We start from the raw sequence: 57,170 nt of genomic DNA, 5'->3' as shown, positions 1-57,170 counted from the left end.
CGAGCGGGAAGCATAGATGTTGTGGACGCCTTCGCGATCCAGCAACGACTGTCTCCACCGGCGTATCAATCAGCATTACGAGTCTGAGCCGGCTGCCAAAACATGCCGTACCAAACTGCCGCGAAAGGTATGGCGGACCCTTACTAAGCTTTTGAAAATTTGGTGATCCCGACAGGAATCGAACCTGTGACCTACAGATTAGGAATCTGCACGGTTTAAAAAACTTAAAATCAATAGCTTGCAGACATCACGCTCGGCAGCACGGAAAGGCAGAATCTGGTGGGACTGCCTCCGCGCGTAGTCGCATATGCGGGCGAACAAGGCTACTGGATCCTGGACATCCCCGAAGAGGTACGGGCTAACCTCTCCGATTTGGCCCTCCGGGTTTGCTGGGGGTCTCCGTAGTGCTCGTACCGGGAAATTTTTACGGTTCGCACTCTCCCACCGATGACTGTAAGTTCATATTGACTATTAAGTCGTTTTGACTTTATTGTGCGCGCGCATGGCGGCGGTGCATCTCCCAGGACGGACCGTTCAAGCGATTAACACGGCCTGACGGCGCGCGTATAGGAAGGGTCAGATCCAACAATGCCAACCTTTGTCAGTCGACATCAGAGGGCGTACCCCGGAAGTTCTGGCTTGGTGCTTGCGATTTTATTGACGCTTTGCCTGGTCGCGACCGGCTGCGCGACACGAGCGATGAACGTGCTCCAACCCCCCACTGTCGCCGCTAGCGAGGCCACGCGGATTAATCTACTGGTCGCCACGACACGAAAGCCGTCAAAGGACGCCGGCCGACTTTATTCAGGCGAGCGCGGAACGGCGATCTCGTTGGACAGCGTCACTGTCACCATACCTCCGGATCGAAACCGAAAGATCGGTCAGATCCAGTGGCCTTCACGCGTTCCCCCAGATCCCGATCGGGAGTTTGCCATGGTCGGGGTCGACAAAGTCGCAACGGAAAGGCAGGTCTTCGATTGGTTCCGCAAGAACCGAAACGCAAAGCGACAGGTGCTCATTTTCGTGCACGGCTACAACAATACCTATGCCGACGCCGTGTTTCGTTTCGCTCAGATCGTCCACGACTCGGGAACTGACGCAGCGCCTATTCTCTTCGCTTGGCCATCGCGGGCTAGGGTCTTCGACTATCTTTACGATAAGGAGAGCGCCAACTACTCGCGCCGAGCCTTGGAGGACTTGATCCTCCAGGCTTCCATGAGTCCGGACGTCGACGACGTCACCATTCTCGCTCATTCGATGGGGACGTGGCTTGCCGCGGAGGCGTTACGCGGTGTCGCCATGCGTAAAAATTCGATCCCGGCTAAGGTCAGGAATGTCGTCTTGGCGTCTCCGGATATCGACATCGATGTGTTTCGTCGACAATTTGTCGAGATGGGGCCAAATAAGCCGCGTTTCACAATCTTCACGTCGACGCGGGACAAGGCTCTAGAGGTCTCCCGCTGGCTATCTGGTGGAATTTCGCGTGTCGGCGGTACCGATCTCACGCCATATACGGCGGTTCTTGATGAACTCGGAGTTGTGGTTATCGACACCAGCGCAATAGCGTCGGGAGATTCGCTGGGCCACAATGCCTTTGCCGACAGCCCTGAGATTATCCGTTTGCTGGCACAGCGCCTGGGGGGGCAATCTGTGGCCGGAGGCGAGGCTGGGTTCGCGGATCGCTTAGCTGCGGCGGCCGGTAGTCTCGGCCGGTCGGCGACGCGCAAAACCGTTACCGCCCCAGTTGATAGCAGCGAGGCACGCAAATTGTTGAAGCGTGAGTCTACCACCTCGATCGGGCAGATCGTTGATGGCCAGATCTCGTACTGAAATATCTGTGTGGACGGGCTCGGGCCAAACGAAACGATAGTGGTGATGCAAAGCCAGTGAGCTTGATGTGGACGTTCTGGTCAATATGACCTATTGTGCAATCTGTTGTTTGAGATCGGACCAACGATGGCGAAGATCAATCCTATTCGTCGAGCTGAAATTGGGCGCGAAAAGCGCGCGCGAACCCGTGCAGAGCTCCTAGCCGCGGCTAACTCGTTGTTCGCCAAGCAGGCCGTGGAATCGGTAACAGTCGACGACGTAGTCAGAGAGGCCGGCGTCGCCAAGGGTACTTTCTACGTTCATTTCGATGGCCTAGACGCTCTTACGGCGGCGGTCGCGGAGGAACTAGTCCAGTCTTTCGACGAAATGCTGCAAGCCGACCGGCTCTCACTCGCTGATCCTGCCCTTCGGATTGCGTTCGGGTGCAGCTCATTCATCGACAAGGCCCTCAATGATCCTCGATGGGCCAGCCTTGTCGCCAGAATGGCGGCAGCAGCTCCGAAGGGTGGCGAGCTCCTCCGCAGCCGGCTTTTCGAAGACCTGCAACAGTTCTCGAAGAGCTTGCCGGACGCCGGGGCATCCGCGGAGCTGAACCTGGAGATCGTCGTTGGGATCATGCTCCAGCTCATGCGCGCGCTCGGCGAGCGCAGGCTGTCATCGCTCCATCGTGACGCGGCCATCAGCGCCATCCTGCGCGCTATAGGCCTCAATGCTGGGCAGGTGAAGTCGGTCCTTGCGCGCTTGCCTGGACCTGCCGACGGCGCAGTGCCTGATGGGCCGAGGCCGCCGAAGTCTCAGCGTCCAGGTGCGGCGAGCAGCGCGGCCTGATCTTGGACTGCCGCCCTCAAGCGGCGATTTCCGTTAACTGTTCGCCGAGATCGAGTGCTTTGTGGCGGCACCAGATCCTTGCGTTGATCCGGTCACCAGAGTGCGGCCGGCGCTGCTTGCGGCCGAGCAGCCATTGAATTCACGCCGCTGCATAATTCATATTGACTATTTAGTCGTTTTGACTATACTGTACAAATATCAGTTTCGGCGGGCCTTTGCCAGACAGGAGGAAAGGCTAGTGACAAGCGTATCTCAAGCTCCAGGGTCGCACGTGCTCCGTATCCGGCGTCACGGGCTCGCAACTGCGTTGCAGCGCGCCCTCGAACGGTATGCATTCGAATCGGAGGTGTTGGAGTGTGACGGCGCCGACCTCGGCAAGGCAGGGAGGTCTAGGGCATGACATCAGGCGCTGCAGCTCTGTGCCTCGGGCCAAACGGCTCGGGCGGGTTTACAGTTCGGCAATTTACCAGGCGAAGTCCGGCGGCAGATGAAATTGAGATCGCCGTGGCCGCGGCTTCGGTGAACCCGATCGATGTGCGCCGTTCCGAAGGCTACGGCAGGAGGCTGCTATCGCTGATCGGAGCCGGCACGTTTCCGTTAGTGCTCGGCAACGACCTTGCGGGTACGGTTACTGCGGTCGGCTCCCGTGTGGCGACTTTCAAGATCGGCGATCGAGTTTACGGCGTAAAGCCTGCTTCAACCGCCGGGACCCACGCCAGCCATGTGCTGGTCAAGGCTATCCACGTGCTGGCGGTTCCTGAAGGCCTTGACCTTCACCCGCTCGCTGCAATCCCCTACAGCTTCACGACAATGTGGCTCGCTGTACGCGGAGCGGGCCTCACCCGGGAGAACGCCGCCGGAAAGAACGTGCTGGTCCACGGTGCCGCCGGCGGACTGGGGACGTTAGCAACGCAGATGCTCTCCGCATGGGGCGCGAGAGTTACTGCGATTTCCCGGAAGTCAAACAGCAAGGTGTGTCTTGAGGCGGGTGCCACCGAAGTGGTCGAGCGAACAGACGAGCTGTTCGTCTCCTTGTCGCGCTCTTTCGACGCAACTCTCAACTTCGCAACCTGGGAAGATGATCGCGTATTGCTAGGCTGTCTGCGCGACGGTGCGCTCGGTCACGCAACCACCGTGCACCCAATGTTAGGGAACTTCGACCGGCTTGGCTGGCTGCGCGGTATGCTAAAGACAATCTCGCAAAAGAAGGCTCACCGACGCGCGCTGCCGAAGGGCGCCAGCAATTACGCATGGGTCCTCTTCAAGCCGGACAAGGCAGCACTGGATGACTTGCGCCAGTTCGTCGAACACAGCCATGTCAGCCTCCCGATCGGGCTGTGCAAGCCGCTCGCCGCAGCAGGTGTGGCTTTCGACCACGTCAGGAAAAGACAGCCGGGGCGCGTGCTGCTGCTGCCCTGATACCACAGTCGAGCGTTGCGACGAGCGCGAAGGGGCGCACCTCAGGCTTTCATAAGGTGCGCTGTCCATCAAAACATGCGTACGGCCGAGATGCTTTATCCAATCCTATTCAGCGCTGGCCGAGGCCGAGAGCTCGAAGCGTCGCGTCGAGCGCTTGGCTGGTCGTTTCGGGCCGGGGACCTCGCGCAATAATTCCGCGCGTCACCTCCAGCCATATTCCAATTGCGATGTCGGCTGCCAACTCTACGTCGCGCATGCTCACCCGGCCCTGGGCAATCGCTTCCTCGATGTCCGCCTTGAGATTCCCGCGAACCCCTATGCCGAACTCAATGGGCGATTGCGAGCTCTGAATAACAAGGCGGGCCCAGTCCGTGTCCGCGCTCGCTCTCTCCAGGAATTTCATGAACGCGAAAGATAGGCGCTCAATCGGATCCCGCCGCTCGAGCCTGGCAGGCGACAGCAGCTCATCAAAGCTCTGACTGAGCTCGGCACCCACCGCAGCGGCCAGATCTCCCATGCTCTTGAAATGATAGTAGAAGGTCCCCTTGGCAACGCCCGCAGCCTCGACGACAGCATCCACCGTGAGCGCCTCGTGCGTACGCCCCCCAAGGAGCGTTGCGCCTGCTTCCACTATCTGCGCACGCGTTCGCGCCCGCTTCTCACGCCCTATCTCCGCCCTGCGCGCCACATCGACTTTCGCCATCCGTCATGCCTTTTCTGCATTGCAGCCTTGCGTCATTCTCGTATTGACTATATAGTCGAGTTGACTTAATTGTCCAACATTAAAATTGGCCGCCGGCGCTCATCGACGCTCGGACGTCGATTCTGGTCAGTCGATGGTCCAAAAGGGTAGCCGTTTATACGTCGGCATAATAGCGGGGCAACTTGCCCTGTTGTCTGCTGTCCTGGGAGTAATGGCGAAAGGTTAGGAGAGAAGCATGTTAGAATATAATGCCTCGCAAGCCAGTCGTCGCGATTCCCATGGATCGGACGCTCCTTACATGCAAATTGACCCGCGCCTGCTCCTCTCATCGATCGTTCACGATTTCAATAATTTGCTCACACCAGTTGTGAATATCTTGGAAGAGTTGCAGCACCGCCGCGACAGCACGCGCAGAGAGCTCGGAAAAATCGATGCTGCCATCTACTGCGCGTTTCGCGCGAAGGTTCTCGCCCGGCAACTGCTCGACTTTGCAAACCCGAGGCCGGCAATGCCCGAACCGACAGATATGCGCCAGCTACTCGCGCAGCTCGAGCAAGTGCATGCCAGCGTTCTCTCACCAGATATCAGACTGACAATGGAAGTCGCCGACCGGCTTCCGCCGGCCATGATCGACCAGCAGCTCGTCGAACGAGCACTTCTCAATCTAGTTTTGAACGCACGCGACGCCATGCCTGCCGGCGGCGACCTCACCATTGCTGTCGACTTGGCGTTTCCGCCTTCAACCAAAACGGGTCTGCCAAAACGGATGATCCGGCTTGCCGTCAGCGACAACGGCATTGGCATGGAAGACCGGACGCTCAAAATGGCGGGCCAGCCGAATTTCTCGACAAAGGTAAACGGAACCGGCCTCGGCCTGGCGACCGTCAGGCAGATCGTAGAAAGTCTGGGCGGCGGACTCTCGATAACCAGCAAGCCCCGACATGGCACCACGATCGATTTGTGGCTGCCCGCAATGTGGGCGAGTTCGAGCAAATGAGCTGGCGCTAGCGGGGAAGGGAATACCATCATGGAAGTCTCTGCTCTGCTCGAAAGATGCGTGACCGCGCTTCGGGAGTGGGTGGCCCCGAGCTACAGGCCGGAACTCCATTACATGCGCGGCCCAGGCCCCGCATCTGCACAGCGCAAGATTCAGTTTGAATCGAAACGGGTGCTGCCGCTCCTGCGGAACTCTCGACGATAGGCTAGTCAATGCCCGCATGTGCAGAAGTCGCCGGGTTCAACCTGCCTCAAGGGACGGCGACGAGCCCCAATGCCAGCGCGACATCGGCAGCGACCGCATGGCGAACCTCAGTGACTTCCGCAGCGTCGGTTATTGGCTTGCGCCTACGGACATGCCTCTCGCCGGTGCTCGCTATCCCGCCCGATGCTGCCTGAATATGTGAAGGTGCTACAATGATGTGTATAACATGCTGCCGCGTTTTTTACGGGCGACCCGTCCGGTATTACTTCTGCTCAAAGATGTGTTGGGAGGACGCCAAGACAAACACCCCATGGAGGATTCTCGCGACTGATTGGGATGGGTCCGCCTGGCCGCCTGTTAAACTGACTACTACCGCTCGCTTTCCTAAACCATTCGAGTCAACCCGCCGCAGAGGAAAACCCCGGCTGGACAGAAGTACCGCTTACATACTCCAGCAATATGGATCTCCAGCAGGTTCAGTCGTCAACGATCCTCGAGACGCCGCAGAGATACGTCGACCCGTCCACCGGTGATGTGATCTGCTACGCAGACAACCGCATTCAAAAGCTTGCCCGACGGCGAATACCGCCGGGGGACTCACCAGGTCGGGCATTGGTGCAGGTCATACGATCTGCATCTTCCGCCTACCAACTCAGCACCGCGGGGGGGCGCTGGAACCAACCGGCAATGGCCGATGCCGCCCTTCCACCAGATACTCCCGTGCGGCGCCGGTTATTCCCTATTGCTGGGCAGCGCCACCTTGGGCAAACCATTCGCTGCGTCGCCCGTTCGGAACGAGCAAACGACGCCACCGCCTATAACGGACGGCCTTGTTCTCCGTTTGATTAGAGAGTCCGGCATCACAGAAGAGCAGGCACACGAACTCATCACCCTTCTGGGGTACGATTGGCCATCACTCATCCGCGAATCCCGGTTTCTAGTCAGAAAACTCTAGGCGGCTGGACGGCGGGCTACTTCCGCACAATCCATTCCAGAAAGTCGGGATCGACCGTTCGGAGTGCGTCGTCGTAGCCGGTCTGTTGAGGGAGTTGGTTTAGGAGGTTTGTCCAAACGGCTAGGCCATTATACCTCGGCATAGTACCGGCAGCCGTCGCAGGGTGTTAATCTCACTGCGGCCCCTGAGATTCCAACTCCTCCCACCAGGAGCCGACCTGCCGCGCCGGTGCGCCTATTGACCGCAAAAAACATGCCCGCTCAGCCGGCGCGGCTTCTCTCTCAAGCCGGCGAAACAGGGCGTCGACGCTCCGGCTTGTCGCGGTGACGAGCATCGATCCCTTGGGAGGTGTATGCGAGAGGAAACCGAGCGCCAGATTGGATCAGCCCCCGAGCGGAGCGCGTTGACACGAAGCAGAAGTGATGGAACCCTGACTAGAACTGCTGATGCCGGTCTCGGAGCTAGAGGCGAGGGCAGATGCGAAGAAAGCGGTGTGGTGATGGACGACACCGTCCAAGGCGTCCGGAAAAGGCGCGCCAGGAAAGTCATAAACACCAAGCAAGGCGCTGCCGATCCTGGACGGCAGACGATACAGACTGGTCTTTTTGAAGGGCACCAGGTCGTCTGGAACGAGGGCGATCGCATCTTCACACGCCAAGTGCTCCAGGATCAGAAAGCAGGGCCGCAGCCCGTTCTGGTCGTGCGGCTCGCGGCCGAGCTCCCCACCCGCGCTAGCCTTGACAGGCTCGCACACGAGTACGCGCTTCGCGACGAGCTCGACAGCGCATGGGCAGCGAAGCCGCTGGCTTTCAACAAAGAAGCCGGCCATAGCACGCTTGTCCTGGAGGACTGCGGCGGCGTGCCTCTTAGCCAGCTGCTAACACCGCGAAAGGAGGGAATGGCGATCGAGCTTTCGACCTTCCTGCGGCTTGCTATCGGCATCACCGCAGCGGTCGGCAAGGTCCATGAGCGCGGTCTCATTCATCGGGACATCAAGCCGGCGAACATCCTGGTGAACGAAGCAGACTGTCAGGTTCGACTCACCGGCTTCGGCCTGGCGTCGCACCTTACGCGCGAGCGCCAACCGCCCGAGCCTCCCGAGGTGATTGCCGGCACCCTGGCATACATAGCGCCCGAGCAAACGGGCCGCATGAACCGGTCCGTCGACTCGCGCAGCGACCTCTACTCGGTCGGTGTCACGTTTTACGAGATGGTGACCAATAAGCTGCCGTTTTCCGCTGCGGACCCCATGGAATGGGTGCACTGTCACATTGCTAGGCGACCTGTGCCACCGTCAGAAGCTGCGACGAAAGTGCCGCGTGCCGTCTCTGCAATCGTCATGAAACTGCTCGCCAAGAACGCCGAGGAGCGCTACCAGACCGCTCACGGGCTGGAGGCCGACCTGCGGCGCGCCCTGACCGAAACGGAGGGTCGCGGGTCGGTCGAGGAATTTCCGCTCGCTACCCAGGATCTGCCCGACAAGTTGCTTATTCCTGAGCAGCCATATGGTCGCGAGGGTGAGATCGCCAACCTGCTTGCCGCTTTCGACCGGGTTGTTGCTGCGGGCGGGCCTGAGTTGGTGTTGGTTTCCGGCCCGGCCGGGACCGGCAAGTCGACGGTCGTTAACGAACTCCATCGCGCGCTCGTGCCATCGCGCGGGTTTTTCGCATCTGGCAAGTTCGACCAGAACCAAGGCGATGTTCCCTACGCCAGCCTGGCGCAGGCGCTGCAGGGACTTTTCCGGCCACTGCTGGGCAAGAGCGATGCCGAGCTCGATCCTTGGCGCTTAGCACTCTCTGGAGCTTTGGGCTTCAACGGCGGGCTGATGGCGACGCTCGTTCCGGACCTCGAGTTGCTGATCGGGCCACAGCCGCCCGTCGCGGAGTTGGCACCACAGGACGCCAAGCGTCGTTTCCATTTGATCGTCAGACGCCTGTTGGCGGTGTTTGCCCGACCGGAGCATCCGCTGGCGCTGTTTCTCGACGACCTTCAATGGCTGGACGCTGCGACGCTCGACCTGCTCGAGGATCTGACCACGCACCCGGACTTGCGTCACCTGCTCTTGATCGGTGCATATCGCGACGACGAGGTCGCGCCTACCCACCCCCTGATCCGGCGGCTGACCGCGATTAGGCAAGCTGGTGGGCGAGTGCATCAAGTCGGACTGACTCCACTAGGGCTGAGCGACATGAGTCGGATGCTGGCTGATGCTCTCCATTGCGACAGCAACCGTGTCCTGCCGCTCGCGCGACTGGTGCACAAGAAGAGCGCCGGCAATCCCTTCTTTGCCCTTCAGTTCATCCTGGCCCTGCCGGAGGAAGGACTGCTTGGCTTCGATCGTGCCCACAGGCGCTGGGATTGGGACCTCGAAGGCATTCGGGGGAAGGGTTATGCTGACAATGTTGCGGATCTGATGCTCGGTAAGCTCAGGCGCTTGCCAGCCCCAACGCAACGTGCCCTGCACATGCTGGCCTGCCTTGGCAATCACGCGACGATCGATACGCTGACCATGATCCGGGGCGAAAGCGACGAAACGGTGCACGCGGCATTTTGGGCTGCGGCACGGGCCGGGCTGGTGTTGCGCGAGCAGGTGTCCTACCGGTTCCTGCACGATCGGGTACAGGAGGCCGCCTACGCGCTGGTTCCAGACGACGAACAGGTCGTGGCGCATCTGTCGATCGGTCGCCTGCTCCTCGCTCGCACTCCTCCGGAGGCACTTGCGGAGCGCATTTTCGAGATTGTCGGCCACCTCAATCGAGGAACGGCGCTGATCATGTCGGGCAAGGAGCGCGAGCGCCTCGCCGACCTGAACCTAGCTGCCGCCCGCCGCGCAAGGTCGTCGGCGGCATACGCTTCCGCGCTGACCTATGCAGGCTTGGGAGCCGCCTTGCTGCCAGACGATGCATGGGATCGGCGGTATGAGCTTGCCTTCGCGCTCGAGCTGCTGAGAGCCGAGTGCCTATTCCTCACCGGGTCTACGGCGGAGGCGGAGGCGCGCGTCGCGCCCTTGTCGCGCCGTGCCACGAGCCTAACTGACCTTGCCCGCGTCACTCGGCTGCGAGTGGACCTTTCCATGAGCCTTGGTCGAAGCGACCTGGCCATTTTGGTCGGGCTCGACTACCTGCATCGCGTAGGGATTCGGTGGACGGCTCATCCCACCAGAAATCGGGTGCGGCGCGAATATACGCGGCTGTTCCAACAGCTCGGAGACCGTCCGATTGAAGCGTTGCTCGACCTGCCCTCAATGGCAGATCCGGTCGCACTGGCCACTATGGATGTCCTTACCTCACTCGTAACCCCGGCTTTGTTCACTGACGAAAACCTGCGCTGCCTCGTGATCGGACGTATGGGCAACGTCAGCTTGAAATACGGCAACAGCGACACGACGCCCTATGCCTACACCGCCGTAGGCACCGTGCTGGGACCTTACTTCGGCAAGTACGAGGTCGGTTTCCGGTTCGGCCTCCTCGGGTTGGACCTGGTCGAGCAACCTGGAATGGACCGCCTGAAAGCGCGTGTCTACCTCGCTTTCGGCAACCTTGCTAAGTCCTCTCCACGGCATGTGCGGACGGGACGCGCACTCGCTGGACGCGTCTTTGACACTGCACAGCAAGTAGGCGATCTCACATACGCCGTGCTGAGCCGCAACAACCTGCTTACCTATCTTCTTGCTGGCGGTGAGCCGCTTTCCGAGGTTCAACGTGACGCGCAAGCCGGTCTGGATTTCGCGCGCCAAGCCGGCTTCGGTGTGGTTGTCGGTTTCATTGCCGGGCAACTGCAGCTCGTTCGAACGCTTCGTGGACTGACGCCGGTGTTTGGCTGCTTCAACGACACCGGATTCGATGAGGTTCAATTCGAGCGAGATATCGACGGCAGGCCAGGTAGTTGCTTGTATTGGATCCGCAAGCTGCAGGCCCGCTGGCTTGCCGGCGACTACGTCGCCGCGCTCGCAGCGGCATCGAAAGCGCGGGACCTCCTCTGGATGACGCCCGCCATTTTTGAGCGGGCGGAATACCATTTCTACGCCGGCCTTTCGCTGGCCGCGCTTTGCGACGAAGTCTCGGCCACCGAGAGCTCTCAACACCGGAAGGACCTGCGTGACCATCGCCGCCAGCTTGAGGAGTGGTCCAAGCACTGCCCGGAGAATTTTGGGAGCCGCGCAGCGCTGCTAGGAGCGGAGAGCGCGCGATTGGACAGGCGGACGCTGGAGGCTGAACGCCTCTACGAACAAGCCGCTCAGCTTGCCAGAACGAACTTGCTGCCTAACGACGAAGCGATCGCTTATGATCGCGCTTCAGCCTTTTACCGCAGACGCGGGTTCGATCACATTGCCGGGCTTTACCTGCAGAATGCTCGCCGCTCCTATCAACGCTGGGGGGCCGACGGTAAGGTTCGGCAACTCGACGAGCACTTTCCACAGTTGCGGAACGAAGAAACGGCAGCCACTGCGACAAGGACGATCGAGGCACCGTTGGAACATCTCGACCTCGCCACAGTGATCAAGGTTTCGCAGGCCGTGTCGAGTGAGATCGTCCTTGAGAGGCTTGTTGAGACAGTCCTGCGTATCGCACTCGAGCAGTCGGGGGGTGAGCGAGGCCTGCTAATCTGGTCGAAAGGAAGCGAGCCGCGTTTGATGGCGGAGGCCAGCACGAATGGCAACGTGATCGAAGTCGATTTGCGCGACGAACCCGTCGAGTCTGTCAAGCTGCCAGGCTCGGTACTCCGCTACGTCGTGCGCACCAAGGAAAGCGTGATCCTCGATGCCACCACTGGCAACGAAGCCTTCGCCGAGGATCCGTATCTTATTCAGCACCCTGGGCTGTCGATCCTATGTATGCCGTTACTCAATCAGAGCGCCTTGTCAGGTGTGCTCTACGTCGAAAATAATCTCGCCTCTCGCGTGTTCGCGCCGGCACGGATGGCAGTGCTGAAAATACTCGCTTCGCAAGCGGCAACGGCGCTCGTGAATACCGGCTTGTACCGCGATCTCGAGGAACGCGAAGGTCGGATCCGCCGACTGGTCGAGGCCAACATCATCGGGATATTCATCCGGGATATCGATGGCCGAATTGTCGAAGCGAATGAGGCTTTCCTCAGCATGGTCGGCTATGGTCGCGACGACCTTCTCGGCGGACGCCTATCCAGCGCGGAACTGACGACGGAGGAATGGCGGGATCGTGACGCCGAGGCTGAGGCCGAGCTGAAGGCGGCCGGTAGCGTTCAACCATTCGAAAAGGAGTACCGGCGCAAGGACGGCTCCCGCGTGCCGGTGTTGATTGGCGAGGCAAGCTTCGAAGGAAGCGCGAACCAGGCTGTCGCTTTCGTGCTCGATTTGTCCGAGCGCAAGCGGGGAGAGCAAAGACTTCGAGCGAGCGAGTCCCGCTTCAGAACATTTGTCGATCACGCGACCGACGCATTTTTCCTGCACGCCGACGACCTGACCGTCAAAGACGTTAACCGGCAAGCCTGCGAGGGCCTCGGCTACAGCCGCGAGGAGCTGATTGGAATGCATCCGCGCGAGTTTGATGGAGGTCTCGACCAAGAGGCACTGGCGACAGTGGTTGATCATGTGGACGCCGGACAGACGACGACTTTCGAGACCCTCCACAGGCGTAAGGATGGGACCGTGTTTCCGGTCGAAATTCGCGCCGGCAAATTCCAACTGGGAGAAGAGTGGTTTCGTCTTTCACTGGTGCGTGACATCACCGATCGTAAGCAGGCGGAGAATGCCCTACAACTCGCGCAAGCCGAGCTGGCTCATGTGAGCAGGTTGACCATGATGGGTGAGCTTGCGGCTTCAATCGCCCACGAGGTCAGACAGCCTCTCACCGGTCTCGTCGCCAGCGGCAACGCGGCTCTACGTTACTTGGACGCGGATCCGCGCGATATCATCTCCGCTCGTCGCGCCGTGGAGCGCATGGTAAGTGACGCATTCCGCGCATCCGAGGTCATCGACCGAATACGGGCAATGGCCAAGAAATCACCGGAACGTCGCGAGTGGTTAAGCATCAACGAGGTCGTTTTGGAAACGATCGCGTTGGTAACCACGGACCTACAACGGGCTGCGGTCTCGCCAAACATCAAACTATTGAGCAACTTGCCCCCCGTTCTCGGAGACCAGGTCCAGTTACAGCAGGTCATTCTAAACCTGCTCATGAACGCCAAGGATGCGATGTCGGCTGATCCGAAAGCATCACGCGAGCTCACGATAAGCACTGAGCAGCCGGCATGCGACACCGTCCTGGTGGCTGTGCGTGATAGCGGCCCGCAGATCGACTCTGCGAAGATCGAGGAAATGTTCGAGGCGTTCTACAGCACCAAGCCAAAGGGCATGGGCCTCGGCCTGACGATCAGCCGTTCGATCATCGAAGCCCACAACGGTCGGCTCTGGGCCGTGCCGAACCGCCCTCACGGCGCAGTTTTCCAGTTCACGTTGCCAGTTGAGGGGAAAGCGCAATAAGCTCCTGCGTCCGGCCTGCCGGTATGATGGTTCGAAGTTGAGGCGCGTGGATGAAGGACGTTGTCTACATCATTGATGATGACGTGTCGGTCCGGGAGGGCGTCGGTGATCTATTGCGCTCCGTTGGGCTTGAGGTGCAGACTTTCGCGTCGGGTCAGGAGTTTCTGGACACAAAGCGCGCCGACGCGCCTGGGTGCATCATCCTCGACGTCAGGCTGCCGGGGCGGAGTGGGCTTGAGATGCAGAAAATTCTCCAGAATCTGAGCATTCAGCTTCCCGTGATTTTCATAAGCGCCCACGGCGATGTTCCGATCTCTGTGCGGGCAATGAAATCCGGCGCCATTGAGTTTCTGACGAAGCCGCTGCGTGAACAGGAGTTGCTCGACGCAGTCCATGCCGGAATCGAGCGGGACCGCGCTCGGCGGGAGGAGGCCAAGCTGATCGCCGACCTCCGCACGCGTTACGATTCCCTGACGGCCCGCGAGCGAGAGATCATGCACTTGGTGGTCACCGGCAGCGTCAACAAGCAGATTGCAGGCCAAGCGAGTCTGAGTGAGGTGACGGTAAAGGTCCACCGCGGTCACGTTATGCAGAAGATGCGGGCGAAGTCTCTCGTTGATCTGGTCCGCATGGCGGACAGCCTGGGCGTCACTGCACAGCCGGCGCGGGCCAAATAGCGTTGGTCGGCGACACGAAACTAGAGGGCAGTACTATCCTGGAGTAAATAGGCCCGCTACTAGCCTGCCGGTTCACTGGCTCGCTATCGCGACCGTAGCGGCTCGTTCGGCTCCTCCCAGCACCGCATTCCTTAACACCGACAGGCGGTCGTTGGGATAGGGATGGTGCTTGATGGGCGCAAGCGCGAGTGTCATAATTTGTGCGGAGGATATAGGGGTTGAGCATCGAGATGGCCCACCCACAGTCGACCGTTGTCGTCATCGACGATGATCCGGCAGTCCGCGAGACGCTCGGCAGCCTTGTGCGATCGGTAGGCCTGCAAGCGCAGCTATTCGGCCACGTGCGCGAATTCCTCGCCGTCGCCCGCCCAGAGGGGCCTGCGTGCCTCGTGCTCGACGTCCGGCTTCCCGGACGTAGCGGCCTTGAATTCCAACGGGACCTCGCGGCGGATAACATCCATATCCCAATAATTTTCATCACCGGGCATGGTGACATTCCCATGACCGTGCGAGCGATGAGGGATGGCGCGATCGAGTTCCTCACCAAGCCATTCCGCGACCAGGACCTACTCGACGCGATCCAGTTGGGCCTGGAGCGGGACCGGGTGCGGCTGGATGACGAAAAGTCCTTGACCGAGTTGCGCGCCCGCTTCGAGAGCCTTGGTCAGCGCGAGCGCGAGGTCATGGCCTTGGTGGTGGCTGGACGGGCGAATAAACAGACTGCCTACGAATTAGGCGTCAGCGAGATTACGGTCAAAGTTCATCGTGGGCAGGTGATGAGAAAAATGAAAGCTGCCTCCCTGCCTGATTTGGCGCGAATGGCCGACAGGCTGAACATGGGGTTGGAGCGATCGCACGAAGGTGTCAGCTCCCGCAGCCCGTAGCCATTCACACGCTCAGCGGTCTCAACGGCTGGAGATACCGTTGCCGAGAGCCGCACGGAGGCAGCCGAGCAGATCGCCTTCGGCAAAGGGCTTAGGCAAGTAGCAGCGCACTCCGGCGTTCAGCGCGCGCATCCGAATCCTTTCATTGGGGTAGGCGGTGATCAGAATGGTCGGAATAGTCCTGCCGGCCCCCGCAAGACGTTCAAGCAGATCGAGCCCGCTCATGCCGGGCATGTTGACATCTGCAATCAGGCAGTCAGTACGGCCAAGATGGTCGGAGGCCAGAAAATCCTCCGCAGAGCCAAACGCCTCGGCGGAAAATCCCACCGATCTAATCAGACCCTTGGTGGTTTCCCGAACCGACTCGTCGTCATCTACGACCGCAATGACTGCCTCTCGCTTCAACCTCGGAACTCTCAATCTCGCGCCAAGCGCAACGCGCACTGCCGTGTACGCTTCTAATCTACTGAGATCCTCTGCTGATCAAAAGGAGCTAAGCATTATACGAAGGTATAGTCAGCGCGGCTGCCTGGCTCGTGTCGGCGGCGTGCCCGGTCTGCTCTCGGGGAAGCGCGACTTCGAAGCGGGCGCCGCGCGGTTCGTTTGCGCGAGCCGAAAGCTGCCCCCCATGCGCTTCCACGATGGACCGGCAAATCGACAGTCCCATGCCCATCCCGTCCGCCTTGGTCGTGAAGAAAGACTGGAAGATGCGGCTGACAGTCTCCGGGTCGAGCCCCGGGCCTGAATCGCGCACCGACACGACGACGTTCTGCGCCTCGTCGTTTCCGGAAGTGATCACCAGCTCTCGCGGCTCATGATCGTGCATCGCCTCAATCGCGTTGACAACAAGGTTGAGGAGCGCCTGTTGCAGCTGTACCCGGTCCCCCTGGATGGGTGGCAAATCGTCGGTGAGCCGGGTACGGAGCACGACTCGATTTCGCTCGATATCGCTGCGTGCCAGCGCGATTACATCGAGCACGATGTTGTTAAAGGAGAGCCGATCCATCTTGACCGGAGACTTGCGGACCAAAGCGCGGATTCGACCGATCACTTCGGCCGCGCGGTTGCCGTCCTTCAGAATGCGGGCAAGCATTTGCCGCGCCTCATCGAGGTCCGGCGGCTGCCTGTCCAACCAGCGCAGCCCGGCACCGGCGCCATTCACGATGGCGGCGAGCGGCTGGTTGATCTCGTGGGCGATCGAAGCGGCAAGCTCGCCCAACGTGCTCATTCGCGCAACATGCGCGAGTTCGGCTTGTGCGAGTTGTAGGGCATCCTCCGCCCGCTTGCGCTCGGTGATGTCGTTGTTGGTCTCCAATACGCTGGCTGGGTTGCCTTGCCGGTCGCGCTGCAGGGCCCATCTGCTCGCCACTGCCACCTCCGAGCCGTTGCGCTTGGTATAGACGAGTTCGCCGTCCCAGCGGCCGAGGGAGTGCAATTCGGCATTTATCGCGGTGAGCGGTGCGGAAAAGCGCGTCTTCAACAGGTCGTGCGTAACCCGCCCGACGGCTTCTTCCGCGCTCCATCCATACAATTCCGCGGCGCCGCGGTTCCAATAGGTAATGACGTCGTCCATGTTGCGGACGAAAATCGTGTCCTGCGTCAGGTCGAGAAGCGCGGCTTTCTCGCGCTCGCCCGCTTGTGCCGCTTGGCTCTGCAGGACGAGATATGCCGTCACTGCGATCACAGTGCTCCTGATAGACATACGCATCAGGGCATCTTGTGTCGGCCCGATCGGAGGCGAGATCAGGTAACTCAAAATAAGAAGTGCGACGCACCCGGCGGCGACGAGCACAAGGTGCCTTCCGTAGCAAAAGCGCGAGGCCAAGAGCACGACCACGATGTAAACTAGAGGGAAGGAGATATCATTTGGGTCGACCGTATCGACGATAAAGGTCCCGGCCGCCATCGCGGCGGTCGCGATGGGAAGGAGCACAGCGGAACGGTTCCATCGTGACGCCGCAGCCGCGGATGGCGCAGTTTCGAGCTTCAAGGATCCGCTCCAGGGCGCTGTTTCAAGTCATTTTACACTGCAGCGGCGTACCAAGTCTATGTGACTGCGATTGTGCGCGCAGCAGGGAAAGCTCGGTGCTGTCCGTGCAGGCCGCCGACTTTTCGACACCCAGCCTAGGCTGCCGCCAGGGCGTTTCCAGGCATGCCCAAATCAAGGCGATCACAGGTGCGGCAAGTCGCAACTGCGGCCCATCCCTGGCGGATACGCGAAGTCTGGCGCTTCGTATGGGTCCGTTGCCGCTTCCGGTTCTATCTTCCTGGACCAAGTGTACGGCACCGTTACCCGAGTAGAAGGCCCTTAGGCGACCGGTCCACGATATCCCTGCAATTGCTCCGGTTTGCAATGCCGGCAGGAGGACGAAGGCGCGCCGCGTAGGTTGCCTCATGAAGTTCGCCTTGAACCGGGTAGGTGGATCGCGCTCAATCTAGCGTGATGACGAGCCGGATGGGTGGACAGCAATCGCGCGCTTGGCAATGAAGGTCTGTCGCTCCTCCTGCAAAATATGCAGGCGAAATCCGACCTCTATCCGTCCGATAGCGGCGGGCCTGCGCTGACGGCGACGCCGCTCGCACGAAGTAGGCGGTTAGTCTCGGTATACAGAAGTATAAGTTCGGCAGTGCGCTCGAATGTTCGCGTGATGCGCTCTTTCGTTTTCCATTAGAGCAGTTGACCAACGTGACAATGGTATTGAGCCTCGGCGATACGTAGTATTTCAAGCCGAAGGACGGAGCTAGTTACATGCTGGAGCGGTTATATCTACAAACATTCTGCATGGACTGCGCCCGGAACGGAGATCATGGGCGGAATCGGCGGGCTGGAGTACATGGCCGGCTCGCAGTGTGGACTGCACTGCTGCACGCTCTCGGCATTGCCGCCGCGTTTGCTGTGGGTTCGGGTTTGCGGGGGCTGGTGCGCGCGGCGGGCGCTGCTTGCGTCGCGCTTGGTGCCGGCCTCGCCCTTCGCATGATCTAGAGCCGGGCGCCATGACGCCGGGCGAAGTGTGGACGTCAACGATTGGGCCCAAGCAGGGCATGCAGCGTCTCGGGGCTGCCGGAAGGATGGGAAGATGAGCTACGCAAAAGATCCGCGGCGCGTGCAGCTAGTCAATCTGCGCCAATGGAAGGCCGCACAAGAGGTCAAGGCAGCACAAGAGCGCAAGGCCGCACAATGGCCAGCGTTCATCCCCCGCTCGCTGAGGGGGCTTGGGCTACTTTGTGTCCGCCGTGCTGCCAGGCCGAACCCAATATTCGGCATGCTTTCTGCATCGTACAGTTGCGTGATGCTCATATTGACTAAATTGTCGATTTGACGTAAAAGTCCAATTTGAAACGGAAGCCGGATTAGATGGCTCGAACTGATGGAGATCACGATGGCAGCCCTCAGCTGTCGGCGACCTGGAGATAGCATGTGCAGCCCTATCACCTCTCGAGGTGCGAGTTTCGGGCTTATTGCGTTGCTGGTGGTTCCGGCGAAGCCGGCACCTTCCCGGTCGGCAACTGTCGGCAACGTGGTCGGGCCGAACTCCGGCACGCTGGCGACGATCGTCAGCCAGGACCCGATGTATGTCAGCTTTCCTGTCCCCATGCGGACGGCAAAGGGCCGCGAGGTCACGCTCGGTGAGAAGGAAAGCATTCGATGAACTTTCAGTCCCAGAAGGATTTGCGAACGGTAGAACGGCGTCTCCCTTTCGAATGCATTGCGTTGGTGTTGCAAGGCGGCGGGGCACTTGGAGCCTACCAGGCCGGCGTCTACGAAGCCCTTGCGGAGACCAACATTCATCCAGATTGGGTTGCCGGTGTGTCCATTGGTGCCATCAACTCCGCGATCATCGCTGGAAACGAGCCAGCCGAACGGGTTGCGAAGCTGCGGACCTTCTGGCGGGAGATCACTGCCAATCCGCTTCTCGACTGGACTGCCGCCGCAGACGCTCTCGCACCGAAGGGCAATCTGCCGCGCACACTCTTCAATCAATTCAGTGCAGCCTCCGCGCTCGTCGCCGGTGCCCCAGGCTTCTTCAGCCTCCGACAGCCCGTTCCCTGGCTGTATCCGAATGGCTCAATTGAAAGCACAAGCTTTTACGAAACCAACCGCCTCAAGAGTACTCTGGAGCGGCTTGTGGACTTCGACCGGATCAACGCCGGCGGCATGCGTTTCAGTGTCGGCGCCGTGAACGTGCGGACAGGAAATCTCGTCTACTTCGATAATGAGACGCATACGATCCGGCCCGAGCACGTGATGGCCAGCGGCTCGCTTCCGCCCGGTTTCCCTGCGGTCGAGATCGAGGGTGAGTTCTACTGGGACGGCGGCCTCGTTTCCAACACGCCGTTGCAGTGGGTCGTCGAGCACGGGACGCGGCAGGACACGATTGCCTTCCAGGTCGACCTCTGGAGCGAGCGCGGCGAGCTTCCCCGAAATCTGGCCGACGTCGCGGCGCGGCAAAAGGAAATCCAGTATTCGAGCCGAACGCGCGCCCATACTGAGCAGTTCAAGCAGTACCAGCGCGCCCGGCACACGCTCGCGAACCTTCTGGCAAAACTGCCCGTGGACCTTTTGGGTAGCGAGGAGGCGAGAATGCTGAGCTCAATTGCGGACCACAAGGTCTACAAGCTGGTCCATCTGATCTACTGCTCTAAGCAGTATGAAACCCACTCGAAGGATTACGAGTTCTCGCGGCTGTCCATGGAGGAGCATTGGCGGGCAGGTTACTTCGATGCCGTGCGCACGTTACGGCATCCTGAGGCACTAGCGCGGCCGGACAATCTGGACGGGGTTAGCACGTATGACCTTGCCGTCGACGGGCGAGAATAGAGGTCAGCCACCGCAAAAGGCACGACTGACGCCCCCCTCGCGGCCGCCTGAACGCAATTGAGCCGCTCAATCCAAAGGAACTTCATCCATGCACCAAGACTCAGTCCGGGCGAGCGCTTTCGCCATGCCCCTGACCAGCCCGGCCTATCCGGCCGGCCCATATCGCTTCCGAAACCGCGAATATCTGATCATCACCTATCGGACCGATCCGCAAAAGCTGCGCGACCTCGTGCCGGAGCCGCTTCTGGTGTCCGAACCTCTCGTCAAATTCGAGTTCATTCGCATGCCGGACTCGACCGGCTTCGGTGATTACACGGAAAGCGGACAGGTTATTCCTGTCTCCTTCCGTGGCCGCAAGGGCAGCTACACCCACTGCATGTTTCTCAACGACCACCCGCCGATTGCCGGCGGACGCGAGCTTTGGGGCTTTCCGAAGAAGCTTGCGAGTCCGACTTTTCGGACCGAGACCGACACTTTGGTGGGCACGCTCGATTATGGACCGGTCCGCGTCGCGACGGGCACCATGGGCTACAAGCACCGAGCCGCGGACCTCGCGAGCGTGAAGGCGTCGCTTGCCGAACCGAACTTCCTCCTCAAAATCATCCCGCATGTCGACGGCACGCCGCGCATCTGCGAACTCGTGGAATACCAATTGGAGGAAATCAATCTGCAGGGCGCCTGGACCGGCCCGGCAGCCCTGAACCTCTGGTCACACGCGCTGGCCCCAGTCGCCGAGCTGCCGGTGCTGGAAGTCGTTTCGGCGGTTCACATCGTCGCCGATCTCACGCTCGCGCTCGGGAAGGTCGTCCACGACTACCTCGCGGAAGCCGAGCCTCGCTATCGGAAAGGAAGAATCCATGAACTTGCAGAATGAGATCTTATCGAAGCACGCCGACGGAGCCGCAGGCCGGCTCCTCAACAAGGTGGCAGTGATCACCGGAGCCGCGAGCGGCATCGGCAAGGAGATTGCGCTCAGCTTCGCCCGCGAGGGAGCAAAGGTGGTCATCGCGGATCTTGATCAGCACGCGGCCCGAAAGGCGGCATCCGAGATCGATCCGAGAGGCGAATGTGCGCTCGGCGTCGGCATGGATGTCAGCAACGAAGAGCAGGTGGAAAGTGGAATGGCGCAGGCGATCGAAACCTTCGGGCGTCTCGATATCCTGGTCAGCAACGCCGGCATCCAGATCGTAGCGCCGCTTGTCGACTTCGATTTTGACAAATGGAAAAAGATGCTTTCCATCCACCTGGACGGCGCCTTCCTGACGACCCGCGCCGCCTTGCGGCAGATGTACCGTCAGAACAGCGGCAGCATCATCTACATGGGATCCGTGCACTCCAAGGAGGCTTCACCGCTCAAGGCGCCCTACGTCACCGCCAAGCACGGCCTGATCGGCCTGGCGAAGGTCGTGGCCAAGGAAGGTGCCGCCCACGGAGTTCGCGCCAACGTGATCTGCCCCGGCTTTGTGCGCACGCCGCTGGTCGACAAACAGATTCCAGAGCAGGCGCGCGAGCTTGGGATCTCCGAGGCGGACGTGATCAAGGCCGTGATGTTGAAGGAGACGGTCGACGGCGAGTTCACGACCGTCCAGGACGTTGCGGAAGCAGCGCTGTTCCTGGCAGCCTTCCCATCGAACGCGCTGACCGGCCAGTCGATGGTGGTCAGCCATGGATGGTTCATGCAGTAGCGGGTTCGGAGACGCGCGTCTTATCGCGCGCGATCTCCTCTTCATCCGCGATCAACCGCGTCAATTGCAGTACTTTTTTGCATTGCATAATTGCACAATTCTCATATTGACTATGTAGTCGGTTTGACGTACAAGTTCAAAATGAGATTGAGCCTCGGCCGCTAGGCCGGAGTTCCTCTTCAATCATCAGTTCCCTGCAACCTCGATCCTTTCGAGCGGAGGCTTTCATGCGCCTATCGTACGGCAAATTCTTTTGTGTCTGTCTCGCCGGGCTTTGTCTTGCCGGTTGTTCCGAAGAGGAGAAGACAGCAGCAGCAGCGCCGCGGCAGGCGCGTATCATGGTGGTGACGCCTCACAAGCTAGCCACGGTGGCGGAGGGCGCCGGTCGCGTCCAGTCGCGTTATGTCAGCGAGGTCGGCTTCGAAGTCGGCGGCCGAGTAATCTCGCGCGATGTCGACGTGGGCGCAACCGTCAAGAAGGGCCAGAAGCTCGCGGAGCTCAGCGCCGTCGACTACCGCAACAAGGTGACCGCCGCAGAGGCCGATCTCTCGGCGGCCAAGGCCACGCTCGTCCAGGTCGTGGCCCAGGAGGAACGCTTCCGTATTCTGCTCGGCAAGGGCTTTACCACACGTTCTCAGTACGATGAGGTGCTGAGGTCGTTGCAGAGCGCACAAGCTGCCGTCCAGGCGGCCGGAGCCAATCTCCGTATCGTTGAAAACCAACTCGGGTACACGCAGCTGCTTGCGCCCGACGACGGCATCGTGACGGCGACTGGCGCGGACCCAGGTCAGGTCGTGGCCGCGGGCCAGATGGTCGTCCAGATGTCCCGCAATGACGCGCGCGAGGCGGTCTTCGCTGTCGCCGGCGAAGACATCGCCGGGGCAAAGCTCGGCATGGCGGTGAACGTTTCGATCCAGGGCCGGCCGGACATCGCTGTCACCGGCGCGATCCGCGAGATTTCCCCCGAGGCCGACAGCACGACCGGCACCTATCAGGTGAAGGTGGCGCTGGCTTCGCCGCCGCCAGAGATGCGGCTGGGCGCAGTCGTCGTAGGTCGCGTCGAAAGCGAAGGAGGCCAGGAGGTCACCACGCTACCCCCGACCGCGCTGCTGCAGTCCGGAGACGAGCCGCAGGTCTGGGTGATTGGCGGCGACGGCAAGGTGCAGCGCCGGAACGTCCAGCTGCTTCAATTCGATACAGACTCCGTCGTCGTCAGCCACGGGCTGACGGCAGGAGAGAAGGTCGTGACCGCCGGCGTCAATTCGCTGGCAGACGGTGAGTTGGTGAACGCTGAGACGGAGGTCGAGTGATGACGCGCTTCAATCTTTCGGAATGGGCCGTCCACAACCGGGCCATCGTCGTATTCCTCATGCTCGTCTGCGTCATCGGGGGCATCAGCGCTTACGAGAGGCTCGGCCGGCAGGAGGATCCGGATTTCACCGTGCAAACCATGGTGGTCCAGGCGGTTTGGCCCGGGGCCACCGCGGCCGATATGCTCACACAGGTGACCGACAGGCTCGAGAAGAAGCTCGAGGAGACTCCCAAGCTCGATTATATCAAGAGCTACACCAAACCCGGCCAGGCGACTATTTTCGTTTACCTCAAGGAGTCGACGCCCAAGCGCGAGCTCGACGACATCTGGTACCAGGTCCGCAAGAAAGTCAGTGACGTCCAGGCGACGCTTCCCCCTGGCGTGGTCGGCCCCTTCTTCAACGACGAGTTTGGCGACGTTTTCGGCATCATCTACGGGATCACCTACGACGGCTTCACGCCGCGCCAGGCGCGCGACTTCGCCGAGACGGCGCGGACCGAGTTCCTGCGTTCGTCCGATGTCGGCAAGGTCGAGATTTTTGGCGACCAGGACGAGAAGGTCTATCTCAGCTTCTCACCCCAGAAGCTCGCCAATCTTAAGCTCAGCCTCGACGAAGTGCTGACGGCGATCGCGCGGCAGAACGCGGTTGTGCCCTCCGGCGTCATCAACACGCCGCACGAGAACATGCTTGTTGACGTTACCGGCTCCCTTCTAAAGCCCGAGAACGTTGCCGGCCTCAATCTCTGGATCGATGGGCGCTTCTACAAACTGACTGACATCGCCAAGATTCAGCGCGGCTACAGCGACCCGCCCACGAAGATGTTCCGCGTCAACGGCAAGCCGGCCATCGGCATCGGCGTGAACATGCGCGAAGGCGGCAACAACCTGGATTTTGGCGAAGGTCTGCACGAGGCGGCCGAGCGCCTGATGCAGGGCTTCCCCGTCGGCATTAAGCTCAACCTGGTTTCGGACCAACCCGAGGTTGTGCGCGAAGCCATCGGTGAATTCACCAAGGCGCTGTTCGAGGCGATCGTCATCGTGCTCGCTGTCAGCTTTCTCAGCCTGGGCTTCAGGGCCGGGCTCGTGGTTGCCCTCTCGATCCCCTTGGTTCTCGCCATCGTGTTCATCTTTATGGAGGCGATGGGCATCAGCCTTCAGCGTATTTCGCTCGGCGCGCTCATCATCGCGCTCGGTCTTCTCGTCGATGACGCGATGATAACTATCGAAATGATGATCTCCAAGATCGAGGAGGGCATGGAAAAGCTGAAGGCAGCCACGTTCGCCTACACGTCCACGGCTTTTCCCATGCTGACAGGAACGCTGGTCACGATCCTGGGCTTCCTGCCGATCGGCTTCGCTGACAACAATACCGGGCAGTATACTTTTTCGCTGTTCGCAGTCGTCGCAGCGGCGCTCGTTGCTTCGTGGTTCGTAGCGGTTCTCTTTACGCCGGTGATCGGGCTTTCCTTGCTGCCCTCCCAAATGAAAGCGCACGGCGCTCATGGGCCTCGCCGCTTCATGCGCGCTTTCATTGGCTTGCTCGGCTTCAGTATGCGGCACCGCTGGCTTACCATCGCCGCCTCGCTTGCCGCCTTCGGTGCCGCCCTCTACGGCATGGGTTTCGTGCAGCAGCAGTTCTTCCCGGCGTCGAACCGGCCCGAGCTTGTCGTATCGATGACGCTGCCGAAGAATGCCTCGATCGCGGCGACCGAGACTGAGACTAAGCGGCTCGAAGAGGCGCTCGCGAACGACCCCGACATCGCCGGCTTCTCCTCCTATGTGGGCGGCGGCGCCATCCGCTTCTACCTGCCGCTCGACGTTCAGCTCGACAACGACTTCATGGCGGAGACCGTGGTCGTCGCGAAGGACCTCGAGGCGCGGGACCGCGTTCTGGCGAGGCTCGAGACGCTATTTGCAGATAGCTTCCCGGACGTGAAGGCCCGCATCTCGCGCCTGGAGCTCGGCCCGCCCGTCGGCTGGCCGGTGCAATACCAGGTGAGCGCGCCGACAGTCAACGAGGCGAGGGAGCACGCGGAGGAACTCGCAAAGGTGCTGCGGTCATCCGGACTCGTGCGCAATGTCAACTACGACTGGGCCGAGAAGAGCAAGGAGCTGCGCATAGTCGTCGATCAGGATCGCGTGCGACAGGCCGGCCTAAGCTCCGAACAACTCGCTCAGGCGCTCGACCGCGTGCTCACTGGCTCGACGGTCACTCAGCTTCGCGACTCGATCTATCTGGTCGATGTCGTTGCCCGGGCCGAGAACAGCGAGCGCTCAAGCGTTGAGGCCTTGCGCAACCTTCAGATCCCCACCGCGACGGGTGCCTCGGTGCCCCTGCGCGAGCTTGCCGAGTTCCAGTACGATCTCGACGAGGGCTATGTCTGGCGTCGCGACCGCCTGCCCACCATCACAGTTCAGGCGGAACCGCTGCCGGGGCAGCAGCCCGCCTCCGTTCACGAGCGACTCGCGGGCGCGATCGAAGAGTACACCAAGTCGCTGCCGGCGGGCACCTTGCTGGAAACCGGCGGCACGGTCGAGAAGAGCGGCCAGAGCAACGCCGCCCTGCTGGCCCAGTTTCCGCTGATGATCACGCTAATGCTTACCGTACTCATCGTGCAGTTAGGCAGCTTCCGCCGGATGGCGATGGTGATCAGCGTGGCGCCGCTGGGCCTCATCGGGGTCGCCATCGCGCTGCTGACCACAAGCACGCCGATGGGCTTCATCGCCATCCTCGGGATCATCGCACTTGCAGGGATGATCATCCGCAACTCCGTGATCCTCGTCGATCAAATCGAGCATGAGCGGGGCCGCGGCATCGATCCCTGGAAGGCGGTGATCGATGCGACCACGCACAGGTTCCGGCCGATCATGCTGACCGCGGCTGCGGCTATCCTTGGCATGATCCCCATCATGCACGACGTGTTCTGGGGACCGATGGCCTACGCCATTGTCGGCGGGCTTGCCGTCGCAACGGTGCTGACGCTCGTCTTCCTCCCGGCCCTCTACGTCGCCGTCAACGGCATTCGGGAGAAGGATGAAACGAACGCAGCGCCTGAACCTGAGATGCTGCCGGCCCCCGCCTTGGCGCCGCAGCACTGACGGGGATACAGCCATGTCTGAGACGCCATCCCTCTTTGATCGCTTTGTTTCGCCGGATGCCACGATGTACGCCGGACCCGGTGAGACCACACGCGACTACGCTGACAAGATGTTGCTCGCCGCGCTTCAGGAAGCACAAACTGTGACGCGCTCCTACGACAACAAGGCGCAAATCGTTGGCGTGGGTTACATCCTCGCCCTAAACCTTGTGCTGCGCTTCGGCGATCTTTTGCCGACGCATGCGCCGATCGGGCCGCTGTTCTATGCGGTCGTTTGGGGAATCGTCATCATGCCAATCCTTCAGTTCGGCCAAGTGCTCTATCCGAGTCGGACACGCGCGGAGAGGGAATTCAATGGCAAGACGTCTCATGGTTCCAAGGTCCCACCGGTGTATTATGTCGGTCCGGACTCCTTCGCCAATGTACGTGACCTGGTCCACCAGGCCCTAAAGTCAGATTGGACCTCGGTCCTTGCCGCCGAATTGCTGAAGACCTCTCGCGTCAGGACCATCAAGCAGGCGCGCTTTCAACGCGGCCTTATGATGACCGTCGTGTCTTTCATCCTGCTGGGAGGCGAGCAGTTCTTGCGCAGCGTTGCCGTCGTCCAGTGAGAAAAAGTGTAGCGGGACGAGGTCGAAGAGAATTGTCGGAGTCCACTTCGAGCTTTGCACGCGGAAAGTCCCGCTCCTAAGGCAAGGGGACATCTGATCCGCGGCATCCACAAGAAGGGCCACGAACGGCATGGCCTATCTCAGCCGCTACACCCATCGCGTGGCGATCTCGAACAGCCGCCTGATCAGCGCCAATGCCGAGACTGTCACCTTCCGCTGGAAGGATTACCGGATCAGGAATGATGACCGTCACAAGGTCATGCGGCTGGCCACCGACGAGTTCATCCGCCGCTTCCTGATCCACGTGCTGCCCGACGGGTTCCACCGCATCCGCCATTACGGCCTGCTGGCCGCAGCAGGCCGCAAGGCCAATGTCGCAAAAATCAGGAAACTGCTCGGTGAGAAAGCCCCCTCGCAGGATGAAACGCCAAGCGGGATAACGTCGGTTTGCGCCAGCCTTTGCCGAACACGGCAAAATCGCCGAGACACAACGGCAGATGGCCTCAAGACCCAACCTTCATCACATCATCGGTAGCTTTTGGGCCACCCCGATTGCTGCTGTCGTGCCCGCCGCTCACCGCCAGCCCCGCGCTTTCCCCATAGGCTCCACCCAGCACCCCGCGGCTTCCTCCTTGGGAGGTTTTTCAACGCGGGCCGATGTCGATCCAGCCCGCACCGTCACGCCGCGGCCCGCATCGAAAAACCTTCACCACAGCTGCCGTTCGGCAAAGTTGGTCCGACGGCAGCCCATGGGCGCTTAGCGGAAGTTTCGGGGGCCGATCTGAAAGCGTCGTTTAGTTAGCCGCAATGTCACCCGGATCAACGCGCCCGCCAGTAATCTCATGAGCGCAGAGGGAAAAAATCCGGTCACGGAAAAATGGCAGGCAACGCTGCCCGCCATCTCCTTCACCAAACCGGCAGCGTTTACTGGTGGCCAACCATCGTGCAGAAGGCGCCATGCCCCTGGTCATCACTGGCTATGCCGCCGCATTCCTGCTTTATCGTGGCGCGATCCTCGTCTTTCAACCCCTCCCAAGCGGCCTTGAAGTCGGCTTCCGATTTTAAGGTCTTCATGTCGGCAGCGGTGTAGAAGGGCGCCATTTTCGTCGGCTCGTCGAGGGCGCCGCCGTGCTCGGCAAGTGCGGCGCCGGTCATCATCGAAAGCGCCATCGCGCCCGTGCAAAGCATCTTGATGTTCATGGTCATTTCCTCTCTTGGTTGCTTTGATTTCGTGCTCGTGCGGGATCGGCACGGGTCGGGCCTATCCCAGGTCAACCATAGGAGAGCACTTGGCTCCGCGATATTGTCCTTTAGGGAACTTGCAGTGGAGTCTCGTCGCCCAATTACCGGCAGCCGGAAGCGCCACCGTCACGCCCTCGATCGAGGTCCATCCCGAGCACCTGCCCAAGCGCCTGATGATCCACAAACCGATAAAGGTCGACGGGAGAACCGTCTGGCGCACTGAGCGGTTTCGCGGATGAGGCCCGTCCCAATCGGTCTCTGGTGATCGCGTTGCACCCTGCGCTGAAGAATACTGACGCGTTTCACGCTGGCGCTGAGTCTTGACGAGGCGTAATTCGCCAGCGGACACCATGGTTCTCGGAAGATCGCTGGCATTCATAGCCTCGCCGGAACCCGGAGCCGATTAGTTTGCCGGTGGCGAAAGGCTTTCCAATTGTTGCAGGCGTTTCATCGCCTCCATCGCCGCCAGCGAGTTGTAGTTGATACCCGCCGCGTTCAAGCTGCTCCCCTCCTGGAAGGGAAACTGCGGCAGCATCATGAGGAAGGTTTTGAGCTTCTGCTGAACGGGCACGAAGAGCCAGATGTTATCGGCATACCAGCGCAGATAGAGGCCTGATTCCCGCGGTGCCTTCTCGTAGGGGTCGGCCCGGAGATTGACGATCTCAGGCCAGCCTGGCACATCGCGAGTGCCGGTGGCAATGTTGCCATTCACGACGGCAAACGAAACCTTCCAGTCGTTCCAGCGCACAGCGTAGGCGTCAGTGAAGAGAGCGCCTTCCTTGGCTATGCGGTCGATGCTCGGCGTTTTGTAGCCCATCAGGCCGAGGTTATAGGCACTGATATTTTCAATGCCGATGTCATCGCCCCAGATGACGAGGATGTTGGGCTTTTCGAAGTCTGAGCCAGAGCTTTTGGCACGGCCGGCAGCATTGATGCTACCAGCAACGAACAGCCGCTGAGCAATAGGTCGCGCCGTTTCATCCGTCTGCCCGTTTGCTGCACTCCGTGCCGGCGATCACTACCATGATTACCACTGATGACGAGCTTCCCATCTCTTGTTCACGCCTGCCATGCCAAGCGGTACTGTCAAAGCTGGCATCAAAAAAGTGTTGGCGGTATTGCCCTTTGGGGCAGAATATTCTGAACAGAACCGCTCTGCGACTTCTTCAACCAGCCAGCCTGGTACTTTTTCATCCAGGGGTAAGTTAGCAATAGGGTCCGCTCGCAGTGCGTGCGCGAGGCCCTTCGCGAAAATCTCATGCCTCAATGGGCGCGCGCTCAGCCTAGGGCCCGCGTCCTCTGCGGCCCCCAGCGTTGCGCGACCAGTCGTTCCTCAATCAGTCGCCGTCAAGGTGACGGTGGTGACACCACCCGCTATGTTGATACCTTGCTGACCCTCGACGGAGATCGGCTGCAAGGAGAGCGAGCGGTCGCTGCCGCCGACGAGAATATTGGCGCCAGCGCCGGCGCCGAACGAGGCGTTGGCGCCCACACCGGCATAGGTGCCCGCCAGGGCGCCGGCCGGAAGGCCGCTTGTCGCCGCCGCCACGCCCCAGATCAAATGCCCATCCGCAACCTCGCCGAGCGCCACGCCGAACTGATCAATTGAACCAGCATAGCTTTCGACCTTGCCGCTCTGGTCTTTGAAAACGCAGGCAAGTTTTTGCTTTTCGACCACGAACATGCCGATGCCGCGTGACACGTCGCACGACAGTGTGCCGACCTGCGTCGAGTTCTGGGCAGTCGCACCGAGTGGGATCAGTACTACGATGAGCGCAAAACAAGCGCTGCGGAAGTAGGCCATTGTCATATCTCCCTTTGAATTGATGTCGCTTCTCGCGATGGCCGCTCCCTGGGAGCGAGCCACCAAATGTTGGAAGTGCCATTTCCTCCTAGTAGCACGGCGGATAGGGGTAGTATCCGCATTGGTCCCCATAGCCGTAGCGGTATGGAGCGGTCGCGGCGGCTCCAATGGCAGCGCCGGCCACCACCCCTGCTGCAACGCCGGCGCCGCCATACCAGGCCCCGTGGTAAACCGGAGCGTGCCAATAGCCGCCGCCATGCCACCCGCCGCCATAGCCGCCACCATGCCATCCGCCGACATGGGCGAAGCTGGCATCACCGACATGCGCGAAGCTGCCGTGGAAGCCACCGCCGTGGAAGCCGCCAAAGTTGTCGATGAAAACCGCCGCCGGCCCAGCGGCGCCATCCAGATTTCCTTCCAGGACGGCGACGTCGAACGTCAGCGTTGTTCCTTCCAGCTTCGGAGTTTTCAGGGTCACGACAACATCGCTTACATCCGATCCTTCGCCGCCGAGCACCGAGACGGTCGCATTCGGGGGGTCGATGGCAAAGTTGTCCTTGCCTTCATCCCACTGCATGATGAATTGCTCGGTGGTGACATGCCCTGCGGCCCGGACCGGCCGGTCGGCGAATACAATCGCATTCTTGGCTACGCCTGTCAGGACCAATTTGCCGCCCTCCAGCTTGGCGCCCTCCGAGTTGACGACGGCGAGCGATGGCACCGGGCCGGTCGCCTTGACCTCGCCGATAGTCTTTTCGAGCGGCACATGCGGCTTCTTGGCGGCGTCCTGGGCCATTGCCCCGGTGGCTGCCACGGCCAAACCTCCAGCAAAAGCCATCAGGCTCGTGATGCGAATCCTATTCATTGCAGTTGTCCTTCGCGTTTGAGTTTGCCGGTACTGTACTTGCTTCGTTTTCCACCCTGATCGAACCCCGAAACCATGGTTCTACTTCTCTGGAAAAATCTGTTTCCAGTCGGTCTTCATGCTCACCACCGTCCAGTGGTTGATCGCCGCGGCATCGAGTGCGAGGTCGAGGCGGCCGAAATCAGTGTCGCGGTCGTAGGCATATTCGCGCTCAGCATCGGTGTGATGAACGATCAGGCCGAAACGTGCGCCGTCGGTGAGCGTCGTCCACTGCAGCATTTCCAGATCGCCGTCCGAGTTGCCGAACGCGGCGATTGGCCTGCGGCCGATATGCTCCTGGATGCCGACCGGCTTGCCGCTCTTGTCGTCGATGAAGTTGACCTGAGGCAACCGAAACAGGTTCGGCGCGCCGTCCTTCATTTCGAATTGCGTCTTGATCGACGACCCCACCACCTGCTCCGCCGGAATGCCATAGACCTTTTCCGTCCAGGGTCGCATGAATTCGATGCCGCCGCCGGAAACGATGAAGGTTTTGAAGCCGTTGGCGCGCAGATAGGCGAGAAGTTCTAGCATCGGCTGATAGACCAACTCGGTATAAGGCTTTTTGAAGCGCGGGTCGCGCGCGGTGGCTATCCAGTCGGTTACGATCTTCTGGAACTGTTCGGTGGTCATGCCGGCGTGGGTCGCCATGATGAGTTCGAGCAGGCCCTTTTCGCCGGCGGCCGTAAGCGCCTTCATGTCGCCTTCGAGCACGGCCTGAAACGGCTGGGTGGTCGCCCATTCGGGATGACTTGGCGCCTCGGCTTTTACACGGTCGAGCGCGAAGGCGAGTTGCACATACATCGGATGTTCGACCCACAGCGTGCCGTCATTGTCGAACACCGCGATGCGTTCGGGCTCCGGCACGAAGTCCGGCGAACCCTCCTTGCTCACCTTCTCGACGAACTCGACGATCGCAGCCTTCGGCGCGGTGTCGTTCCAAGACGGCAGCGGGTCGGACTGGGCAAGGGCGGCCGCGGGAGCGACGAGCAAAGCAGCGGCCGCGAGAATGGCACGACGGGTCAGTCTGAGAAGATCATGCTTCACGAACATATCGCGCTCCTTTCTTGTAAATCTCGATTCGTATCGGGGTCTACGACGACCGGCTCGTGGCCGTGGAACCGGCGGGCGCCCCTTGCGAGCCGCCCGCCACGAGTCATCCCGTTACTTGACCAATGCTGCCCTTGCCGCCTCGATCTGCGCCTTGACAGCGTCGAGGTTGAAGCTCGCGCCCTTCTGCATGGGCGGGAACTCAATGGCCGTCTGGGCCAGCTTGCCCACTTCCTGCTGAACAAACACGAAGCGCCAGAACTGGTACATAAACCATTCGTTGAAGTAACCTTGGGCGCCGTCCAGCGTTCCGTTTGCCGGAGTGCCCAGACGTTCGAAGGGATCGAGGCGAAGGTTGGTGATCGACGGTGCGTCGACGTGATCCTTGGCTCCAAGCCAGCCGTTCGGTTGCTCGATGAAGCGGTACTTGTAGTCATCGATGCGCACCGCGCCCAGCGTGCTTTCGCCGAAGTAGAAGATCTCGTGCCGGGCAGACGGACCCTTGCCGGTGATGAGGTCCATCTGGTTGTAGCCGTCGAGATAGTTCTTGTAGGTGCGGTCGCCGATCTGCTTTCCTTTAAGCAGTTCGGCCTTGATGTTGGGGTTACCTGCGGCGGCCACGAACGTAGGCAGCCAGTCGAGCCCGGACATGATGCCGTTCTCCACCTTGCCTGCTGCGATCTTGCCCGGCCAGCGAATGAAGGCCGGCACACGGAAGCCGCCTTCGTAGATCGTGCCCTTCTGCCCCCGGTACGGCGTGTTGCCGCCATCAGGCCATGTGAAGGTCTCGGTGCCATTGTCGGTGGTGAACATGACGATGGTGTTGTCATCAACGCCAAGGTCCTTGAGCTTCTGCATCACCAGGCCGACGTCATCGTCGAGCTGAGCCATGCCGGCTTCCTGCAGCGACCAGCCGTTCTCCGAGTTGCGCAATGCTTCATACTTGGGCGAAAGATGGGTGATAACGTGCATGCGCGTGGGATTGAGCCACAAGAAGAAAGGCTTGTTGTCGGCCTTGGCTTTCTCCACGAACTTCAAGGCTTTGTCGCGGATCTCGTCGTCCACTGTTTCCATGCGTTCGGGATAAAGAGTGCCGGCGTCTTCGATCTTCTGCTTGCCGACCTTGCCCCAGCGTGGGTCGACGGTCGCGTCGTCGGTCGTCGTCGCCCAAGTGTGGAGCATGTTGCGCGGCCCCACCTTGTCAAGCAGGTCCTGCGGATAGTTCGGGTGTGCAGGGTCTTCCATGGCGTCGAGGTGATAGAGGTAACCGAAGAACTCGTCGAAGCCGTGGACGGTCGGCAGGAACTCGTTCAAATCGCCAAGGTGGTTCTTTCCGAACTGGCCGGTGGTGTAGCCCATGTCCTTCAGGGCAGTCGCGAGAGTCATCGCTTCGGCCGGCAGACCGGTGGTGGCGCCGGCCTGCCCGACGGTGGTCATGCCGGTGCGAATTGGAAGCTCGCCGGTGATAAAGTTCGCCCGGCCAGCCGTGCAGCTCGCCTCGGCATAGTAGTCGGTGAAGAGCATGCCCTCGGCGGCGATCTTGTCGAGGTTGGGCGTGCGGCCCGCCATCACGCCGCGGTGATAGGCGCCGATGTTCCACATGCCGATGTCGTCGCCCATGATGACGACGATGTTCGGTTTTTGCGCGTCCTGCGCATAGGCAACCGATGCCATACCGCCGCAAAGCGCAATTGCGGTCACCCAGGTTGCGATGCCGTAACTCGGAATTCCAGGTCTCATGTTCAGCTCCTCCTGCTGGAAATCTCGGCAACCGCCCGAATTGGAACGATTCCGCGCCCGTGCGCCCCTTGCTTGATCAGTCAGCACACAAGGCTGACGCTACGGTAAATCCGAGCAACGCTTGATGATATTGTCCTTTGGGGAAGTCGATCGGACCGTGCGCCTGTTGGGTGGCGCGCAGCCGGGCTCACGCACGACCGGACGCCCTGGGGCGTCCGGCATTGGCGGGTGCGTCAGTCGTGACCTGTCTTCATGCTGCGGACTTGCGCCATCACTTGCTCCAGATTGTAGCTTGCAGGGTCCTGGAGAATGCACGACGGTATCGACCGAAACGTCTTCAGGGAGTGTCGTATGATTTCTGTTCGCGTTGCATCGACCGCCGCGGCGATTGTTCTGACCGCAGCCTTGGCAGGGCCATCGCAGGCCGAGGACAACGCCGAGGATCTCGCCAAGAAGCTCTCCAATCCGATCGCCTCGCTGATCAGCGTGCCATTCCAGTTCAACTGGGACCAGGGCTATGGTCCCAACGACGGCGACAAGGGCTATGTCAACATCCAACCGGTCATCCCGTTCTCGCTCAACGACAACTGGAACCTCATCTCGCGCACCATCCTGCCCATCACCTACCAGAACGATATTGCCGGGCCCTCCGGCAATCAGTTCGGCCTTGGCGACATCACCCAGAGCCTGTTCTTCTCGCCCAAGAAACCGACCGCAAACGGCATCATCTGGGGCGTCGGACCGGCCTTTCTCATTCCGACGGCGACCGACGACTTGCTCGGCAGCGAAAAATGGGGAGCGGGTCCGACCGCCGTTGTGCTGAAGCAAATCGGCCCCTGGACGGTCGGCATGCTGGCCAACCACATCTGGTCGTTCGCCGGCGACGGCGCCGACGTCAATTCCACCTTCCTGCAGCCCTTCGTCTCGTACACGACGAAGGACGCCTGGACCTTCTCGCTGAACACCGAGAGCACCTACAATTGGGAAGCGCGCCAGTGGTCGGTTCCGATCAACTTCCAGGTCGCGAAACTTATACGCATCGACAAGCAACCTATCAGCCTATTCGCAGGCGTGCGGTATTGGGCGGAAAGCCCTGACAGCGGACCGGACGGTTTCGGCGTGCGCACGGGAATTACGCTGCTGTTTCCGAAGTAGGGCGGCCGTGCAAGCGGACGTTGCAGGGTCTGCCGTTGATCGTTCGCTTCTGGCGCTACTTGCTCGTTCCGATCGACGAGACGAATGGCAAGGTTTGACCTTAAGCGGTCCCTGCCGTGGTGGAATTCGATGTCGTCTCTCTTGGCGGAGCGGACTTGCCTGACGGCGTGACCACAGCAGCGTTCGGTTCGGCTTTCCACAGGACGCTTGGCGTTGACGATGGGGAGGATGCCTCCGTCATTGACGTGGTGCAACAAGGGCATACTGCGACATGCCGATGCGCCTTGCTGTATATCGGGACCAGAGCCGGCCTTTCATCCTTCCGGGCCAGGCAGCCCGTCAGAGGCGCCGTGACCCGAACCTGCCAGAGACTGCCGCCTCGCGAACCGCAGGACCACGCCCAACGATGCAGCGATCGGTATCGCCAACAACAATCCGATGAAGCCGAACAGCCATCCAAAGGCGAACAACGCAAACATCATCCAGACTGGGTTGAGTTTGACGCGACGACCGATGATGCGCGGCGACAGCACATAGTCGGCAAGCATTTCTCCGACGATGAAGATGCCCGCCACAACAGCGACGGGTGCCCAATTCGGCCAGAACTGGGCCATGGCAACGCACACCGACACCAAGATACCGGTGGCGGCCCCGAGGTAGGGTATGAAACTGATGAGGCCTGCCGCGATGCCGATCAAAATGGCATGGTTGAGCCCAGTCACCTTCAGGGCTGTCGCATAAAGCGCGGCGAGAACGAGACAGATGACGATCTGCCCACGCACGAAGCCGGCGACCGTATCGTGGATCTCGCGCCCAAGCGCCCGAATATCGTCGCGGTGCGCCGGGGGAAGCCAGCCATCGACCGTCGCAATCATTCGTTGCCAGTCAATTGCGAGATAGATGGCGATGATCGGCGTGACGATGAGCAACGAGAGAAGGGAGAACAAGGCCCGTCCGCCCGACCATAGCGAGCGAAGGAAGTCATCGAGCCAGGCGCTGCCCATCGTCCTCGCGACATCGGCGGAGGATTGCTCGATATGAAGCTCGTCGCCCATGACACTGTGCAGCCAAGGCCCGCTTGCATCGGTCACCAGCGACTGGAGTCGTGTGACGTAGCGGGGAAATTCCTCAACAAAAAATCTGACCTCGCCGATGATGGCCGGGAGCATCACCAGGAGGAAGGCGAGAAAACCCGCAACCAGCGGCAGAAAAACGGCCATAGCTGCAAACGAACGACCAATCCCGAACCGCTCCAACCAGTCGACTGCCGGAACGAGCAGATAGGCGAGCAATGCACCGACGACGAACGGCAGCAGGATTTGGCGTAACAGCACCAACGCAACCAAAGCGACCACAGAGACCACAATCCAGAAAGTGGCTGGTTGCGCAATTCTCATCGAGTTTCTCCGCTCGTTCGGTTGCGAGCTCAACTGCCGGCTTAGCTGCCTCCCAGCGCACTGATCCTCGAACCCAAGCGAGAGTTGCGATGGTACAGATCCTATTTCAATTTTCTATCAAGCTGGCGAACGCGATCTCACCATCGGTAACGTAATGATTGACCTTTCCGGTCTGCAAACGTGAACCACATTGGTGCAACGCGATATCCCCGATCACTCGCTTTGCTCTCAACTCACCCACTATGTGGTCGCGCTCGGCATTCGTATCCGAATCGGTAGCATGTGTAACTTGGAACGTCAGCCAGGTCAGAGAAAATCCGGTATCTCTGGTGCCCGCCCCAACCCATAGTACGCGCTCGTCGGCCGACGGTTTGTCCGTATTGAACCAGAAGCTCGCTGCGCTCATATCCTCCCCGGAATGGTCGAGGCTGAGAGCCCAAAAACGGATGTGATGGCGCTTGCGCGGGCTGTTATCGATGGGCTGCTGGAACCCAATGTCCTGCGGTCGCCCAAAGAGATACAGAGTGCTGAAAGGCGCGGTGGGATAGGCAGAGTTCAGCAGAAACGCTCGTATCATCCGCCACGAACTTGCCATTCCCAAACGGTCGGCCGTGGACCAACCCGCTGTTGCAAAGGCTTCGCAGAGTTGTTGAAGAGTGCCGATGAGGACGAGATTTACAGGATCGCCGGGCAGACCATCTCCGGTGATTGTGTACCTAGGGATGAGTTTGCGATGAAGAACCTTCAGGCCCATTCGGACCACGTTTGGCAAAATAACATAGGCGGCCAAGCCGTACGTAAGACTCACTGCCAGGAGCCATGGAAGTCTGTGGTCCGCAGTATCGAAAACGACGAAGACTATCAGCCAAACGCTGACTACGCCCAGAAAGAAAACCAGGATCCTCTGGCAAAAGCGCGTCAGCAATCTCAAAATACTTTCTCCCGTCTAGCGCCGGATGAGCTCTCTCCTGGGTGGGTCTTCTGGCGGCCCCGCTTGCCCAGATCATTTCTGGCCCTTTTCCGCGTGTTGGCGTCAGCCGTTTCGATGATCGGGGAGTCTCTCTATCGGTTTCCTTATTCCGCATTACCCGACGTCAAACTATTGGGAGGTTCGTCCAAGCGATATTGTCCTTTGGGGAACCACTAGCTGACCCGGGAGGAGACGACAGCGCGCAAAATCGGTACGGCGCACCGGACCCACCGAAAGGCTCGATGCGGCCAGCAACTGCCGCTGTCGTGAAACGGTGACCACTTTGAGGCTCTTCTATAGCTGGACTTGCGCGCATTTGCGGCTCCCCCGATGACACTGTCTGGCTAACCTGTTAGTAGTTCCCGGCTTTCGGATGCAAAGGGATGCTCAGAATGGTGCGCGATCTGAAGGTTCGATCGCGTCGCCCCGTCCAAAGTACGGTCTTAGTTTTTTCGTTTTTCTGTTTGCGATCTTTCTGAGCGAGACAGTTGCGCTGGGGGAGATCGTCGCCGCGCGTGCTCATCCTCCATCCCTACGACGAAAGGCTTCCCGCGACGGTCATTGTCGGAGAGACAGCAGGAAATCGATTGCTGGAAGCGACAGCAGGCAAGATCGATCTGTTCTCGGAATTTCTCGATCTGTCCAGATTCCCCGAGAAGCCCCACATCGACCGCATGGCGCGATATCTCGCCGAGAAGTACGCGGATCACCGCCCCGATGTGATCATCGCTGTCGGCGAGGCAGCGACCAGCTTCATTGTCAACCATCGCGACAGGATCGCCCCAGAGGCGAAGATAATCTTTTGCTGTTACGACAGCGTTTCGAAAATGAACTTACCCAGCGATGTGGTCGGGGTTTTCAGCGAATTAGACATCACGAAAATACTCGAAATGGCTCGAGGCCTCCAGCCAAACGCAAGGCATCTTTTCATCATCGGGGGATCGTCAATCGCGTATGAACCCATGCAACCGATCGTTCACATCGTCGATGACGACAAGTCGTTTCGCACAGCGGTCGGACGGGTAATGTAGGCCTCGGGCTTCCGGGTCGCCTCTTAGGGGTCGGGCGACGAAAATTCTGACACGTCTGCCAAGCTCCAAACCCGGATGCATTCAGCCCATGCGCAGGCAAAAGGGTGGCGCTTCCCCTTAGGACAATATGCGCGGTCCTGTCTTGGACCTAGGATAGGGTCGATTGGAGTGCGCATTTCTGCGCTGGCTGAGGAAGGCACAAATTGGAACGTGCCCCACGCACCGTGGCTGTCGTGGAAGACGATCCCAGCATGCGCAGGAGCGTCGAGCGACTACTGAACGCACATGGTTTCGTGACGGAGGGATATGCGTCGGCCGAAGCCTTTCTCCACCGTGACACCAAGAGCCGGATCGGCTGCCTGGTGCTCGATATCCATCTTCGCGGCATGTCAGGCATCGAACTACGGCACCGATTGAAAAGCGCTGGTTCCAAGCTCCCGGTTGTCTTCATCACTGCGGTTGATGACAAGGCACTCGAACTGCAGGGCGCCCAGGCAGATTGCGTCGCCTATCTGCACAAGCCATTCCCGGCCGTCTTGTTGATCGACGCTGTCAACAAGGCACTGGGAGCGGCGCCAACCGATTGAACGGCTGAAGGCGTTCTTGATGTCCTTTGAGGCAATTCCGCTTGGATGTCCTCAGTTGGCACGACCTGCTCGTTCCGGCACACAAGGTCACTTCCAACAGCGACCACCGTCAAAGGACGCGTCCAACACCACGGTAATGGGGGGGTCAGGCCATATCATTTGGATGCTTAACACGGGTTTAGGCTCGTCAAGCAATAGCCAAACCCCTGATCTCGTAGCAACTATGTCGTAGTAGCTGCCGCCCACATCGTAAGGAGAGTAACGCAAGGCATTAGCGTCACCTTCGACAGTGATGGCGACCGGCATCCTGCCTTCCCAACTACACCGGAACTGCATTGCTGCTTCCGCACCCGAAGGCACGAGGAGTACCCCCAATGCAAACAATCCAGTGAGTGCCGGTCTCATCTTCAAGCGCCCTCCCAACGGTTGCCGGCAGCTTACATCATCTGCGACGATCAAGGGGGGAGAACTTGGCAATTGGTTACTTGATTGGGAAGTCGAGATGAGCCGCATCTAGCGGCTCTCGCGGGGTTGATCATTTGCTGCCAATCGTCGCGCGACCACAGCACCACGGAAATCCGGGAGGTCTTCCGTGGGTTCATGCAGTGTACGAAAGCCCCGTTCTTCGAGCTTGGTTACACCTGCCCGGTCATTTTCATCACTGCCGTCGATGATGACGCGCGAAAACCGCAGGCGACCCAACTGGGTTGCGTCGCCTATCTGCACAAGCCGTTCCCAGCCGCCTTGTAGAATCCGACCCTCCAGTGTGACGCCGGACAACTCGATATCGTCGGCGGCGGCATGGGGGCTTGGTCTGTAAACACTGACATCAATTTTTCACTGCGGTCCCCTTGACTGAGTGTCGCCCAGCGACGGCGCGACCTGGGTCGATGCGCCGGCCGGCGTTCGTGGTAACTATTCGCTCACGCCCAACGTCTATCTGACGGGCTGGGGTTGGTGCAGGCGGCGCCAATGTCGACTGGGATATCACAGCCGCACTTGGTTACCGCATCAACGACCGCTTTTCGGCTGTTGCCAGCTATCGTGCGCTCGGCGTCAACCACAACAATGACGGCTTCATCTTTGATGCCGTCCAGGAAGGCAGGGGGGCAGGCCGAGCAAACGGGCGAACCGGCCGATTGACGGTACCAGCGAGCTGCGCAGTTCTTTTGTCCGGGTGGGCGCGGTGCGAAAAAGCGGGTCTATGGGTAAAGCCGGGGTTGACCGGTCGCGTCAAGCAGCTACGCGGCTTTTGCAAGTGTTTCATGTCGCGCCCATGTCGCATGGACCTGCCGACAGCTTCTGTAAGTCATTGAAAATAAACGGTAGCCAATTGCAACATGATGCGACATGAAAAGAGCAGCGGTGGCATTTAAAGCCGTTGATTTTATTGGTGATCCCGACAGGAATCGAACCTGTGACCTACAGATTAGGAATCTGCCGCTCTATCCTACTGAGCTACGGGACCACGCGGCCCGACACATAACCGCTTCGGACCGTTTCGCCAAGAGGCGCTCTGCACCCATGTCGTAAGCAGATGAGTTGTCCGGATTAGGTAGCACGTGAGTTGTCCGGTTTTATCACCAGCCAATGGAGGCTGGGGATGAATCGGGCGGCATGGCTACAGGATCGGAGAATGCAGAAGTTTCGAGACGTATTGAGCCGCTGGAATGGCGGCGATCTTTCGATGATGGAGGCAGGCGAGTTGCTGGGCATGTCGGAGCGGCAATTTCGCCGCTATCGCGACCGTTACGAAGAGGCTGGGGAAGCTGGGTTGCTCGATCGGCGTTTGGGCAAGATTTCGACGCGTCGGGTGCCTGCGGAAGCGATTGAGGAGATGCTGGAACTTTATCGTCATCGCTACCTCGGATGGAACGTGAAGCATTTCCATGAGCACCTGCTGCGCGATCACCATTTCAGCTGGGGCTACACCTTCATCAAGACGCAGCTTCATGCGGCGGGCCTGGTGGGACGGGCCAAGCGGCGCGGTGCTCACCGGCGCAAGCGGGAAAGGAAGCCGTGCGAGGGGATGATGCTGCACCAGGACGGCAGCCGGCATGCCTGGCTGGAAGGCCAGCCGATGCTGGACCTGATTGTGACGATGGACGACGCAACGAGCACGCTCTATTCGGCCTTTCTGATCGAGGAGGAAGGCACGGCGTCGAGCTTTCAGGGACTTCTGGAGACCTTTGTCGCCAAGGGGCTGCCGTCGAGCTTCTACACCGATCGCGGCAGCCATTATTTCGTGACGCTCAAGGCCGGCGAGGCGGTCGACAAGAGCCGGCTGACCCAGGTCGGGCGGGCGCTGCGGCAGTTGGGCATCGAGTATATCCCCGGCCTATTCGCCTGAAGCCAGGGGCCGATCCGAGCGGATGTTCTCCACTTTGCAGGGTCGGCTGCCTAAGGAGCTGGCGCTGGCCGGCATTGCTGATATCCAGGCCGCCAACCACTTCATCGCACAGACCTACCTGGCGGCTCACAATGCCCGCTTCGCCAGGCCGCCCGCGGTCGAGGACAGCGCCTTTGTCGCCGCCGACCCGCAACAATTGGCCCAGATACTGTGCATCGAGGAGGAGCGCGTCGTGGCCCGCGACAACACGATCGCCTTCGCGCGCCTGCGACTGCAGCTGCCGCAGAGCCCGATCCGGCATCACTTCGTCAAAGCCACGGTCAAGATCAGGCAGTACCCGGATGGCACGCTCGCAATCTTCCACGGGCCGCGCCGCATCGCTCGATACATGCCCGACGGCGTCGCAATCCAAGACACTTGCCCCGTCAGGCAAGCCGCGTGAACCGCTTCGACGCAAACTGAAGCGGACAAGCGATGTGCTACCAAAACCGGACAACTTGATTAGCTACCGACAGAGGCGCTCTGCACCCAATCAACCGGTTTCGACAATGGCCGATGAAGCTAGCCGTCGAGCGGCTTTTGCTCTCAATTCGAAATTGCATCCTCGTCACCCTACGATTGAACCACGAGTGTGGGCCGCAAAGATGAGCCGGAAACAGCGGAACTTCGGACCACCGCCGCGCTTTAGTGTGCCGAAGGAGAAGCCGCATGAGTGCTACGAAAGAGTTCTTTGAAACCTGGCTCCAGGAGAACGTCGGTAACCTGCCCGCGGAAAGCGAAGTGAGCGTGGCCGTCCTGGTTCAGCAATTCGAGCAGGATGCCGACGCGGCCGGCTATGGTCACGAGGTGCGCGAAGACGAGATCGGCGACATCGAGGAGGCGATTGAGAAAGCTCTGAGCAAGGCCAGGACAGGCGAACAGCCGCCGGCCGCCGATCCGGCCGAAGAGAGTGATCTGGCGCCCGTCATGGAGGCGCTGGAGGTCGACGACCCGAAGAGCGGGCCGTAGCGATCAGGCAACATCGTTGGTAGCCGACCAGCGGTTGCGGCTCTCCCCTTCCACTCTACATGACCCGGCATGATAGATGCCAAACACATCACACTCGGCGTTGTGATCGGCGTGGCTATCGGCGTCGCGTTGGACAATATTATTGCGGGTATCGGAATCGGCATCGCCCTGGGCATTGCCTTGGACCTTGCGCGGAAGCCGTCCGGTCGGAAGTGACGATCGGAGCATCGCCACGTCCCGGGCCCGACCGCCTTGTAGCCATCCCAAATCGCAGCGCACCCCTCGGATCAAGCCGCAGGGTGGGTTCTATGGGCGATGCATCAGGCGGCCAGCGCCGTCTCCGCGAGCTTCACCCAGTAGCTCATGCCGTGCGGGATGACCTCGTCGTTGAAGTCGTAGGCAGGGTTGTGGAGACCGGCGGTGTCGCCATTGCCGATGAAGATGAAGGCGCCAGGGCGCGCTTCCAGCATGTAGGAGAAATCCTCGCCGCCCATCACCGGCTGGATGGCGCGGTGCACCTGTGCCTCGCCGGCGATATCAGCGGCGACATCGCTGGCAAAGACCGTCTCCTCCGGATGGTTGAAGGTGACGGGGTAATTGGCTTTGTAATCGACCTCGATCGTTGCGCCGAAGGCCGCGCCCACGCCCTCGCAGATGGCGCGCAGGCGCTGCTCAGCCTTCCTGGCGACCTCCTTCTTCAGCGTGCGCACGGTGCCGGCGATCTCGGCGCTCTCGGGTATGACATTGTAGGCGTCGCCGGCGTGGAATTTCGTCACCGACACCACGACAGCCTCGACCGGATCGGTGCTGCGCGATGCGATCGTCTGCAGAGCGCCGACGAGCTGGCTGGTGATGACGATCGGGTCGATGGTGCCGTGCGGCATCGCCGCATGCCCGCCTCGGCCCTTGACGGTGATGGTGAATTCGGCGGTCGCCGCCATGATCGGGCCCGGCTTGATGGCGAATTGTCCGACCGGCAGGCCCGGCATGTTGTGCATGCCGAACACCTTGGAGATGCCGAAGCGCTCCATCATGCCGTCCTTGACCATCTCGTTGCCGCCGCCGCCGCCTTCTTCGGCCGGCTGGAAGATCACCGCGACGGAGCCGGCGAAATTGCGCGTCTCGGCAAGATATTTGGCGGCACCGAGCAGCATCGCGGTGTGGCCGTCATGGCCGCAGGCGTGCATCTTGCCCGGAATGGTCGAGGCGTAGGGTTTCCCGGTGATCTCGTTGAGCGGCAGCGCATCCATGTCGGCGCGCAGGCCGATGCTCGTGCCTTCGCCCAGGCGGCCGCGGATGATGCCGACGACACCGGTCTTGCCGAGGCCGGTCACCACGTCGTCGCAGCCGAAAGCCCGCAGCTTCTCGGTGACGAAGGCGGCGGTCTCGAAGACGTCGAAATTCAGCTCTGGCGTCTGGTGCAGATGGCGGCGCCAGCCGGCGACCTCGTCTTGCATTTCGGCGGCGCGGTTCAGGATCGGCATGATGTTCCATCTCGCTGTTGGAGCAGACGGATTCAGCCTGCTGCTTTGCAATTGTGCCTGCTGTTTTAGAATTGTCATTCAGGCACTTTGCCATCTTGACGTCACATAGGCTAAATAGCACCGCAACATAGTGATCCGGATAGAGGGCCGGATCACCATGCTGGCGATCGCGTAACAAATCTTACGGAGCCAGAGGCGACTGCGGCAAGAGGCGATTTCGGATTCCACCATGCGGTACAGGCAATTCCTCAAACTATTGCTGGCGGGCGCCGTGGCGCTTCCGGCGCTGGCCGGTCCGGCTCTCGCCAATCCGACGATCGTGTTCGACCTGGAGAATGGCAAGATCCTCCAGCACCAGGATGCTTTCAAGCGCTGGTATCCTGCCTCGCTGACCAAGCTGATGACCGCCTATGTGACGTTCCGCGCGATCGCCGCGGGCGAGGTCGGGCTCGATTCGCCGATCAAGGTCACGAAACGTTCCGCCAGCGAGCCGCCGAGCAAGATGGGCTTCAAGCCGGGCTCGGTCATGCGGCTCGATAACGCGCTGAAGATGATGCTGGTCAAGTCGGCCAACGATGTCGCCATGGCCGTCGGCGAGAACATCGGCGGTTCGCAGGCCGCTTTCGCCGAACGCATGAACACCGAGGCGCGCCGGCTCGGCATGACCGGAACGCATTTCGTCAACCCGAACGGGCTGTTTTCGCCGGACCAGTATACGACGGCGCGCGACCTCGGCTTGCTGGTGATGGCGATCCGCACGGAATTTCCGCAATATGCCCCATTGTTCTCGATCGAGGGCCTGGCCGTCGGCAAGAAGCAGATCCCGAACTACAATCTCCTGATCGGCCGCTATCCCGGCGCCGATGGCATGAAGACCGGTTTCGTCTGTCCCTCGGGCTTCAACATGATCGGCTCGGCTACACGCGACGGACGCACGCTGGTGGCGGTGGTGCTTGGCGAGAAGTCGGCCGTCACCCGGGCCGAGACCGTCGCCAGGCTGCTCGACCACGGCTTTGCCACGCCGACACCGGGCTGGCTGACGGTGGCGGCGCTGCCTTCCTATGGCGACACCACATCGGTCAACAACCTGAATGACGAGATTTGCAGGAAGAAGCCGGCTAAGGAGCAGTCGGAAGCTGTCGCCGTCGGCGATAAGAATGCGCCAAAATCTCCCTATCGAAAAAAACTCGATCACGCGCCGACATTGGTCGCAGTCGGCCTTGGCGGCGCCACCGGGCCGATACCGAAAGCCATGCTCGATGCATCGGGCCAGGAATATGCCGACGTGCCGCTGCCGAGCTGGCGGCCCGACCTGCCGCCGCCGCCCGGCGCCGAGCCGGCAGTGATCGGTTCCGCCACTGCGGCCCAGGAGCCCGCCAAGGCCGTGAACTAGTCTGATGAGCAGCGGCTTTCCCATCGCCGTCTCGGTGCTGACCGGTTTTCTCGGCGCCGGCAAGACGACGCTGCTCAACCGGCTGCTCAGGGATCCCGCGCTCGCCGACACCGCGGTCATCATCAACGAGTTCGGCGAGGTGGCGATCGACCATCTCCTGGTCGAACAGGCCTCCGACGGCATCATCCAGCTTTCCGACGGCTGTCTCTGCTGCACGGTGCGCGGCGAACTGGTCGACACGCTGGCCGATCTCGTCGACCGGCTGCAGACCGGCCGCATCGCCCGGCTTGCCCGCGTCGTCATCGAAACCACCGGCCTCGCCGATCCGGCGCCGGTGCTGCAGTCGATCATGGCCCATCCGGCGCTGGTCGAGGCCTTCCGGCTCGACGGGGTCATCACGCTGGTCGACGCGGTCAACGGCGATGCGACGCTCGACGCCCATGTCGAGGCCGTGAAGCAGGCGGCGGTCGCCGACCGCATCGTGCTGACGAAAGCCGATCTGGCCACCGATCCGCGCGACGTCGAGGCCTTGCGGGCGCGGCTGCGGCAGATCAATCCGGGTGCCGAGCTGCTCGATGCGGGTGACAGAAGGACCGATGCAGCGGCGCTGTTCGATTGCGGCCTCTACAACCCAGCCACCAAGTCCGCCGACGTGCGGCGCTGGCTGGGCGAGGAAGCCGCCCATGATCACCACCACCATAGTGACCATGACCACGGCGACCATGATCACGACCATCGGCACGATTCCCGCGTGCGCTCCTACTCGCTCGTTCATGACGGGCCGGTGCCGTTTTCGGCGATCGAGATGTTCCTCGACCTGTTGCGATCAGCACATGGCGAGCGCCTGTTGCGCATGAAGGGCGTCATCGAATTGCTGGAAGACCCGTCGCGACCGCTGGTCGTCCACGGCGTCCAGAAGATCCTGCATCCGCCGGCGCGGCTGCTGTCCTGGCCGGATGGCCAACGCGGCACAAGGCTGGTGCTGATCACGCTCGACATGCCGGAAGATTACGTCCGCCGGCTGTTTGCCGCCTTCACCAACCGGCCGTCGATCGACACACCGGACCGCGCGGCGCTGGAAAACAACCCGCTGGCCATCGCCGGGCGGTGAAGCGGCTGATCTCCCCCCCTCGAGGGGGAGATGGCAGGTTTTGGCAAAGAGGGCAGGCCAGAGGGGGTTGCCGCGCGTGAAGCGCCAACCTTTTCTTTCGTCACACATGGCGTCGCGCCAGCCGAGGCGACCCCCTCTGTCGCCTTCGGCGACATCTCCCCCTCGAGGGGAGATTATCCCGCTCAGCCGCCGCCGCGCTCGACGAGGAAGCGATGGCCGCCTGAGATCGCTGCCGTTTCGATCAATCGATGGCCGCTCTCGATGCAGAAGGCGGGAATGTCGATGACGGCGAGGGGGTCAGTGGTTTCGAGCCATAGCCGGCTGCCCGGCTGCATTGTGGCCAACCGCTTTCTTGCCTTGAGCACGGGCAACGGGCAGTTCAGGCCTTTGAGGTCGTAAACGGCGGCGGGGCTGGTTGAGCGCCTGTCTTCCTGGCCCCCATCTTCTTGTTCAGGCATGCAGCTCAGCCGCCGAACATGCCGAGCAGCTTCTTCTTCAGCCTTGTCGTCCTGCTTTCACCGGCATTCGCCGCCTGCGTTGCGGCCTGGGCGGCATCGGGGGACGACGCGATTGTCGCGGTAGCGACAGGCGCTTCGGCAGCGGCCCTGGCCTCCTCCTCTTCGGCCAGCGAATTAATTTTGGCCGTTTGCTTTTCGGCCAGAGCCTGAGCCCTGGCCGCCTCTTTCGCGGCCTTGGCCGCTTCTATCGCGGCAAGCCTTTGCTCCTCGGCCTTCTGCTTGGCGGCCTTCTCCGCGTCGAGCGCGGCCATCTTGCGGCCCGCCGGCGAATCGATGCGGCCCATGCGCGCCGTCGCCGTCAACGAGCCGTCGGTGTTGAGCGACGGCGGCTCGATCGGCACGCGTTCGCCACGGGCGCGCTTCTTCGACCACTCGGAAACGATGCTGGCTTCCTTGATCCCGGCGATGGTCGGCTTGGGCGCCGGCACGCTGGCCTTGACCGCGCCGTTGAAAGCGGCCTCGTAGGTGCTCTGGTAGGCATTGAAGGCGCTCTTCAGCGAATCCGGCTGCGTCGTCGCGGGGCAGGCGCCGGTCGGATCGAAGGTCTCGCCGTCAGGCGCGACCTGGTTGAAGACATAGCGCTTCTCGCAGACATCAACCTTCGGTGGCACTTTCGTGATCTCGAAATTGTCGTAGCCGACCTTCAGCATCTTCCAGAATTCGTAGTTCGGATCTTTGCGATAACGCGCCATGTTGGCGGCGGTCATGCGGAACGGAAAGGCCTGGATCTGGAACTCGGTCTGCCCGCCCTGGAAAGCGTCGCGGCCGAAGGCGTAGATTTGCTCGATCTGCGCGTCGGTCATCGAATAACAGCCCGACGACGAGCAGGCGCCATGGACCATCAGATGGGAACCGCTGCGGCCATTGGCGCGGTCGTAGGCGTTGGGATAGCCGATATTGAAGGCAAGGTGGTAGCTCGACCGCGGATTCATCTGCGCCGGACGGACCGTATAGAAGCCCTCCGGCGCCTGGCGGTCGCCTTCGGTGTATTTCGGACCCAGCTTGCCCGACCATTTGCAGATGTCGTAGCTGGCGACCAAGTCATAGCGGCCGTTGGTCTTGGCCTTCCAGATTTCGAGCTTGCCCTCTTCCTTGAAGATGCGGGCCATCACCGGCGAGGTGCGGGTCATGCCCTTGGCCTTCATGCTGGCCAGGATCTTGTCGGGCAACGGCTTGTTGGCGTGGGGGGCAAAATCCTTCATCGAAGAATCATTGCAGCCGGCGACGCCTATCGCGGCAATCACAAGTGCGGTGCGGGCAAGCTTGGCAAACATGGCTATGTCTTTTCTTTCGGACCGCAGGCATCAGGGCCGACAGGCCCAACCCTAAGCCCGTTAACCTTGAAAATTCCTTACCGCAAGCGCCGGGCCTTACTGCAATCCGATTGAAACGAATGCAGCGGCATTTTTGTGGCGAAGGTGCTCAATCTCGCCACATTGCGGCGCCGAAACCGTCCGGCGGTCCGTCCGATTGAAATTGGCCGGCCTGAATCCTCTTGTTTGACCATGCCTTTCTCGAAAACCGTACCAACTTTTTGCTGCCCTGACCCTTCGGTTCGGGATCATGGTCTAGAGGTTTCGCCCCATAGCCAGGTATTTCTCGCGGCGCTGCTCACGAAAATCGGTGTTGGCGCCGGAGAATTCCTTCATCGTTTTCGCAATGAGATCGCCGGTGGCGGCAATCACCGTTTCCGGGCCACGATGGGCGCCGCCGAGCGGTTCGGGAACGATGGCGTCGATGATCTTCAGCTCCAGCAGATCCTGGGCGGTGATCTTCATGTTGGTCGCCGCATCCTTCGAGCGGGTGGTGTCGCGCCACAGGATCGAGGCGGCGCCCTCCGGCGAGATCACCGAATAGATGGCGTGTTCGAGCATGTAGACGCGGTTGGCGGTGGCGATCGCGATGGCACCGCCCGAGCCGCCTTCGCCGATGACCACCGAGATCGACGGCACCTTCAGGCGAAGACAGGCCGAGGTCGAGCGGGCGATGGCTTCAGCCTGGCCGCGCTCCTCGGCATTGACGCCGGGATAGGCGCCGGCCGTGTCGACCAGCGTCAGCAACGGGATATTGAAGCGGTCGGCGAGTTCCATCAGCCGCACCGCCTTGCGATACCCCTCCGGCCGCACCGAGCCGAAATTGTGCCTCAGCCGGCTGGCTGTGTCCGAGCCCTTTTCCTGGCCGATGATCGCCACCGGCTCGCCGCGGAAGCGGGCGAAGCCGCCGACGATCGCCTGGTCCTCGCCGAAATTGCGGTCGCCGGCAAGCGGCGTGAAATCGTTGAACAGGCCCATGATGTAGTCGACGCAATGCGGCCTGTCCGGATGGCGCGCCACCTGCACCTTCTGCCACGGGGTCAGTGCCCTATAAGTGTCGCGCAATGCGTCGCGCACGCGTTTCTCGAGACGGCTGATCTCATCGCCGACATCGACCGCCTCGCCATTCTCGGCGAGCTTCTTCAACTCGAGGATCTTGCCTTCGAGATCGGCGACCGGCTTTTCGAAATCGAGGTAATTGTACATTCTTGAGCGGACCGATAAGCCGGGAGGCAATGACTGACGGAACCTGGGAAATAGAGGCTCCGGGCGGTGGAACGTCGTCCTCACATAGCGACATGACGCCTAGTCGGCAAGCGGATGATGATCGTTGACCAGCCGCACCAGCCGCTCCTCCAGCACATGTGTGTAAATCTGCGTCGTTGAAATATCGGCATGGCCAAGCAACTGCTGCACGGCCCTGAGATCGGCGCCGTTCTGCAAGAGATGGCTGGCAAAAGCATGGCGCAGCACATGCGGCGATATTTTCGCCGAGGCGATGCCGGCTCGCGCGGCAAGGCCCTTCAGGTCGCGGGCGAAGACCTGCCTGGAGAGATAGCCGCTGTCGCTTGCCGCCGGAAACAGGAACGGGCTATCGGCCAAAGCCGGCACCGTTGCCCGGGCAGCGAGCCAGGCCCGCATGGCCACGCGCGCCTTTGCCGACAGCGGCACCATGCGTTCCTTGTCACCCTTGCCGTGCACCATGAAGAAACGATCGTCGCGCCGCGCCACCGTCACCGGCAAGCCGACCAGTTCGGAAACCCGCAGGCCGGTGGCGTAGAGCACCTCGACCAGCGCATGCAGACGCAGCGCCGCCAGGCCGTCGCCATCGTTCAGCGAGGCGTCAGCTGCCTCCTGGGCTGCACAGTCGATCAGCCGGCCGGTGTCGGCCTCGCTCATCGTCTTCGGCAGCGGCCGGCCCTTCTTCGGACTGTCCAGGGTTCCGGTCGGGTCGTCGCCGCGCAGACCCTCGGCGTAGAGGAACTTGAAGAACTGGCGCATCGCCGACAGCTTGCGTGCCTGCGAGGTGGCGGCAAAACCGCGTGCGGCTATCTCGTCGAGATAGTTGCGGATATCGGCAGCGGCGGCACCAGCGAGCCCGCCGTCGATCTCGGCTGACGCGTCTTCGAGGTCGCGGCGATAGCTGGAAAGCGTGTTTTCGGCAGCGCCGCGCTCGGCGCTCATCATTTCCAGAAAGGCTTCGATGCGGGCCGCGCTGTTCATTGGCTTGGGTCAGTTTTTTTGGGATTCAGCTTTTCGGGAGGGATGCGCACGCTCATTTCGGCCTTTCTCGGCTCGACGAACATCGCCAGAGCGAACATCGCGCCATAGACAATGCCGGCCAGAATCGTGAGCGTCACGACAAAGCGGAACAGTGTCGGCATCAATTCTCGCCCGTCTTGTTGTTCTGCGGTTCCAAACCCTGTGTCCTTATGAGACGCCAATCCGGCCAATTCAAGGGCGAAGCTCGGACGACGCGCAGCCGCGCCACGCTTGACGCAATCAGGCTTTTGATGTCGATACGCCGGCAAAGAGGGCCTAACCAGGCATTCGTGGGCTGGCCCACGAATGCCTGCCTGGATTCTTTGGCTTGTCGCAGGTTCTGTCGCAAAACCTGGGATACTTTTGCGGAACCTGCTTAGAAACATCATGGTGTCATGAACGCGTTGCCAGCCAATCCTCCCGATGAGAGCCATACCGCGCTGCTCGGCCGGCTGGGCAGCCGTTCCATTGTCTTTGTCGGCCTGATGGGCGCCGGCAAGACAGCGATCGGCCGTAAGGTAGCGGCGATGCTGGGACTGCCTTTCATGGACAGTGATCAGGAGATCGAAAGCGTGTCGCGGATGAGCGTCCCGGAACTGTTCGAACGCTATGGCGAGCCCGAGTTCCGGGCGCTGGAGCAGCGCGTCATCCTGCGCATATTGGAACACGGCCCGCAGGTGCTGTCGACGGGCGGCGGCGCCTTCATGAGCCCGCAGACGCGGGAGGCCATTGCCGGCCACGGCGTGTCGGTATGGCTGAAGGCCGAGATCGACCTGTTGATGGATCGCGTTTCCAAGAAGCAGAACCGGCCGCTCCTGAAAAGCGCCGATCCCCGTGCGGTGATCGAGCGGTTGATGGCCGAGCGCTATCCGGTCTACGCAACCGCCGATGTTACCGTGCCGACCCGCGACGATCGCAAGGAGGTCATCGCCGCCGAGGTGGTGAACGCGCTTTGCGGGTATTTCGGCGTGGCAGCCGCGACAGGCGAGGTGCGCTCGTGAGCAGCAATGCGACAGTCACCGTCGAAGTCGGGCTCGGCGATCGCGCCTATGACATATTGATCGGCTCCGGCCTGCTGTTGCGCGCCGGCACCGAGATTTCGCGCCGCCTGCCCGGCACGCGCGCCGCGGTGGTCACCGACGTCAATGTCGCCGCCGCCCACCTCGAGACGTTGAAGGCCGGTCTTGAAAAGGGCGGCATCCGGCCCGCCGTCATCACGCTGCCGGCGGGAGAAAAGACCAAGAGTTTCGCGCATCTCGAAGAGGTGGTGGACGGCGTGCTCGCCGCAAGACTGGAACGCGGCGATGTCGTCGTCGCGCTCGGTGGCGGTGTCATCGGCGATCTGGCCGGATTTGCCGCCGGCATCGTGCGCCGCGGCATGAATTTCGTGCAGATCCCGACTTCGCTGCTGGCGCAGGTCGACTCTTCCGTCGGCGGCAAGACCGGCATCAACAGTGCGCGCGGCAAGAACCTCGTCGGCGTCTTCCATCAGCCGAAACTGGTGCTGGCCGACACCGAAGTGCTCGACACGCTGCCGATCCGGGAATTCCGGGCCGGTTACGCCGAACTCGCCAAGTACGGGCTCATCGATCGCCCCGACTTCTTCGCCTGGCTGGAGGAAAACTGGGGCAAAGTGTTCGCCGGCGGCCCGCAGCGGACCGAGGCCATCGCCGAGGCCTGCCGCGCCAAGGCCGATGTCGTCGCCCGCGACGAGTTCGAGACCGGCGTCCGCGCGCTGCTCAATCTCGGCCACACGTTCGGCCACGCGCTCGAGGCCGCCACCCAATATGACAGCGCCCGTCTCGTCCACGGCGAGGGCGTCGCCATCGGCATGGCGCTGGCTTATCGCTTTTCGTCACGCCTCAACCTGGCAAGTCCCGACGATGCGGCGCGCGTCGAGGCGCATCTTCGCGCCGTTGGCCTGCCCTGGCGCATGGCCGATATTCCGGGTGAATTGCCTGATCCCGAAGCGCTGCTTGCCTTCATCACCCAGGACAAGAAGGTGTCGCGCGGCGCGCTGACCTTCATCCTGACGCGCGGCATCGGCCAGGCCTTCATCGCCAAGGATGTGCCGGCGTCGGAAGTGCTGTCGTTTCTCAAGGAGAACCATCCGGGTCAGCAGAAGAGCCGCCCTGGTCAGCCGAAAAGCAGCCCCGGTCAGCCGAAAGGCCGACCGGGTCGGCCAAGAGGCCGACCGGGATGAACGAGGCCGGCTGGATTGTCGCTGCTGTCCTTGCCGGGATCGGCCTGCTCGCCTTTGCCTTTCGCGCGCGCCTGCTCGCTGCATTCGGCTATGAGCTGCAGCGCATCGAGCCGCAGCATTCGAACCATGATGAATCGCGCGGCGCCGTCGACGATTTTCGACGCGACGGCCAGGTGGCGCGCGAGGGTCGCGCCCACATCGGCCGCCTGTCCGATCTCGACGAACTCGAAGTGTCCGATGTCATGGTCCATCGCACCAACATGCGCTCGGTCAATGCCGACAATGGGCCGGAGGCGGTGGTGCGCGAGATCCTGCAGAGCCCGCATACCCGGATGCCCTTGTGGAAGGGCTCGCTCGACAACATCGTCGGCGTGCTGCATGCCAAGGACCTGCTGCGCGCGCTGAACGATGTCGGCAACGACTTTTCCAAGATCGACGTGATGAAGATCGCTTCAAAACCGTGGTTCGTGCCCGATACCACGACGCTGCAGGAACAGCTCAACGCCTTCCTGCGGCGCAAGGCGCATTTCGCTATCGTCGTCGACGAGTATGGCGAGGTCGAGGGGCTGGTGACGCTGGAGGACATCATCGAGGAGATCGTCGGCGAGATCGCCGACGAGCACGATATCGACGTGCAGGGCGTCAAGCAGGAAGCCGACGGCTCCGTCGTCGTCGATGGCACTGTGTCGATCCGCGACCTGAACCGGGCGCTCGACTGGGACCTGCCGGACGAAGAAGCCACCACCATTGCCGGTCTCGTCATTCACGAGACGCAATTGATCCCGGACGAGAAGCAGGCTTTCACCTTTCACGGCAAGCGCTTCGTCGTCATGAAGCGCGACAAGAACCGGATTGCAAGGCTGAGGATCAGGCCGGCCGGCGAGATTTAGTTCTGATAGGTTCTTTCGCGGCTAATCAATCCTGGACGCTCGCCGCGCCGGCGTGCACTTTCGACCGGGTTGTCTGGAGGTGGCGGTGATCGATCGGCGAACCCTGCTTTTGATGTCGATGGCTTTGTTGACGGCCAGCGCTTCGGCGGCGTCGCGCCGGCTTTCGCCATCTCCGGAAACCGTCGACTACGGTCCGGCCAGGCTCGATATCTACGCCCGCGCTGGCGCTAGCTCCCTGCCTGTGATCCTTTTCATCCATGGCGGTGCCTGGCGAGCCGGCAATCGCACCAACGTCGACGTCAAGCCGGACTTCCTGCTCGACAATGGCTTCTGCTTCGTCTCGATCGACTACCGGATGCTGCCTGAGGCTGATGTCGCCACCCAGGCCAGCGATGTCGAGCAGGCATATCGCTATGTGCGCGCCAACATCGCCGGATATGGCGGCGATCCGAACCGGATAGCGGTGATGGGCCATTCGGCCGGCAGCCATCTCGCCGCACTGACCGGGCTGCGCGGCGGTCTGCCCGGCGTCGCGGCGCTGGTTCTGAACGATACCAGGGCCTATGATCTGGAGGCGCTTGCGAGGAGCGGCGGCATGACACGGGCCTATGCAAGGGCCTTTCCCGACCCGGCGCAGTGGCGAGCGCTGTCGCCTGCCACCCATGTCGGGAGCCGCAAACATCCGCCGACCTTCATCGCCTATTCGCGCGCAACAGGTCGTGCGGCAGCCTCACGGGCCTTCGCCGGTCGCCTGCAGGCGACCGGAACGGAGGTGACACTGTTCGACGGCAGCGCCTATTCGCACATGTCGATCAATCGCAATTTCGGCGACGCAGGCGACGCCTTGACCGGTGCGGTGATGATTTTCCTGAAGGCAGCGCTCGGCTGATGGCTACCACCTGGTCTTTTCGTCCGGCGCGGCCGGCTCGATCGCCAGCGCATGGACACCAGCCTTCAATTCGTCGGCCAGCAATGCGTTGACCGCGCGATGGCGCTCGATGCGGCTCATGCCGGCAAAGGCTGAGGAGACGATGCGGACGCGGAAATGCGTCTCACCGGTGCCGTCATAGGTGCCGTGATGGTCGGAGTCCTGATGGTGATGGCCGGCATGGAGATGGCTTTCGTTGATGATGACCAGCCGCTCCGGCGAGAACGCCTTCTTCAACTTGCCTTCCATCGTCGACTGTATGGACATTCGTACTTCCCTACACCAAATATAGCGGGCCTTCACCACATATGGCGGGCGCAACCCCCCGAAAATCGGCGGCCTTTGCGCGTCCGGAAGGACGCCCGGCGCCGCCGTCGCGACAAAATTCGCCGATCGCCCGCTTTATGCCGCGATTCAGCGGTTAGGGCGATCATCGCGAAAATGTCAATTCTTGTTTCGCACCGGCGAACAGCCCATAAATGGGTGAGATGAAACCGTACCCCAAATATTTCGAGAAAATTCGCATCCGCCCGGAAAAGGATGCGGAGCTGAAGTCTCGTTCGCCGATCTGCCAGTGGGACGGTTGCAAGGAGGCCGGCACCCATCGCGCGCCGGTCGGGCGCATGAAGGAGGGCGAATATTTTCAGTTCTGCTTCGATCATGTGCGCGAGTACAACAAGGGCTTCAATTATTTCTCTGGTGTCCCCGATACCGAGATCGCCCGCTTCCAGAAGGAAGCGATGACCGGTCACCGGCCGACATGGAAGATGGGCGTCAACGGCGCCTCGACGCGCTCCTCGCCCGATTTCGCCCAGCAGCGTTCCGGCCGCGCCGGCTACTACAACCGCATGCGCGATCCGTTCGACCTGTTCAAAGGCCCGAAGGATCCGCGTGAGGCGCGTGAGCGCAAGGCCAAGCCGCTTGAGGCCAAGGCGCTGGAAACGCTTGGCCTTGATACAAAGGCGACTGGCAAGGATATCAAGGCGCGTTATAAGGAACTGGTGAAACGCCACCATCCGGATGCGAATGGCGGCGACAGAGGTTCGGAAGACCGGTTCCGCGATGTGCTCCAGGCCTATCGCGTGCTCAAGCAGGCAGGATTGTGCTGAGCGACCTCCGTGTCGTTTTCCAACTTTCATAAGGTTGGAAAAGGCTCTAAGACCGCCCCCGGACAAAATCGATTGCCGGCGAAATCAGGCTCTTCGCCCGTGGAGACGTTGATAAAGATGAACAAGGTCGATCGCGACATCGCCAACCTGCCCGACACCACCGTGCCGGTGAAGGAGAAATTCGGCTTCGAGTCCAAGATGGTGGTGCCGGCCTATTCGGTGACGAGCGAGCATGTGCCCGACATTGATCCCGACTATCTGTTCGACAAGAACACGACGATGGCGATCCTCGCCGGCTTCGCCTACAACCGCCGCGTCATGGTGTCGGGCTATCACGGCACCGGCAAGTCGACGCATATCGAGCAGGTCGCCGCCCGCCTCAACTGGCCCTGCGTGCGCGTCAATCTCGACAGCCATGTCAGCCGCATCGATCTCGTCGGCAAGGACGCGATCGTCGTCAAGGACGGGCTGCAGATCACCGAATTCCGCGACGGCATCCTGCCCTGGGCCTACCAGCACAATGTCGCGCTGTGCTTCGACGAATACGACGCCGGCCGCCCGGACGTGATGTTCGTCATCCAGCGCGTGCTGGAATCGTCAGGTCGGCTGACGCTGCTCGATCAGAGCCGGGTCATCCGCCCGCATCCGGCGTTCCGGCTGTTCTCCACCGCCAACACCGTCGGTCTCGGCGATACCACCGGCCTCTATCACGGCACCCAGCAGATCAACCAGGCGCAGATGGACCGCTGGTCGATCGTCACCACGCTCAACTATCTGCCGCACGACAATGAGGTGGACATCGTGCTGGCCAAGGCCAAGCACTATCGCGATGCTAAGGGCAAGGAGATCGTCAACAAGATGGTGCGTGTCGCCGACATGACGCGTTCGGCCTTCATCAATGGCGACCTGTCGACCGTCATGAGCCCGCGCACGGTCATCACCTGGGCCGAGAATGCCGAGATCTTCGGCGATATCGGCATGGCGTTCAGGCTGACCTTCCTCAACAAGTGCGACGAGCTGGAACGCTCGCTCGTGGCCGAGTTCTACCAGCGCGCCTTCGGCCAGGATCTGCCGGAGAGCGCCGCCAACGTGGTTCTGGGCTAAGCATGGCTCTGAAAAGTCGCAACGCTTTTCGGACAAGGTCGTGCGTCAGGGAATGATCGATGGCGGGTCCAGGCGACAACACGCGCAACAAGTCGAAGACGGGGTCTGAAGCCGACAGCTTCAAGCGCGCCGTCACCGTCTGCATGCGCGCGATTGCCGGCGACAAGGACCTCGAAGTCGGTTTCGCCAAGGATCGGCCGGCGCTCGCCGGCAGCCGCGCCCGGCTGCCTGAACTGCCGAAAAAGGCCTCGAAGGCCGACATCGCCATCACCCGCGGGCTCGGCGATTCCATGGCGTTGAAGCGCGCCTGCCACGACGCGCGCATCCACACCAGGCTGGCGCCGGAGGGCAAGCAGGCCCGCGCCATCTATGATGCGGTCGAGCAGGCCCGCGTCGAGGCGATCGGCTCCCGCGCCATGCAAGGCGTCGCCGATAATATAGGCTCGATGCTCGAGGACAAATACGCCAGGGCCAACCTCATCGACGTCAAGGACAAGGCGGATGCGCCCATCGAGGAAGCGCTTGCCCTGATGGTCCGCGAAAAGCTGACCGGCCGCGCCGTGCCGAAGAGCGGTGAGCGGCTGGTCGACCTCTGGCGCCCTTGGGTCGAGGAGAAGGCCAGCGCCGATCTCGACGGACTGTCGGCAAAGCTCGACGACCAGCAGGCCTTCGCCCGTGTCGTGCGCGAGATGCTGGCTTCCATGGAAATGGCCGAGGAACTCGGTGACGACCAGGAGACCGAAGACTCCGAAGACAATGATGAAAACCAGCCGCAAGGCGAGGAGCAGAGCGAGGAGGGCGGCGAGGACGATTCCGGCTCCGAGCAGTCGCAGTCCGACGACACCGAGGCGTCGTCCGACGACGAGCAAGCGGCCGAGACGGAGGCATCCGATGCCACCGCCGACGACCTGTCCGATGATGACGACGCCGATGCCGAGACGCCCGGCGAGGCGCGCCGCAACGACAATCCCTTCACCAATCTGTCGAAGGAAATCGACTACAAGGTCTTCACCACCGCCTTCGACGAGACGGTGGGTGCGGAGGATCTGTGCGAAGAGGAAGAGCTGGATCGGCTGCGCGCCTTCCTCGACAAGCAGCTTGCCAATCTGTCCGGCGTCGTCGGCCGGCTGGCCAA

50 protein-coding genes, 1 tRNA gene and 3 pseudogenes (2 of these 54 running past the window's edge) are annotated in these 57,170 nt (G+C 61.1%); 33 read left to right on the top strand and 21 right to left on the bottom strand.

Annotated elements, in window-relative coordinates; genetic code table 11:
* On the bottom strand, positions 1–76 hold the 5' end (the start) of the coding sequence (locus tag BQ8794_RS03405) for a hypothetical protein (protein WP_077373092.1). 503 nt of this gene lie to the left of the window's left edge; the window shows 76 of its 579 coding nt (coding positions 1–76); it begins with the start codon at positions 74–76; its stop codon lies off the left edge, out of view.
* 623 nt (positions 77–699) lie between these two features.
* Here BQ8794_RS03405 and BQ8794_RS03395 point away from each other — a divergent pair.
* The 3 genes from BQ8794_RS03395 to BQ8794_RS03385 all read left to right on the top strand — a co-directional run bounded on the left by BQ8794_RS03395 (position 700) and on the right by BQ8794_RS03385 (position 4,077).
* A complete protein-coding gene (locus tag BQ8794_RS03395; RefSeq protein ID WP_167378617.1) occupies positions 700–1,830 on the top strand; it encodes an alpha/beta hydrolase in 1,131 nt (376 codons plus the stop codon).
* A 126-nt stretch (positions 1,831–1,956) separates the two neighbouring features.
* Positions 1,957–2,658 carry a TetR/AcrR family transcriptional regulator gene (locus BQ8794_RS03390; protein WP_077373089.1) on the top strand — a complete coding sequence of 234 codons (702 nt, stop codon included), beginning with the start codon at positions 1,957–1,959 and terminating at the stop codon, positions 2,656–2,658.
* Positions 2,659–3,054: 396 nt separating this feature from the next.
* Complete coding sequence (locus BQ8794_RS03385; RefSeq protein WP_077373086.1) at positions 3,055–4,077, top strand: alcohol dehydrogenase catalytic domain-containing protein; 1,023 nt, start codon at positions 3,055–3,057, stop codon at positions 4,075–4,077.
* Between the two features lie 109 nt (positions 4,078–4,186).
* Here BQ8794_RS03385 and BQ8794_RS03380 read toward each other — a convergent pair whose 3' ends face one another.
* Complete coding sequence (locus BQ8794_RS03380) at positions 4,187–4,780, bottom strand: TetR/AcrR family transcriptional regulator (RefSeq protein ID WP_077373083.1); 594 nt, start codon at positions 4,778–4,780, stop codon at positions 4,187–4,189.
* A 298-nt stretch (positions 4,781–5,078) separates the two neighbouring features.
* Between BQ8794_RS03380 and BQ8794_RS03375 the strand changes: the two genes are divergently transcribed.
* The 4 genes from BQ8794_RS03375 (at position 5,079) to BQ8794_RS03355 (ending at position 14,957) form a co-directional block, all read left to right on the top strand.
* The gene (locus BQ8794_RS03375) at positions 5,079–5,777 is read left to right on the top strand and encodes a sensor histidine kinase (protein ID WP_210189807.1); all 699 of its coding nucleotides are present in this window, start codon (positions 5,079–5,081) and stop codon (positions 5,775–5,777) included.
* A 1,658-nt stretch (positions 5,778–7,435) separates the two neighbouring features.
* Entirely contained in the window at positions 7,436–13,396 is a 5,961-nt protein-coding gene (locus tag BQ8794_RS03365) for an AAA family ATPase (RefSeq protein WP_077373075.1), read from the top strand.
* Positions 13,397–13,446: 50 nt separating this feature from the next.
* Entirely contained in the window at positions 13,447–14,073 is a 627-nt protein-coding gene (locus BQ8794_RS03360; protein WP_077373072.1) for a response regulator transcription factor, read from the top strand.
* 230 nt (positions 14,074–14,303) lie between these two features.
* Positions 14,304–14,957, top strand: coding sequence for a response regulator transcription factor (locus BQ8794_RS03355; protein WP_077373353.1), 654 nt, complete (start codon positions 14,304–14,306; stop codon positions 14,955–14,957).
* Positions 14,958–14,978: 21 nt separating this feature from the next.
* Here the strand turns inward: BQ8794_RS03355 and BQ8794_RS03350 are convergent, their stop codons facing one another.
* Both BQ8794_RS03350 and BQ8794_RS03345 read right to left on the bottom strand, forming a co-directional pair.
* Positions 14,979–15,362 (bottom strand): response regulator transcription factor, encoded by a 384-nt coding sequence (locus BQ8794_RS03350; RefSeq protein ID WP_077373069.1) that lies wholly within the window; start codon positions 15,360–15,362, stop codon positions 14,979–14,981.
* 88 nt (positions 15,363–15,450) lie between these two features.
* On the bottom strand, positions 15,451–16,947 hold the full coding sequence (locus tag BQ8794_RS03345; protein WP_143744451.1) for a PAS domain-containing sensor histidine kinase: 1,497 nt from the start codon (positions 16,945–16,947) through the stop codon (positions 15,451–15,453).
* 1,087 nt (positions 16,948–18,034) lie between these two features.
* Here BQ8794_RS03345 and BQ8794_RS34395 point away from each other — a divergent pair.
* From BQ8794_RS34395 to BQ8794_RS37250, 9 genes and pseudogenes are all read left to right on the top strand, one after another.
* Positions 18,035–18,277 (top strand): hypothetical protein, encoded by a 243-nt coding sequence (locus tag BQ8794_RS34395; RefSeq protein ID WP_143744450.1) that lies wholly within the window; start codon positions 18,035–18,037, stop codon positions 18,275–18,277.
* A gap of 96 nt (positions 18,278–18,373) precedes the next feature.
* The gene (locus tag BQ8794_RS03335; protein WP_143744449.1) at positions 18,374–18,607 is read left to right on the top strand and encodes a hypothetical protein; all 234 of its coding nucleotides are present in this window, start codon (positions 18,374–18,376) and stop codon (positions 18,605–18,607) included.
* A complete protein-coding gene (locus BQ8794_RS03330; protein WP_077373057.1) occupies positions 18,604–19,776 on the top strand; it encodes a patatin-like phospholipase family protein in 1,173 nt (390 codons plus the stop codon). Before BQ8794_RS03335 ends, BQ8794_RS03330 begins: the two co-directional genes overlap by 4 nt.
* An 88-nt stretch (positions 19,777–19,864) precedes the next feature.
* Positions 19,865–20,650 carry an acetoacetate decarboxylase gene (locus BQ8794_RS03325; protein ID WP_077373054.1) on the top strand — a complete coding sequence of 262 codons (786 nt, stop codon included), beginning with the start codon at positions 19,865–19,867 and terminating at the stop codon, positions 20,648–20,650.
* Complete coding sequence (locus BQ8794_RS03320) at positions 20,634–21,461, top strand: 3-hydroxybutyrate dehydrogenase (protein ID WP_077373051.1); 828 nt, start codon at positions 20,634–20,636, stop codon at positions 21,459–21,461. Before BQ8794_RS03325 ends, BQ8794_RS03320 begins: the two co-directional genes overlap by 17 nt.
* A gap of 227 nt (positions 21,462–21,688) precedes the next feature.
* Positions 21,689–22,771, top strand: coding sequence for an efflux RND transporter periplasmic adaptor subunit (locus BQ8794_RS03315; RefSeq protein ID WP_077373048.1), 1,083 nt, complete (start codon positions 21,689–21,691; stop codon positions 22,769–22,771).
* A complete protein-coding gene (locus BQ8794_RS03310) occupies positions 22,771–25,872 on the top strand; it encodes an efflux RND transporter permease subunit (RefSeq protein ID WP_077373045.1) in 3,102 nt (1,033 codons plus the stop codon). Before BQ8794_RS03315 ends, BQ8794_RS03310 begins: the two co-directional genes overlap by 1 nt.
* 13 nt (positions 25,873–25,885) lie before the next feature.
* Positions 25,886–26,482 (top strand): Pycsar system effector family protein, encoded by a 597-nt coding sequence (locus tag BQ8794_RS03305; protein WP_244554837.1) that lies wholly within the window; start codon positions 25,886–25,888, stop codon positions 26,480–26,482.
* A gap of 121 nt (positions 26,483–26,603) precedes the next feature.
* Positions 26,604–27,017 (top strand): annotated as a pseudogene (locus BQ8794_RS37250) (transposase); the annotation flags it as partial.
* Positions 27,018–27,406: 389 nt separating this feature from the next.
* Here the strand turns inward: BQ8794_RS37250 and BQ8794_RS03295 are convergent.
* From BQ8794_RS03295 to BQ8794_RS03270, 6 genes are all read right to left on the bottom strand, one after another.
* Entirely contained in the window at positions 27,407–27,682 is a 276-nt protein-coding gene (locus tag BQ8794_RS03295) for a hypothetical protein (protein WP_077373350.1), read from the bottom strand.
* 445 nt (positions 27,683–28,127) lie between these two features.
* Positions 28,128–28,541: a hypothetical protein gene (locus BQ8794_RS03290; RefSeq protein ID WP_210189806.1), complete on the bottom strand. Its 414-nt coding sequence runs from the start codon at positions 28,539–28,541 to the stop codon at positions 28,128–28,130.
* Between the two features lie 516 nt (positions 28,542–29,057).
* The gene (locus tag BQ8794_RS03285; RefSeq protein ID WP_077373039.1) at positions 29,058–29,528 is read right to left on the bottom strand and encodes a DUF992 domain-containing protein; all 471 of its coding nucleotides are present in this window, start codon (positions 29,526–29,528) and stop codon (positions 29,058–29,060) included.
* 88 nt (positions 29,529–29,616) lie between these two features.
* Positions 29,617–30,393: a hypothetical protein gene (locus BQ8794_RS03280; protein ID WP_077373037.1), complete on the bottom strand. Its 777-nt coding sequence runs from the start codon at positions 30,391–30,393 to the stop codon at positions 29,617–29,619.
* An 81-nt stretch (positions 30,394–30,474) separates the two neighbouring features.
* Positions 30,475–31,485: an HAD family hydrolase gene (locus BQ8794_RS03275; RefSeq protein ID WP_077373034.1), complete on the bottom strand. Its 1,011-nt coding sequence runs from the start codon at positions 31,483–31,485 to the stop codon at positions 30,475–30,477.
* A gap of 111 nt (positions 31,486–31,596) precedes the next feature.
* Positions 31,597–33,156: an arylsulfatase gene (locus tag BQ8794_RS03270; RefSeq protein WP_244554845.1), complete on the bottom strand. Its 1,560-nt coding sequence runs from the start codon at positions 33,154–33,156 to the stop codon at positions 31,597–31,599.
* A gap of 417 nt (positions 33,157–33,573) precedes the next feature.
* Here BQ8794_RS03270 and BQ8794_RS03265 point away from each other — a divergent pair, with 417 nt between their 5' ends.
* Positions 33,574–34,377 carry a hypothetical protein gene (locus BQ8794_RS03265; RefSeq protein WP_077373027.1) on the top strand — a complete coding sequence of 268 codons (804 nt, stop codon included), beginning with the start codon at positions 33,574–33,576 and terminating at the stop codon, positions 34,375–34,377.
* A gap of 314 nt (positions 34,378–34,691) precedes the next feature.
* Here the strand turns inward: BQ8794_RS03265 and BQ8794_RS03260 are convergent, their stop codons facing one another.
* On the bottom strand, positions 34,692–35,774 hold the full coding sequence (locus tag BQ8794_RS03260; protein ID WP_077373024.1) for an AI-2E family transporter: 1,083 nt from the start codon (positions 35,772–35,774) through the stop codon (positions 34,692–34,694).
* A 106-nt stretch (positions 35,775–35,880) separates the two neighbouring features.
* Positions 35,881–36,705, bottom strand: coding sequence for an LssY C-terminal domain-containing protein (locus tag BQ8794_RS03255; protein ID WP_077373022.1), 825 nt, complete (start codon positions 36,703–36,705; stop codon positions 35,881–35,883).
* A gap of 527 nt (positions 36,706–37,232) precedes the next feature.
* Here BQ8794_RS03255 and BQ8794_RS36200 point away from each other — a divergent pair.
* Positions 37,233–37,691 (top strand): annotated as a pseudogene (locus BQ8794_RS36200) (sensor histidine kinase); the annotation flags it as partial.
* Positions 37,692–38,026: 335 nt separating this feature from the next.
* Complete coding sequence (locus tag BQ8794_RS03245) at positions 38,027–38,362, top strand: response regulator transcription factor (protein ID WP_077373347.1); 336 nt, start codon at positions 38,027–38,029, stop codon at positions 38,360–38,362.
* Between the two features lie 513 nt (positions 38,363–38,875).
* Here BQ8794_RS03245 and BQ8794_RS35445 read toward each other — a convergent pair.
* Complete coding sequence (locus BQ8794_RS35445; protein ID WP_167378608.1) at positions 38,876–39,142, bottom strand: hypothetical protein; 267 nt, start codon at positions 39,140–39,142, stop codon at positions 38,876–38,878.
* Between BQ8794_RS35445 and BQ8794_RS36195 the strand changes: the two are divergent.
* A pseudogene (locus tag BQ8794_RS36195) lies at positions 39,122–39,465 on the top strand (hypothetical protein); the annotation flags it as partial. The gene BQ8794_RS35445 and the pseudogene BQ8794_RS36195 sit on opposite strands and share 21 nt — an antisense overlap.
* Positions 39,466–39,753: 288 nt before the next feature.
* Here the strand turns inward: BQ8794_RS36195 and BQ8794_RS03230 are convergent.
* Positions 39,754–39,830, bottom strand: a tRNA-Arg gene (locus BQ8794_RS03230).
* Between the two features lie 168 nt (positions 39,831–39,998).
* Between BQ8794_RS03230 and BQ8794_RS03225 the strand changes: the two genes are divergently transcribed.
* The 4 genes from BQ8794_RS03225 (at position 39,999) to BQ8794_RS35440 (ending at position 41,936) form a co-directional block, all read left to right on the top strand.
* The gene (locus BQ8794_RS03225; protein WP_167378607.1) at positions 39,999–40,712 is read left to right on the top strand and encodes a helix-turn-helix domain-containing protein; all 714 of its coding nucleotides are present in this window, start codon (positions 39,999–40,001) and stop codon (positions 40,710–40,712) included.
* A 22-nt stretch (positions 40,713–40,734) separates the two neighbouring features.
* Positions 40,735–41,154 carry a hypothetical protein gene (locus tag BQ8794_RS35995; RefSeq protein ID WP_210189805.1) on the top strand — a complete coding sequence of 140 codons (420 nt, stop codon included), beginning with the start codon at positions 40,735–40,737 and terminating at the stop codon, positions 41,152–41,154.
* Between the two features lie 266 nt (positions 41,155–41,420).
* Positions 41,421–41,720: a DUF768 domain-containing protein gene (locus tag BQ8794_RS03215; protein WP_077373007.1), complete on the top strand. Its 300-nt coding sequence runs from the start codon at positions 41,421–41,423 to the stop codon at positions 41,718–41,720.
* A gap of 69 nt (positions 41,721–41,789) precedes the next feature.
* On the top strand, positions 41,790–41,936 hold the full coding sequence (locus BQ8794_RS35440) for a glycine zipper domain-containing protein (protein WP_167378606.1): 147 nt from the start codon (positions 41,790–41,792) through the stop codon (positions 41,934–41,936).
* A gap of 104 nt (positions 41,937–42,040) precedes the next feature.
* Here the strand turns inward: BQ8794_RS35440 and BQ8794_RS03210 are convergent, their stop codons facing one another.
* Positions 42,041–43,204, bottom strand: coding sequence for a M20 aminoacylase family protein (locus tag BQ8794_RS03210; RefSeq protein ID WP_077373004.1), 1,164 nt, complete (start codon positions 43,202–43,204; stop codon positions 42,041–42,043).
* A gap of 229 nt (positions 43,205–43,433) precedes the next feature.
* Between BQ8794_RS03210 and BQ8794_RS03205 the strand changes: the two genes are divergently transcribed.
* On the top strand, positions 43,434–44,597 hold the full coding sequence (locus BQ8794_RS03205) for a D-alanyl-D-alanine carboxypeptidase family protein (protein ID WP_077373001.1): 1,164 nt from the start codon (positions 43,434–43,436) through the stop codon (positions 44,595–44,597).
* A gap of 4 nt (positions 44,598–44,601) precedes the next feature.
* Complete coding sequence (locus tag BQ8794_RS03200; RefSeq protein WP_077372998.1) at positions 44,602–45,708, top strand: CobW family GTP-binding protein; 1,107 nt, start codon at positions 44,602–44,604, stop codon at positions 45,706–45,708.
* A gap of 182 nt (positions 45,709–45,890) precedes the next feature.
* Here BQ8794_RS03200 and BQ8794_RS03195 read toward each other — a convergent pair whose 3' ends face one another.
* From BQ8794_RS03195 to BQ8794_RS03175, 5 genes are all read right to left on the bottom strand, one after another.
* The gene (locus BQ8794_RS03195; protein ID WP_077372995.1) at positions 45,891–46,166 is read right to left on the bottom strand and encodes a sulfurtransferase TusA family protein; all 276 of its coding nucleotides are present in this window, start codon (positions 46,164–46,166) and stop codon (positions 45,891–45,893) included.
* Between the two features lie 5 nt (positions 46,167–46,171).
* Positions 46,172–47,500, bottom strand: a complete 1,329-nt coding sequence (locus BQ8794_RS03190; protein WP_077372992.1) for a L,D-transpeptidase family protein — start codon at positions 47,498–47,500, stop codon at positions 46,172–46,174.
* A 294-nt stretch (positions 47,501–47,794) separates the two neighbouring features.
* Positions 47,795–48,745 (bottom strand): acetyl-CoA carboxylase carboxyltransferase subunit alpha, encoded by a 951-nt coding sequence (locus tag BQ8794_RS03185; protein ID WP_077372989.1) that lies wholly within the window; start codon positions 48,743–48,745, stop codon positions 47,795–47,797.
* A 99-nt stretch (positions 48,746–48,844) separates the two neighbouring features.
* A complete protein-coding gene (locus BQ8794_RS03180; protein WP_077372986.1) occupies positions 48,845–49,762 on the bottom strand; it encodes a site-specific tyrosine recombinase XerD in 918 nt (305 codons plus the stop codon).
* Complete coding sequence (locus BQ8794_RS03175; RefSeq protein ID WP_077372983.1) at positions 49,759–49,923, bottom strand: histidine kinase; 165 nt, start codon at positions 49,921–49,923, stop codon at positions 49,759–49,761. Before BQ8794_RS03175 ends, BQ8794_RS03180 begins: the two co-directional genes overlap by 4 nt.
* Before the next feature lie 273 nt (positions 49,924–50,196).
* On the opposite strand from BQ8794_RS03175, the gene BQ8794_RS03170 reads away from it, so the two are divergent.
* The 4 genes from BQ8794_RS03170 to BQ8794_RS03155 all read left to right on the top strand — a co-directional run bounded on the left by BQ8794_RS03170 (position 50,197) and on the right by BQ8794_RS03155 (position 53,783).
* Positions 50,197–50,802 (top strand): shikimate kinase, encoded by a 606-nt coding sequence (locus tag BQ8794_RS03170; RefSeq protein WP_077372980.1) that lies wholly within the window; start codon positions 50,197–50,199, stop codon positions 50,800–50,802.
* A complete protein-coding gene (gene aroB, locus BQ8794_RS03165; protein ID WP_244554836.1) occupies positions 50,799–52,004 on the top strand; it encodes a 3-dehydroquinate synthase in 1,206 nt (401 codons plus the stop codon). The genes BQ8794_RS03170 and aroB overlap by 4 nt, the downstream gene beginning before the upstream one ends.
* On the top strand, positions 52,001–52,894 hold the full coding sequence (locus tag BQ8794_RS03160) for an HlyC/CorC family transporter (protein ID WP_077372977.1): 894 nt from the start codon (positions 52,001–52,003) through the stop codon (positions 52,892–52,894). The genes aroB and BQ8794_RS03160 overlap by 4 nt, the downstream gene beginning before the upstream one ends.
* An 85-nt stretch (positions 52,895–52,979) precedes the next feature.
* Positions 52,980–53,783, top strand: a complete 804-nt coding sequence (locus tag BQ8794_RS03155; protein WP_077373341.1) for an alpha/beta hydrolase — start codon at positions 52,980–52,982, stop codon at positions 53,781–53,783.
* 3 nt (positions 53,784–53,786) lie between these two features.
* Here BQ8794_RS03155 and BQ8794_RS03150 read toward each other — a convergent pair whose 3' ends face one another.
* A complete protein-coding gene (locus tag BQ8794_RS03150) occupies positions 53,787–54,089 on the bottom strand; it encodes a BolA family protein (protein ID WP_077372975.1) in 303 nt (100 codons plus the stop codon).
* 212 nt (positions 54,090–54,301) lie between these two features.
* Here BQ8794_RS03150 and BQ8794_RS03145 point away from each other — a divergent pair, with 212 nt between their 5' ends.
* From BQ8794_RS03145 to cobT, 3 genes are all read left to right on the top strand, one after another.
* Positions 54,302–54,931 (top strand): J domain-containing protein, encoded by a 630-nt coding sequence (locus BQ8794_RS03145; protein ID WP_036262308.1) that lies wholly within the window; start codon positions 54,302–54,304, stop codon positions 54,929–54,931.
* A 117-nt stretch (positions 54,932–55,048) separates the two neighbouring features.
* Positions 55,049–56,035: a cobaltochelatase subunit CobS gene (gene cobS, locus BQ8794_RS03140; protein WP_077373338.1), complete on the top strand. Its 987-nt coding sequence runs from the start codon at positions 55,049–55,051 to the stop codon at positions 56,033–56,035.
* A 59-nt stretch (positions 56,036–56,094) separates the two neighbouring features.
* Positions 56,095–57,170 carry the 5' portion of a cobaltochelatase subunit CobT gene (cobT, locus tag BQ8794_RS03135; RefSeq protein ID WP_077372972.1) on the top strand. Its footprint extends 823 nt past the window's final position, so the window shows 1,076 of its 1,899 coding nt (coding positions 1–1,076); its start codon is at positions 56,095–56,097; its stop codon lies beyond the right edge, outside the window.

The organism is Mesorhizobium prunaredense (genome assembly GCF_900156895.1).
Taxonomy (GTDB): Bacteria; Pseudomonadota; Alphaproteobacteria; order Rhizobiales; family Rhizobiaceae; genus Mesorhizobium; species Mesorhizobium prunaredense.
This window is presented reverse-complemented; position numbering and strand designations above follow the sequence as displayed.

Excerpts from the sequence above, each read along its gene's own strand:
- BQ8794_RS03355 (WP_077373353.1), top strand. The coding sequence starts at position 14,304 with ATGGCCCACCCACAGTCGACCGTTGTCGTCATCGACGATGATCCGGCA.
- BQ8794_RS03210 (WP_077373004.1), bottom strand. The coding sequence starts at position 43,204 with ATGCCGATCCTGAACCGCGCCGCCGAAATGCAAGACGAGGTCGCCGGC.
- BQ8794_RS03305 (WP_244554837.1), top strand. The coding sequence starts at position 25,886 with ATGTCTGAGACGCCATCCCTCTTTGATCGCTTTGTTTCGCCGGATGCC.
- BQ8794_RS03270 (WP_244554845.1), bottom strand. The coding sequence starts at position 33,156 with ATGGCATCGGTTGCCTATGCGCAGGACGCGCAAAAACCGAACATCGTC.
- BQ8794_RS03325 (WP_077373054.1), top strand. The coding sequence starts at position 19,865 with ATGCACCAAGACTCAGTCCGGGCGAGCGCTTTCGCCATGCCCCTGACC.
- BQ8794_RS03145 (WP_036262308.1), top strand. The coding sequence starts at position 54,302 with ATGGGTGAGATGAAACCGTACCCCAAATATTTCGAGAAAATTCGCATC.
- BQ8794_RS03335 (WP_143744449.1), top strand. The coding sequence starts at position 18,374 with ATGTGCAGCCCTATCACCTCTCGAGGTGCGAGTTTCGGGCTTATTGCG.
- BQ8794_RS03280 (WP_077373037.1), bottom strand. The coding sequence starts at position 30,393 with ATGAATAGGATTCGCATCACGAGCCTGATGGCTTTTGCTGGAGGTTTG.
- BQ8794_RS03265 (WP_077373027.1), top strand. The coding sequence starts at position 33,574 with ATGATTTCTGTTCGCGTTGCATCGACCGCCGCGGCGATTGTTCTGACC.
- BQ8794_RS03170 (WP_077372980.1), top strand. The coding sequence starts at position 50,197 with ATGAACGCGTTGCCAGCCAATCCTCCCGATGAGAGCCATACCGCGCTG.
- BQ8794_RS03385 (WP_077373086.1), top strand. The coding sequence starts at position 3,055 with ATGACATCAGGCGCTGCAGCTCTGTGCCTCGGGCCAAACGGCTCGGGC.
- BQ8794_RS03310 (WP_077373045.1), top strand. The coding sequence starts at position 22,771 with ATGACGCGCTTCAATCTTTCGGAATGGGCCGTCCACAACCGGGCCATC.
- BQ8794_RS03365 (WP_077373075.1), top strand. The coding sequence starts at position 7,436 with ATGGACGACACCGTCCAAGGCGTCCGGAAAAGGCGCGCCAGGAAAGTC.
- BQ8794_RS03205 (WP_077373001.1), top strand. The coding sequence starts at position 43,434 with ATGCGGTACAGGCAATTCCTCAAACTATTGCTGGCGGGCGCCGTGGCG.
- BQ8794_RS03195 (WP_077372995.1), bottom strand. The coding sequence starts at position 46,166 with ATGCCTGAACAAGAAGATGGGGGCCAGGAAGACAGGCGCTCAACCAGC.
- cobS (WP_077373338.1), top strand. The coding sequence starts at position 55,049 with ATGAACAAGGTCGATCGCGACATCGCCAACCTGCCCGACACCACCGTG.
- BQ8794_RS03260 (WP_077373024.1), bottom strand. The coding sequence starts at position 35,774 with ATGAGAATTGCGCAACCAGCCACTTTCTGGATTGTGGTCTCTGTGGTC.
- BQ8794_RS03160 (WP_077372977.1), top strand. The coding sequence starts at position 52,001 with ATGAACGAGGCCGGCTGGATTGTCGCTGCTGTCCTTGCCGGGATCGGC.
- BQ8794_RS03330 (WP_077373057.1), top strand. The coding sequence starts at position 18,604 with ATGAACTTTCAGTCCCAGAAGGATTTGCGAACGGTAGAACGGCGTCTC.
- BQ8794_RS03320 (WP_077373051.1), top strand. The coding sequence starts at position 20,634 with ATGAACTTGCAGAATGAGATCTTATCGAAGCACGCCGACGGAGCCGCA.
- BQ8794_RS34395 (WP_143744450.1), top strand. The coding sequence starts at position 18,035 with ATGAGCTACGCAAAAGATCCGCGGCGCGTGCAGCTAGTCAATCTGCGC.
- BQ8794_RS03295 (WP_077373350.1), bottom strand. The coding sequence starts at position 27,682 with ATGAACATCAAGATGCTTTGCACGGGCGCGATGGCGCTTTCGATGATG.
- BQ8794_RS03175 (WP_077372983.1), bottom strand. The coding sequence starts at position 49,923 with ATGCCGACACTGTTCCGCTTTGTCGTGACGCTCACGATTCTGGCCGGC.
- BQ8794_RS03380 (WP_077373083.1), bottom strand. The coding sequence starts at position 4,780 with ATGGCGAAAGTCGATGTGGCGCGCAGGGCGGAGATAGGGCGTGAGAAG.
- BQ8794_RS03360 (WP_077373072.1), top strand. The coding sequence starts at position 13,447 with ATGAAGGACGTTGTCTACATCATTGATGATGACGTGTCGGTCCGGGAG.
- BQ8794_RS03390 (WP_077373089.1), top strand. The coding sequence starts at position 1,957 with ATGGCGAAGATCAATCCTATTCGTCGAGCTGAAATTGGGCGCGAAAAG.
- BQ8794_RS03375 (WP_210189807.1), top strand. The coding sequence starts at position 5,079 with ATGCAAATTGACCCGCGCCTGCTCCTCTCATCGATCGTTCACGATTTC.
- BQ8794_RS03190 (WP_077372992.1), bottom strand. The coding sequence starts at position 47,500 with ATGTTTGCCAAGCTTGCCCGCACCGCACTTGTGATTGCCGCGATAGGC.
- BQ8794_RS03245 (WP_077373347.1), top strand. The coding sequence starts at position 38,027 with ATGCGCAGGAGCGTCGAGCGACTACTGAACGCACATGGTTTCGTGACG.
- BQ8794_RS03275 (WP_077373034.1), bottom strand. The coding sequence starts at position 31,485 with ATGTTCGTGAAGCATGATCTTCTCAGACTGACCCGTCGTGCCATTCTC.
- BQ8794_RS03215 (WP_077373007.1), top strand. The coding sequence starts at position 41,421 with ATGAGTGCTACGAAAGAGTTCTTTGAAACCTGGCTCCAGGAGAACGTC.
- BQ8794_RS03200 (WP_077372998.1), top strand. The coding sequence starts at position 44,602 with ATGAGCAGCGGCTTTCCCATCGCCGTCTCGGTGCTGACCGGTTTTCTC.
- BQ8794_RS35995 (WP_210189805.1), top strand. The coding sequence starts at position 40,735 with ATGTTCTCCACTTTGCAGGGTCGGCTGCCTAAGGAGCTGGCGCTGGCC.
- BQ8794_RS03180 (WP_077372986.1), bottom strand. The coding sequence starts at position 49,762 with ATGAACAGCGCGGCCCGCATCGAAGCCTTTCTGGAAATGATGAGCGCC.
- BQ8794_RS03315 (WP_077373048.1), top strand. The coding sequence starts at position 21,689 with ATGCGCCTATCGTACGGCAAATTCTTTTGTGTCTGTCTCGCCGGGCTT.
- BQ8794_RS35440 (WP_167378606.1), top strand. The coding sequence starts at position 41,790 with ATGATAGATGCCAAACACATCACACTCGGCGTTGTGATCGGCGTGGCT.
- BQ8794_RS03395 (WP_167378617.1), top strand. The coding sequence starts at position 700 with ATGAACGTGCTCCAACCCCCCACTGTCGCCGCTAGCGAGGCCACGCGG.
- BQ8794_RS03185 (WP_077372989.1), bottom strand. The coding sequence starts at position 48,745 with ATGTACAATTACCTCGATTTCGAAAAGCCGGTCGCCGATCTCGAAGGC.
- BQ8794_RS03225 (WP_167378607.1), top strand. The coding sequence starts at position 39,999 with ATGCAGAAGTTTCGAGACGTATTGAGCCGCTGGAATGGCGGCGATCTT.
- BQ8794_RS03150 (WP_077372975.1), bottom strand. The coding sequence starts at position 54,089 with ATGTCCATACAGTCGACGATGGAAGGCAAGTTGAAGAAGGCGTTCTCG.
- BQ8794_RS03285 (WP_077373039.1), bottom strand. The coding sequence starts at position 29,528 with ATGGCCTACTTCCGCAGCGCTTGTTTTGCGCTCATCGTAGTACTGATC.
- BQ8794_RS03290 (WP_210189806.1), bottom strand. The coding sequence starts at position 28,541 with ATGGGCTACAAAACGCCGAGCATCGACCGCATAGCCAAGGAAGGCGCT.